This is a genomic window from Paenibacillus montaniterrae (assembly GCF_018403185.1).
Lineage (GTDB): Bacteria > Bacillota > Bacilli > Paenibacillales > Paenibacillaceae > Pristimantibacillus > Pristimantibacillus montaniterrae.
In genome coordinates, this window is the sequence record NZ_BOSE01000013.1 from 57,672 (window position 1) to 115,342 (window position 57,671).

Sequence of the window (57,671 nt, forward strand, 5' to 3'; positions counted from 1 at the left end):
GGTTCAGGTGTTGAAGTTTCAGTATTTGCTGAGTCGTTTGGCGCAGCGTCATTATTTGGTGTTGAGTTGGTTGACTGTTTTCCACAGCCAGCCAGTACTAGAATAAGTGAAACCATCAAGATGAGTGCCGTTGAAGAGATTTTTTTCATGTTTGTTGAATCCTTTCTATAATTAGATCAGGCTTTTGATAGTGATTATCACTCTCGTCATTCTATAGTTTAATCGCTATTTTGTCAAAGAAAATGTTGGGGCATCGAGTAATTTCATATATGAAAATAAGACGCCGCAAGGCGTTTTTTATTGCTCGGCAAGATGCTGCTATATGGACAAAATAGTTCCACCTTTCGCCTGCCAACTCAATCAAGCCTGCCTGCTGCAATGCAAAAATATCGAATAGACGGTCTAACGCTTCACCCTATAAGATCAAATTGCGCAAGAGGCTTGCGCTGGATTTAGCCATGAGAGCAGAAAGGAGGGCGGCGGGAAGCAGTATGGAAACGAGTTAATGCTTCATCGTTCAGCATAAGGCAGCTAATTCTAAAAAAAGGAGTGAGTTGACGGAATGCTTCAATTTTATACGAAACGTACTCGTACCAAACGATTTGGACTAAAGCAAATGCTGACAGCAGGGCTGGTTGTAATGCTGCTTGCAGCGCCGTTTAATGTTACGGCGGCCAGCGGTGGCATGCCAGGCAATAAAGAGCAGCTTTCCTTAGTCGAGCAGTTTGACTTTGAGCATGATACAGGGGGCTTTGTATCGGGCTCGGCAGCAGTAGCCTCTGAAAACGGCGTGCTGAAGGCAACGGGTTCAGGCTCAGGCAATCGTTCAGCAGCCTATCAGTACGCTGCTCCTGTAAACGCAGCCGAGGTGCAGTATACATTTGACTGGAAGCCAGAGGATGTAACCACTGCAGCGAATTCAAGCGAGCTGCTATGGCGGGATGCGAATGAAAAGCCACTCTTTCGCATCGTTAAGCAAGGCGGAGAAAATGGCGGGATCTACTACGGCGCAGGCTCGACCGGAACAGACTTGAGCAGCTTGTCACAGGCGCTTGCTTCTCACAGCCAGGCAGATTGGCTAACGGTAGAGGTCGATTTTGATTTTGCTGTGGAGCAGATTCATTTGCGGCTATATGACAAGCAAACAGAGCTGCTGCTCATCGACAGCGGCGCCATAAGCTTGTCCTCGGTCGAATATATCAATCAAATCGGCAGCGTCATGCTGAATGGCAATCGCTCGAGTGGACAAAGCCTGCAGTTTACGATGTATATCGACGACTTTAAGACAATGGCATCGAAAGCGCCTGCACCGGAGCAGCTGCCGCAGGCTGTAGTCGAAATTGTGACGGAATATGCCGGCAATCAGGCAGTACCGCTCAATCAAGCCCTCGAGGATGTTGTTTCGATCCTGCCTCCAACGGTAGATATTCGGCTTGCCAACGGTGCGCTGCGTACGGGCATTCCGCTTATATGGAGCAGTGATGACTATAATGCAGCCGTCCCGGGAGGCTATGCTTTCAAGGGAGAGCTTGATTTGTCCGCTCTATCGCGGGTGATAAACCCGGACGAGCTTGCTGCGCAAGTGACCATTACTGTAGAAGCGGGAGCTGCAATGCCAGAGAAGCCCGGATACGTGACGGTGCTTTATACGGATTTTGGTGATCAAGGCGCGCTAGTGCCTGCATATTGGGGCTTTACGACGGCGAACGCCACTTTAAGCCTCCATACGGAGCAGCTTGCCGGCAACAGCACCTCCAAGCTGCATTTCAATATTACCGATCAGTCCGGCGGCAGAGTCGCTAGTCGAAATTTCGCTCAAGCGTACATGGGTGAAGAGGTTGTGCTTGAATTCGACTGGTATCCGGGAAAAGTGAATGACAAAGGCTCGAATCCAAATGAAAACGGCGGCGAGCTTCGCATTACGAACAGCAGCAATCAAACGATCTTTACACTGAACCATACGAACAATGCGCCGCTGTCGTATTACATTGGCAATGGCGAGCAGCGTGCAGCTACTGCGATTGTTGAGCCAGAGGCCTGGTATCATACAGTGCTTGTATTTGATTACGTTCATAATGAAATTCGCCTTAGCCTGTCCAATGACTCGCTTGGTGTACATGAGGAGATCAGCCTTTCTATGGATGGCTTGAGCATGGATACTAAGCTTGGTGGAATGCGACTTGGCGGCGTAAGAACCTCGGGCAATAATTTAACGTGGGATACGTACCTCGACAATGTTGCGCTGTATGTGTCGCCGTTAAGTGATCATGCGATTACATTGGTTGATCAGCTGCCCTACCATCGCATTTATGTTGGTCAGGCTACAGACGAGCTTGCTTCGATCGGGCTGCCTGACGAGGTCGAGGTGACGCTGGCAGATGGCTCCAAGGCCCATGCAGCGATTGCCGCGTGGGAGGAGGTTGATCCATGGAATGCTGCAGCAGCAGGCGTTTATGAATTTAGAGGCGTGCTTGATGATGACAACGATTACAAAAACCCGTTTAATAAAACGGCCTTGCTGTATGTATACAATCGACTGGAGCCGCTAAGCCAAGCGAGAAATACGGAATGGCTGGATCGAGGTGTGATAGCTCTGTCAGCGGACGATGGAATTTTTGTCAGCTGGCGACTGCTGGCCGATGAGTACAACGACGGTGTAGCTTTCTATCTGTATCGCAACGGCACATTGCTGAACGATACGCCATTACTAACAACCAATTATGTGGACACACAAGGAAAACCTGGCGATCAATACACGGTTGCCACTGTGCGCAACGGCCGTGCAGTGCAGGATGGCAGCGCAACGGCGCTGGAAACGGATTACTTGGCAATTCCGCTGCAAAAGCCTGAAGGCGGCGAAACAGCAACAGGCAGCTATACGTACAGTGCCAATGATGCCAGTGTCGGTGATCTGGATGGAGACGGCGAATACGAAATTATTGTCAAATGGTACCCTTCCAACGCGATCGACAGCTCGCAGTCAGGCATGACGGGCCCAACGATCTTTGATGCCTATAAGCTGGACGGCACGCTGCTGTGGCGCATGAATATGGGCTTGAATCTTACATCTGGCGCGCATTATCATCAATTTATTGTTGCCGATCTGGACGGGGACGGCCGCAGCGAGTTTTTAATTAAAACGGCTGATGCGACTACGGTATACGGTGCAACGGAGGGCCAATTTGATGAAAGCAAGGTAATCAGCGTAATCGGTAATGCCGAGGATAATGGACGCTGGGTGAATGAGTCCGGCAAAGTATTTGACGGCCCTGAATACATTTCCGTATTTGAAGGCTTGACGGGCAAGGAAATTGATACGATTGATTATGTATTCGCGCTAGGCGATGTCGCTTCCTGGGGAGACAGCTTCCATAATCGCTCTGACCGTTTTCTTGCAGGACTCGCTTATTTGGACGGTAAAAAGCCGAGCGTTGTGTACGGTCGCGGCTATTATGAGCGTACGACGTTTGCTGCTTATTCGCTTGTTAACGGCAAGCTGATTACGGAGTGGACCTTCGATTCGGCTGCTCAGGGCCGCGGCGGCGGATTGGGCTATCACAGCTTGGCAACAGGCGATGTCGACAATGACGGCTTTGATGAAATAATTGCAGGCTCTCTCGTTCTGGACGAGGACGGCTCAATCCTGTATATGATGGATGGCAATAAAGGGCGCGAAAGAGGCTCGCATGGCGATGCGATGCATGTTGGCGCTTTTGACCCTGACCGTGAAGGCTTGCATTTTATTGGCGTGCACGAGGACCCGGCAGTTGCGTCGCTGGAGTTTCACGATGGCGCAACAGGCGAGACAATCATGTCTTTCTACGGCTCGGTCGATGCAGGCCGCGGCTTGGCTGCCAATATTACGACTGCTCCAGGCTATGAATTTTGGGGTACCGCTCCTGACGAGGTAGAAAAAGGCGGCGGCATTTACAATGTGCAGAACAAGGTTGTGGCAGACAGCCATCGTGCTGCCGGGTTGTCTGTCAACTTTGCGCTTTATTGGGACGGAGATTTGCTGCATGAGCTGCTCGATCATACATCGATTACCAAATACAACGAGCATACGCAGCGAGCTGAGCTGCTTCGCGCTTTTGAAGGAGTCGCAAGCAATAATGGCACGAAGGCAACGCCAACGCTGCAAGCGGATATTTTGGGCGATTGGCGCGAGGAGGTCGTGCTCCCTGCTGCTGATAGCAGCGAGCTGCGCATTTACAGCACGACCATTCCGACCGAGTATCGGCTTTATACACTCATGCATGATACGGTTTACCGCATGGGCATCGCTTGGCAAAATGTCGCCTACAATCAGCCGCCGCATCTTGGCTTCTATCTGGGCGAGGATATTCGCCAGCAGGTGTTGGCAGGCGAGCTGACGGCACCTTCTGTCAGCTATACAAATCCGCCGCGTACAACGACGCCAGAGGTAACTGCTCCGATCGTAGTGCCGCCTGTAGAAGATGCTGGCGTTGATTTGAGCATCCGAGGAGATGTGGACGAATCCACTGGCCGTGTGCGGGCAGCCATTAGCGAACAGCAGTGGAGCGAGCTGCTGCGCAAGCAAACAGCGACTAAGGCAGCCTCGATGGTGATCGAAATTGCTTCACAGGGTCAGGCGTATGAGATTGCTCTTCCAGATGCGCTGCTGCGCGCTGGCAAGCTGGGCTTTGAGCTAGTGCTGGTTACCTCCGCTGGCACGGTAACTTTGCCGGCAGATGCGCTGACTGCCTACTCCTTTGCTGCGGATGAGCAGGTTGAGCTGTTGCTTTCACGCGCACAGACCGATTTAACGCTGGAGACGACGATCTCGCTTACCAGCAACGGCAAGCGGCTCGCCTGGAGCAAGGCGGCATCTCCAATAACGTTGGCGCTGCCGTACGAGCTGAATTCCTCGCAGGACGCGCGCTTCTTGAATGTGTGGCAGCTGGACGAGCAAGGCAATCGCACGCTTATACCGCGCAGCAGCTATAATGCAGAGAGCAAGCAGATTATTTTCCAGGCGCGGCAAATGGCTTCCTTTATTGTGGAATATCGAGCTGCAAGCTTCTCCGATATTTCACAGCTTGCATGGGCAAGGCAAGAAATTGAGCTGCTGGCTGCCAAAGGCATCATTCAAGGCATCTCGCAAACTAGCTTCCAGCCGCATGCGCCGATTACTAGAGCTGATTACATCGTGCTTCTGACAAGGATGCTCCAGCTGCAGCAGGCTGGCAATACTGATAACCGAGCCAGCTTTAATGATGTATCGTCGGAAGCCTATTACTATGAGGCGGTTTCGCTAGCCCAAGCGCTTGGCATTGTCCAGGGGGATGGCGCCAGCTTCCGTCCGTCAGCCTCTATCTCAAGACAAGATATGATGGTTATGACACTGCGGGCACTGCAGCTGCTTAATTTACTCGACACAGGCGCAGATGAGCATGACCGGCAACTTGAGCGCTTCACGGATCATAAGCTAGTCGCTGCCTATGCGCAAACTGCTGCTGCCAAGCTAATCGAGGCTGGCATTATACAAGGCTCGACAGGAGGCAAGCTGGAGCCGCAGCGTGCCATGACAAGAGCAGAGGCGGCAGTGCTGCTGCATCGTATCTTTGAGCTAATTTATAGCACAGCAAAGAAAAATTAATATAGCAGCTGCACAATCAAATGCATTCGCAGTCAGACTTCAGATATATGCAAAATAGGAAGCCGAGCTAAGTTTAGGGATATGACCTGAGCTTAGCTCGGTTTTTCTATTTAATTTTTGCCAGTACCTTTTATTTAGAATAAAATTCAGTTAAAGTTTAGACGAAAGTGATTATTGTTTATATAATTTTAATAAGTTGTTTAATAGGGAGCTAAAGCAGTTAAAGAACATTGCGAGAAGGGGGTTCGATATGAGCTGGAGAAGGATGAAGTACAAAACAAAGCTCAACATATCTTTAGTGCTGTTAAGTTGCATTCCTGCGGTGCTTATTGGCGCAATCGCTTACCAGCAGTCCTATAACACGCTGGTCAGCCAAACTGAAAAGGACTTTCAAATTATTGTATCTCAATTAAATGCATCAATTGAAAGGCAAATTAGTGATTTTGATCGCTTTACGATGCTGCCGTATTATTTGCCCAATATTTTCAGCTATTTGAATCAGCCTTCGCTTTCGACTGAAATGTGGGGGACCGAGGAGCTTGAAGCGCAGCGTACGATTACTCGCTTAATGAGTGCCTACCCTTCGATTCATTCCTCGATATCAGGATTAATCATTTATGGCATGAATGGAACTGTAAGCGGATACAGAATGGATGGTGATGAAAAGCTCAATTTAGAGCACAGTGTTGAGACAGAAGGATGGTATCAGACAGCAATCAAGCGCGAAGGCGGCTTTATCATTACCGGAGTTGAGCAAATTCACAGCTTTAGAGGGAAACCATTCGAAGCGATTATTGGAGCGAGAATGCTGCGTGATGAAGACTTTAAGCCGCTAGCTGTTATTGAGATTATGATTTCTCCCAGGTTTATTCCCAATATCGTCAAATCATTGAATTTGCAGGATGTGCAAATTGCTGTGATCGACCAAAATGGCGAGCCTATTTATACCTCTGATCAGGCGCTCGCCGAGCAGCTGCGGCAAATGAATACAGCAGACGCTAGCGGAGCCTGGGAATTGAACATGTCGACAGAAAGCGGAAAAGTCGTATATATGGGCAATTATGAGCAAAGTGAATATTTAGGCTGGACGGTTTATATGGGTGTCAACAAGCATGAAATGCTGGCAAGCAGCCGCTACATTCGCAATCTTACCTTTATTATGATTGCATTCATTAGTGTGCTGTCTGGCATCGTATCCTGGTTTTTGGCACGCGGGCTGTCCAAGCCAATCTACCGTTTAATTCGCTCTATGCGCGATGTGGAAAAAGGAGTATTTGCTCCGCCGCTTATTCAGAAGCGCAGCGACGAGATTGGGCAGCTGGAGGAAAGCTATATTCGCATGATCCATAGACTAAATGAGCTTGTCCGTTCCATTGAGGAGAAGGAAAGCCAGAAAAGGCATGCCGAGCTTTATGCGCAGCGGGCTCGCATCCAGCCGCATTTTTTATACAATACGCTGAATTCGATTCGGATGCTGGCGATTTTGCATCAAGATCAGCAAATCGCCAAGCTGCTGCAATCGCTAAGCAAGCTGCTGCAAGCGAATTTGAAATTTGACAGCGAGCTCATTTCCTTGAAGGATGAAATCGCGTTGCTTGAAGCGTATTCGCAGCTCATGGATTTAAGATATACAAATGTATTTGAAGTGGAGTGGAAGCTGGATGAGCGGGCGCTCCAGGCTTCGATTCCGCCAATGCTGCTGCAGGTGTTAATGGAAAATGCGATTTTCCATGGCGCCAAAGGATTGGAGCGGATGCTGCATATTACAGTTGAAGTTCAATTCGCCAGTCCGTATACGCTCTACATTCACCTATATGACAACGGTGTAGGCCTGGATGCCGCCGCTATTAACTGGCTGCTAAGCTCGCCTGCTGCGGCTAGCGGCACGAAAAGGATTGGATTATGCAATGTGCGTGATCGAGTACAGCTATGCTTTGGCAAGGATTATGGCTTATATGCTTCTTGTAAGGATGGAATAACTTGTATGACCGTTCACATTCCTTTTATTATGCATGCACGGGAGGTATGACCGATGTGGAAGCTGTTAGTGGTCGAGGATGAATCTATCGTACGAATGGGGCTTAAATATATGCTGGACTGGGAAAAGCAAGGCATTGCCTGGCAAGCTGAAGCGGCTAGCGGAGATCAGGCTCTGGACATTATCAAGCAGGAGCGTATTGATATTGTGTTGACCGATATTCAGATGCCGGGCATGAACGGACTGGAATTGGCCAAGGAAATTAACAGGCTTAATCAAAACATCAAAATTATCTTTTTGAGCAGCTACGACAGCTTTGCCTATGCCAAGGAAGCGCTGCGCTTGGGCTGTATCGATTATTTGCACAAGCCAACGATGGATGAGCAGGAGCTGCAGCAAGCATTCAGCAAGGTCGTCACGATGCTGGAGGAATCGCATGAGAACAAGCAGCCTGCTGTAGCCCCAAGAGACAATTCCAGCTTGCTGCGCTTACTCGACAGCTATACATTTCCTCACGATCTAAGCTGCCTGGGCCCTCATATGCAAGAGCTGCAAAACGGTTTTTGGCTCGTGAATTTTAGAAGACGTGATGATGCAGTGAAGGAGAAGGAAAGCAATAGTGAGCTTCGCTTCATATCGTTAAAGCATTTAATTGAAGAATACGTGATGAAAACATGGGGCGGGCTCGTGTTTCATCGCGAGCAGCGGGAAATTATTTGGCTGGCTCCTGCAAAGCCCAAGCTGGATGAGACGAGCCTAGATCGAGCGAAATATTTGGAAGGCATTAAGCAAAAAATGCTTGAGCTGCTGAACATGATCGTGATGTATTCGGAAAGCCGTCTATTTTATGACGTTAATGAGCTGCCGGATGCATATATGGAAACGTTAATGAAATTGCCGGTTAATGAGCAAAGCGATAACTTTGTAGCGCGCAGGGCAAAGGAGTTTATTGATGCTCATTTGCTGGAGGAGCTTAATCTGTCATTAGTAGCTAGCCGAATTCATGTCAGCCCCAGCTACTTAAGCCGTATTTTTATGAGGGAGATCGGCGAAAACTTTAGCGATTATATGATTCGCAACAAAATCGAGTATGCGCAGCGGCTGCTGCGTGAATCCTCCATGAAGGTTTATGAAATTGCAGCTGCGGTAGGTTATATGAATCCGCATTATTTTAGCAAGCTGTTTAAGGAGCGGACAGGAATGACACCGCTGGATTACCGCAATCGATAAAAGAAAACGTCGCAGGACAAAAAAGTATAGCAAAGTGCAAATAAACAAATTTTTATGCGTGCGTCCAGCTGCAAGCTGCAAAAACTAAGCAAAAAAGGCAACAAAACGGCATGACGGTTATCTAGTTACAGAAAGCCACGTTTCTTAAACTATAAGCAAGGAAGTTCAAAAAGCACGACTTTGATGACGATGCCTCGCGTTGCAGCATAGTCGGCGGAAAGCCGAGCTTTTTGAAGCCACATATTAAGGGGGATTACATTCATGAAAAGAATGCTTATGTTGGGTTTAACGCTTGTTATGGTGGCAAGCTTGCTGGCAGCTTGTGGCGGCGGCAACAATTCGCAAAGTTCTCCAGCCAATCAAGCTGATGGCAAGCAGAAGAAGGTTTCAATCGCATTATGGACGCTTAGCGGCTCTGGCTGGGAATGGGTTGTTGAGGCAGTCGAGCAATTTCAGAACGAAAACCCGGACATCGAGGTTGTACACAGCTCTTATGCGGTCGACCCGATGAAAGAAAACTTGAAGGTAGCGGCAAGCTCCAAAACGATGCCTGATATTTGGTTTACTTGGGGCGGCTCACTAGGCTCCTTCTATCCTGAAAATGGCTTGGCGCTTGATTTGAGCGAGATTGCAGAGGAGCATAATTATGCGGAAGTTTACAATAAAGCAGCGCTCGATATGTCGACCTTCAACGGCAAGCTGTATGGCATCCCGATGCGCTTGAATGCACTCAGTATGTGGTATACGAAGGAAGCTTACGAGGCAACGAATTTGCAGCCGCCAGCAACGTTCGCGGAGTTTGAAGAGCAGCTGGAAATATTGAAAAATGCAGGCTATATTCCGCTCGCCTTCGGCAGTAAAGGCGGCTGGCACACAATGCGCCTGGCGGAGCTGCTCATCGAGCATTACGGCGGACCTGAGCTGCACGATCAGCTTTTGAGCTTGTCTGCTTCGTGGGACAATGAAGCGGTTATTCAAACCTTCGCCAAGCTGAAGGAATATACCGATAAGGAATATTTCCCGAAGGGCTATGTGTCGCTTGATCCAGAGGAAGCGCAAAACCTGATGTATCAGAAGAAAGCGGCAATTATTAATGAAGGAACATGGTTCGACTCCAGCATTATTACGAGCGGCTTTGATGTCAATGATTTTGGCGTTTTCAAGTTTCCGACCGAGCAGTCGCCAGTCAGACCTTCGGTGTTCGCGGAAATGCTGCAAATTAGCGCCGATGCAAGTCCTGAAAAGCAGGCAGCTGCAATCAAGCTTGGCGAATATTTGACAAGCGTTGAGGTGATTAACCAATTTGTCGACGTGTACGGCTCGCCGGCAACACTCAATGTCAATACGTCCGAAGCCAATCCGCATATGAAGGAGATTTTAGACAGTGCCAGCGATGGGGCATTTCAAATTATGGACCAAGCGCTGCCGCAGCAGCTGATTCAAAAATGGTTTGAAGCGCAAGACCGTGTTGCATTAGGCGATTGGACGCCGCAGCAGGCTGCCCAGGAGATGGATAAGGCTGTTCAAGAATATGTAAGTAAAAATTCGCAGTAAGCAAAAATGATGAGACAGGAGGGCAAAGCGTTGATGTTTACAAAGGTTAAGCCATGGCTGTACTTGCTGCCAGCGTTGATCATTTATTTGACGGTGATTTGTTTCCCCTCCTTATATTCCTTATATTTGAGCTTTTTTGAATGGAATGGAGTGGCGCCAGATCGCAAATTTGTCGGCCTTGACAACTATGTCTATTTGTTTACGAAGGATACCGTCTTTCCTACGGCGCTCTCCAATAATCTGCAATGGATGCTGGGATCATTGGTGCTTATGATGGGGCTGGGCTTGGCGCTGGCCCTGATGCTGAATAAAAGATTGAAGGGGCGTACCTGGTTCCGCGGAATCTTTTATTTCCCGTATGTGCTGTCAGGAATCGTTGTAGCGATGGTATGGACATGGATGTATAACCCGACGCAAGGCTTTTTTAATAAGGTGCTGGAGCTTGTTGGATTGGAAAGCTGGACGCAGGCTTGGCTGGCAGAGCCGAAGTTCGCCTTGTACGCTGTATTTTTAGCGGCACTGTGGCAAGGGGTAGGCCAGCCGCTGGTTTTGTTTATTGCCGGATTGTCGTCTATTCCCGATGATCCGTATGAAGCGGCGTTTATTGATGGAGCAAGCAAATTTCAATCGTTCTATTATATTACTTTACCATTGCTGCGAGAAACTTTCGTCATTGTAGTCGCGACAACGATGATAGGCGCGATGAAGGTGTACGATATCGTTTATGCCATGACAGGAGGAGGACCAGCTGAAAGCACTCAGGTGTTGTCGTCTCTTATGTATTATCAGACCTTCAGGTATGCCAACATCGGCATCGGCTCGGCGATCTCATGGGTGCTGGTGTTGATCGTCATGATTGTGCTTATTCCATACGTTTATTACACAACGAAAAGGTCGCATGTATAGTTTTTGCTAGAAATGCAGCAGGCGACAGGAAGGAGGGGACTAGTTGGAACTGCGAATCTCGTCAACAAGAAAAGTGGTTCATTATGCAGTGCTGATCATTTTGGCGATACTGTTTTTGCTGCCGCTTGTATTCATTTTCTTTACGGCAGTGAAGTCTAATGCTGATTTGGCAAGCAAGCCAATTTATGCGTTTCCCGCTAAGATTCATTGGGAAAACTTTGTCAAGGCTTGGGATCAAGGGAAAATGAGCATGTATATGAAAAATACGCTCTTTATATGTCTAGTCAAGGTCCCGCTGGGCATCTTGATCGAGGCGTTAGCAGCCTTTGCGCTTACGAGGCTGAAGTTTCGCTGGAGCATTCCTATGTTTTCGTTTTTCTTAATCGGCATGATGATTCCGATGCAGGCCACTTTAGTGCCGCTCAATATGCTGCTTAATGCGATTCATCTAAAGGGCACGTATCCTGGAATTTTCTTAATTTATTTAGGCTTCGGCATCCCGTTCGGGATTATGATTTTGCGAGGTTTTTTCCGCACAATCCCTAAGGAGCTTGATGAAGCGGCGCTCATAGATGGCTGCAGCGATATGGGCAAATTTTTACGGATTATTTTGCCGTTGTCTATGCCGGCCATTGCTACGCTTATTATTTTCGACTTCATGGCGACCTGGAACGAATTTCTGCTGGCGCAAATCTTTATAAGCGATCAGTCGATGCGCACCATTACGCTAGGCTTGCTCGCCTTTAGAGGAGATTGGTCGACTGACTATACATTAATGAGCGCCGCAGTGCTTATTTCCGTGCTGCCCGTTATGATTGTCTATCTGTTGTTCCAGAAGTATTTTGTCAATGGGCTTGCCGGCTCGGTTAAAGGCTAATTCCAGCAAATGCGATAGCTGCAATCAATCAAGCTGTGCAAGCCCATTGTGCTTCATCATATTGCGCGGGTGGAGCTGCGCGTTATAAATTGCGTGTCGACAACGACCTTCGTTTTAGCTTGCTGCGGTGAAAGAATCGTTTGAACGAGTGTATCTACTGCCAAATGAGCAAGCCTTTGCTTTTCAACATGCACGGTCGTTAGCTGCGGCGTTATAATTTGCGCTTCTGTAATGTTATCAAAGCCGACTATTGAAATATCTTCAGGGATGCGATAGCCAAGCTCGCTTAATGTTTTTATTGCGCTGATCGCAATATAATCGCATTCGCAGAAAAAGGCGGTTGGCATCGCATTTCCTTGCTTTAGATACTCGCTAAGCAGCTTTTTCAGCGATTCTTGAGAAGATAGAATGGTAGGCGCCACATTAAAGGTAACCTCTAGCGACAGATCGTTCATTTGCAGCGCATGAAGGAAGCCCTTCCTGCGCTCATGAAAGTTGTGGAGCGGTACATTGGAAGCGAGGTAGCCGATATGACGATGTCCCAAGCTGCATAGATGCATGCCTGCCTGATAGGCGCCCATTACGTTGTTGATCGAAACAAAGGAGACAGGCAATGTTTCATAGCAGTTGTCGAGCACGACGAGCGGTGTCGTAAGATGCTCGATCATGGCGCGTACTTGAGCATGATCCAAATTCGTTCCTAGCAAAATAATGCCGTCGCTGCGCTGCTCCTCACTAATTTCTTCGATATGCTCCAGCATGCGTGACGGATCAACCGTAGCAAACAAAAGACTGTAGCCATTGCTGCGACAGCGTTCTTCAATATATTGAATAATCTCGCGAAAAAAGGGCTGCTCATAATAGTCTTCAAGCACGATGCCAGAGTTGGCAAACGCTAGAAAGGTAAGCGTACGGACGGCTTGCTCTTCATGCTGTCCTCTAGCTTTGTGGACATAGCCATGCTCCTCCACAACGCGCAATATTTTTTCGCGTGTTTCGGCGCCAATGCCTGGTTTATTGTTTAACGTTAAGGATACCGCTGATTTGGAAACGCCGGCAAGCTTCGCGATATCTTCCATCTTCATAATCATTCTCTCCCGTTCACTAAAATTGTTTAGTTAGTTTAGTTTAACTTGAAATGAACAAACATGCAAGATTGGCGATTTTGTTTAACTAATTCCATTTAAAAATTTAGTTTTATTTACTAAACTTTATTGACTAAACGTCATTTAGCTGTTAAATTCTAAGTACATCGTAATTGTAAGATTATTAGTTTATAAATGTTTAGTTTAGTTTAGTTGTTGAAATCAATCGAAAGCTAAGGTGATGAACTGTGATTAAGCATGCTTTTCAAATTCCGGACTCTAAGAAAATTCGTCTTATCATCAACACAGATGCCAAAAATGAAGCAGATGACCAGTTTGCAATTGTTCATGCTCTATTAACGCCGCGCTTTGATATTAGAGGGATTATTGCTGCTCATTTTGGAGAGCGCCGTACGAAGCATTCGATGCAGGAAAGCTACGATGAAATCGAGCTGCTGCTCAACCTGATGGAAATTAGAGATTCCGTAACTGTTTGCAAAGGAGCACCGACTGCGATACCTGACGAGAAAACGGCTGTTGGATCTGAAGGTGCTGATTTAATTATTAAGGAAGCGTTGGCAGATGACCCGCGCCCGCTGTATGTTATTTTTCTTGGGCCGATTACCGATTTGGCAGCTGCTTATCTGCTTAAACCAGAAATCGCCGGCAAGCTTACAGCGGTTTGGATCGGTGGCGGCGCATGGCCAAACGGCGAGGAGGAATTCAACTTAAGCAACGATATTGATGCTGCTAATGTCGTGCTTGAGTCGCAAATTCCTATATGGATCATTCCACGCAGTGTCTATACAACGATGCGTGTAGGCATAGCCGAGCTGCATACGAGAGTCCGTCCGTATGGCAAGGTTGGCAAGTATTTGTACGATCAGCTGGTCGACTTCAATATGCAGCTGCAAGGCAGCAGTCATTGGCCCAAAGGGGAAATGTGGAGTCTTGGCGATTCGCCGGCAGTCAGCGTACTGCTTGATGAGCATGAGTATGGCTATGAATGGAAGCCCGCGCCGCGCATTACAAAGGATATGCGATATGTCCATCATCAAAAGGAACGCTTGGTGCGCTGGTATCACTTCATTGATCCGCGTTTTACGCTTGAGGATATGTACGCCAAGCTGCAAATCCATTATGGCTCATCAAATTAAATGAGATACGATACAGGAGAGGATGAGTGATCGTGAAAAAGCTTAAGCTTGGCTACGCCCCGACTCGCAGATTTGTATTCAGCGCAGAAGATGCATTTCGCTATAAAGTGATGATTCGTGAAAAGCTGGAAAGCTTCGGGCTAGAGCTCGATATTGTCGATCTTGAAGGCTTGAATGAGGAAGGCTTGCTGTATAACGACCATATTGGAGCCGAACAAATTATTGAGCGGTTTACCAGGGAGCAGGTAGATGCAGTATTTTTCCCGCATTGCAATTTTGGTACGGAGGATACGGTTGCCAGAGTGGGCAAAGCGCTGGGCAAGCCGGTGCTGCTATGGGGACCGCGCGATGAGGCTCCGCTGGAGGACGGCATGCGTCTGCGCGATACGCAATGCGGCTTGTTTGCTACAGGCAAGGTGCTGCGCCGCTTTAATGTACCATTTACTTATATTACAAACAGCCGCGTTGATGCTCCAGTGTTTGAAAGAGGCTTTACCAATTTTATTGCTGCAGCCAATGTCGTAAGACAATTCCGCAGTCTGCGCATTTTGCAGATTGGCCCGAGACCAAGCTCATTCTGGACGATGATGTGCAATGAGGGCGAGCTGTTGGAAAAATTCGGGATTGAGCTACATCCGATTACATTAATCGACATCCAACGAGAAACGAAACGCATTGAGCAAGGAAAAGCAAGCAGCTCAGAGCTGGCGGCAGCAGTTGATTATATTAAAGAGAAGCTGGACTGGACAGAGGTTGGAGAGGAAGCGGTTATTCGCGTTGCGGCATTGAAGGTAGCGATGAAAAATTATGCGATTCAAACAGGCAGCACAGCGATTGCTATTCAATGCTGGAGCGCGCTTCAGGAATCGCTGGCTATTATGCCATGCCTGGCCAATGCAATTTTAACGGATGAGCAAATTCCGGTTACCTGTGAAACGGATATACATGGTGCGATTACTTCGGTAATGGTTCAGGCGGCTGCGTTCAATACACACCCGACCTTCTTCGCTGATTTGACGATTCGCCACCCTGAAAATCCGAATGGCGAGCTGCTATTCCATTGCGGCAACTTCCCGGTTTCGATGAGTGTTGAGCAGAAGCCCAAGCTGCGTCGTCATTTTCTGTTTGACGACCACTCTCCGGGAACCCATGAAGGGGAAATTAAAGGCGGCTCAATGACACTGGCCCGCTTTGATGGCGATCACGGCGAGTACAGCATTTTCCTGGGCAAGGCCAAAGGCATCGAAGGACCTTATACGCGCGGCTCATACGTATGGGTGGAAGTCAACGATTGGCCGCTTTGGGAAGAAAAGCTGGTAAAAGGGCCATACGTCCATCACTCGGTAGGGATTCATGCCAACGTCATACCGGCCATCTATGAGGCCTGCCAGTACATCCCAGGGCTTAGCCCTGATTTGGTGGATCCCACAGAAGAAGAAGTAAAACGCTACCTAAGAGGAAGTTAAAAAACACGACTTTGATGACGATGTAGCGCGATGTAGCTGAGTCGACGGCGAATATGTCACGCTACCGAGTGCTCCGGTGCTCACGTAGCAAGTGCCTACGCTGCGCTCCTCGCCCTCTAGTATCGTGCCATCTTCTTGGTCCTGAAAGCCGAGTTTTTGAACCTCTATTGAAAGGGGATGTTTAAAAAATTGGACTTTGATGACGATGTGTTTGCGTCGTAGCTTATTCGACGGCGAATATGTCACGCTACCGAAGGCTGCGGTGCTCACGTAGCAATCTGCCTACGCTGCGCTCCTCGCCTTCTAGTATCGTGCCACATCTTCTTGGTCCTGCATTCAAAAAGCTACAGCGAAGGAGCAATGCATACCGAAAAACGAAGAGTGCCGCCTTTAACATCGTAATGCGACCTTAAAAATTCAAATAAGAGCATTACGATTTAAAAAGCGGCTTGAGGATGCATTGCTCCGGAGCGCTGAAAAACGAAGTGTGTCGCCTTTAACATCGTAATGCGACCTTAAAAATTCAAATAAGAGCATTACGCTTTAAAAAGCGACTTGAGGATGCATTGCTCCGGAGCGCTGAAAAACGAAGTGTGTCGCCTTTAACATCGTAATGCGACCTTAAAAATTCAAATAAGAGCATTACGATTTAAAAAGCGACTTGAGGATGCATTGCTCCGGAGCGCTGAGGGGGGAGATTATTGATGAGCATTAAGCAGCTCAAGATGAAAGCAATTGATATTAGATGCGAGCTTCTGCAAATGATTCACCGGGCCAAGGCCGGGCATACGGGCGGCTCGCTTAGCAATACTGATGTGCTGACAGCTTTGTATTACCGGGTAATGAAGCTTGATCCGCAAAACCCGAAATGGGATGAGCGGGATCGCTTTATTGCCAGCAAGGGTCATGCTGTGGAATCGTTATGGTGTATTTTAGCGGATAAAGGATTTTTTCCAAAGGAGGAATTATCGACTTTTTCTCAGTTTGGCACGCGCTTGATCGGACATCCAAACAATAAAGTGCCGGGTATTGAGATGAATACGGGCGCGCTTGGTCATGGCTTGTCGATTTCAGTTGGCATGGCGCTGGCGGCTAAGCGAGATCACAAAGGCTATAGAGTGTTTTGCTTAATGGGCGACGGCGAGCAGGCTGAGGGCTCCGTCTGGGAAGCAGCGATGGCTGGAGCGCATTATAAGCTTGATAATTTGACCGCGATTATTGACCGCAACAAGCTGCAAATTAGCGGCTCGACTGAGGATGTAATGGGATTGGAGCCGCTTGAGGAAAAATGGGCTGCTTTTGGCTGGCAGGTTGTATCGATTAACGGCAATGAGATGGCGGAGGTGGTGGCGGCGCTCGAAGCTGCTCCAACGGTTAAAGGCAAGCCGACTTTGATTATGGCGAATACGACAAAGGGCAAGGGCATATCCTTTGCTGAAAATGTGGCGCACTGGCATCATCATGTTCCTAGCGATGAAGAGCTGGCGCTGGCACTTGCGGAGCTTGCTGCTAGCAAGCAGGCGCTGCTAAGCGAGAAGGAGGACTGACGCATGGCCAATACAATTCCGAATCGGCAAGTAATTTGTGATACGCTGCTGGAGCTGTCGCAGCATGATCGGGCGATAACGGTGCTGGCGAGCGATTCGCGCGGCTCTGCTGCAATGGGGGCGTTTGCCAAGCAGTTTCCCGAGCAGTTCGTGGAAACAGGCATTGCAGAGCAAAATATTGTTGGGATTTCAGCGGGACTTGCTCATAGCGGCAAGAAGCCGTTTGTCACATCGCCTGCTTGCTTTTTAAGCATGCGCAGCATCGAGCAGGTTAAGGTCGATGTCGCTTACTCTAATACGAACGTCAAGCTGATTGGCATTAGCGGCGGCATTAGCTACGGTGCGCTCGGCATGTCACATCATTCGGTGCAGGATTTGGCCGTAATGCGTGCAATTCCCGGGCTGGCGATCATCCTGCCGGCTGACCGTCATGAAACGAAAAAAATGACAGAAGCGCTAGTGCAATACGAAGGCGGCGTATATGTCAGAATTGGCCGCAATCCGGTCGAGGACGTGTATGACAACGATGATTACGAATTTGTGATCGGCAAAGCCGTTACGATGCGGCAAGGGCGCGATTTAACGATCATTGCAGCTGGAGAGACAGTGCGCATCGCACTTGATGCAGCCAAGCTGCTGGCAGCAGCAGGCGTTGAAGCAAGAGTGCTCAACATGCATACGATTAAGCCGCTTGATCATGAAGCGATCTTCCAGGCAGCAAGTGAGACAGGCGCGATTATTACAATTGAGGAGCACAGCATTCACGGCGGACTTGGTGCAGCGGTTGCCGAGGTTGTTATTCAGCATCAGCCGGTTCCGATGAAAATTATCGGCATTCCAGATGAGCCGGCTATCGCTGGGAAAACAGCCGAAGTATTCAAGCATTATGGACTTGATGCAGACAATGTAGCGCGGATCGCCAAGGAGCTTGCTGCGCAAAAAGGGGCATTACGATGAGTCGGTATCTGCTGGCGATTGATCAAAGCACCTCGGCGACTAAAGTGCTTTTATTTGACCGCAATGGCGAGGTGGCAGCCAAAGCTTCACGTGCTCATAAGCAGCATTATCCGCAGCCTGGCTGGGTCGAGCATGATCCGCTTGAAATTTATGAAAATGTTCAGCGCCTTATGCGCGAGCTGCTGCAAATCAGCGAGGCTTCTCCAGCAGATATTGCCGCCCTTACGATTACGAATCAACGGGAAACAGCGCTTATTTGGGATCGTGTAACGGGCTTGCCAATCTATAACGCAATCGTATGGCAATGCCAGCGAACCTCAGACCTGTGCGATCAGCTGAAGCGGGCAGGAGCAGAGTCCAAGGTGCTGGAGAAAACCGGGCTTATGCTGGACCCTTATTTCTCTGCTACAAAATGGAGCTGGATGCTTTCACAGGTCGAGGGAAGCGGACAACTGCTTAAAGAAGGCAGGCTGCTGGCAGGCACAATGGATAGCTGGCTGATGTGGAAGCTGACTGATGGAGCGGTGCATGCGACTGATTATAGCAATGCCAGTCGTACGCTGCTGTACAATATTTATGATTTAAGCTGGGATGAGGAGCTCTGTCGGCTGTTTGACGTGCCGCGAAGCATATTGCCGGAAGTAAAAAGCTCCGATCATATTTTTGGCTATACCTCGCCAAGCGGAGTTCTTGGCACACGGCTGCCGATTACTGGCATTATGGGCGATTCTCAAGCGGCACTATTCGGCAATCTATGTCTGGAGCAGGGCATGGCCAAGGCGACGTACGGAACCGGTACTTCGCTGTTGATGCAAACGGGCAGTAAGCCTTCTCCTTCGCGCGATGGACTGGTTGCTACTATTGCTTGGGGCAGAAGCGGCGAAATATGCTATGCGGTGGAAGCGATTATTCGCTCGTCGGGCGACAGCCTGAAGTGGCTGCGTGATGAGGTGGGCTTGTTCTCCAGCTTCGATGAGTTGACGGCATGGCTGGATAAAACGCCGAGCAATGATGATGTTTATCTCGTTCCGGCATTTAGCGGGCTTGGCGCTCCTTATTGGCAGGCTGATGCGAGAGCTGCTTTTACCGGGATGAACAGAGGCACGAACAAGGGGCATCTGTTGCGAGCAGCTCTGGAAAGCATCGCATATCAGGTGGTTGATGTCGTGAAGCTGCTGGAGCAAGCGACAGGAATCGAGCTGCAGCAGCTGCGAGCGGACGGAGGTGCGGCTGGCAATCCAGTGCTGATGCAGCTTCAAGCGGATTTGCTGCAGGCGCATATAGCGGTGGCTCAAACAGCCGAGCTTTCTGCCAAGGGCTCTGCTTTAATGGGCGGACTGGCGATAGGCTGGTGGACCTCGCCGCAGCAGCTGGCTGATGTGAACGATTATTTGCTTTATAAGCCAACGATGTCAAGTGAGCAGCAAGCAATGAAGCTGGAAGGCTGGCATAAAGCGGTTTCCATGGTTACTGGAAAGCCGAGTTGATTTCAGGAGATTGCTCCTGATTTCGCTCGGCTTTTTTGCTGAGCGCATTGTTGCTGTTCCGATATGAAGCAAGTAAGACGGCTTGCGTTTCAAGCAATGATGATGTATCTTTCAAGTAACTTAGAGCTGTTAGGTGAGGTGGAGCAGTGAGTATTTTTATACTAGAGGATGATGTATTTCAAGCCCAAAGCTTGAAGCGGTCTATTGAGGAGATCTGCTTAGCACAGCATATTCCTTACAATTTTATTGAAGCAACAAGCCGTTATGAGCACATAATCAATAAAATTCCTTCTTGTACATATTTGCCAATCTATTTTTTAGATATTGAAATCAAACATGAGGAACGCAAAGGCTTGGAGGTTGCGCAGGAAATTCGCAAAGTAGATCCGCATGGCATAATCGTGTTCGTAACAACACACTCTGAACTGGCATCCATATCTTACCAATACATGGTTTCTGCGTTAACCTTTATTGAAAAGGATCAGCCGCATCCCGAGCGCATGCAAAAAATTGCAGCATGTTTGCAGCATTATGTGACAAAAAATAAAGTGGAGCATAAAGAGGATTATTTCTTTGTCGAGAATGCTTATACGTCGGTTAAAGTTCCGTTTCATACAATCGAATATATCATGACGGATGATCCCCACCGCTTGAAGCTGATAACGACCAATCAATTAATTCAATTATACGGCAGTTTAAAGGAGCTCGAGCAAATCGACTCGCGTTTAATCCGTTGCCACAAATCCTATCTTGTCAATGTACAGCAAATGAAAGAGCTGGATGTTTCCGGGCAGCAAGTCATATTAATGAGTGGCAAACAAGTTCCTGTTTCCAGAAGAATGATGAAAAAAATGAAAGCTATATTAAAGGATCGGTGACGATGATTTTTTATGATATTGCGGCGATGGCGTTAATTGGAATCGGACATCTTTATTTGTTCAGCCTGCTGATAGACTATAAGAAGTTTTCGCTCGGCTATGTGCTGGTGATCGGGGTGCTGTTAACGTTTTTCGTCGGCATTAGCATCACCTTAACAGGCCTTGTCGAACTAAATGTCGTTCTGCTTTCTTTATTTCTCGTGTTAATCGGGCTCATGAATAAAAAATTAAAGCCTTTGACTGTTATTTATTTTGCACTCTGCAGCATGGTTTTGTTCACTGTTATAAAGAACGGGTTGTTTTCACTGGTCAGAGGCCTCTATATCGAAAGTCCCTTCAATTATTATAGCTGGACCGATAGCGCGCTTCACTTCTGGACATTAGTTGTGCTCGTGCTCGCCATGTACATAGCCAGAAAAAAAATCGAGCAAATCGGTCGATATATGGTCGCAAGCAGGTGGTACATCCCGTCATTTATTTTGGCGATTGTGTGCACATTGCTGCTGTTAGTGATCAACTATCCGACCATTTCGCTATTGGCGCAAATTAATGCTTTATACAGCAAGCAAATCTATTCGATTATTTTGCTGCTGTCCGTCTTGCTGATGCTGATTGTGACCATTAGCGTCTATATGTCCAAGGAGCGTTTAATTGAGGAGCATGAAATGATGCTGCAAAGCCAGCTGATCGATTATGTCAATAAATTAGAGCTCATGCATGACGACTTGGCAACATTTAGACATGATTATATGAATCTGCTGCTTTCTCTGGAGGAAGGAATCCGTACGAAAAATATCGAGCAAATTGAGCAGATTTACGACAATACGATTGCCCCTACGACAGCGATTATTAACGATCAGCAGCTGGAATTGGTCAAGCTGTCCCGTGTGAAAATTCCTGAAATAAAAAGTGTGCTCAGTGTAAAAATAGTAACAGCGCAGCATAAGCAGCTGCAGGTGAGCGTGGATATTCCTCATGACATTCGCCATGTATATATTCCTACCAACGATTTTATTCGCATGATCTCGATTTTAATTGATAATGCGACCGAAGAAGCAAGTAAGTCGACCAATAAGCTGATCCAAATTGCTTTATTTGAAACCGATCCAGAAACGCAATATTGCGTCGTTAAAAATAGTACCGATGCCGAGGCTTTGGATTTGCAAAGCATGTATAACAAAAGCTATTCGACTAAAGGCGAGCAGCGCGGCTACGGTTTATTTTCTATAAAACGGCTGCTGGCGCAGCACGCCAATATGACGCTGTCCACCTCCTTGGAGTCGCAAATGTTTACCCAGACGGTATTATTGAAAATGGACCGTTCATGAAGAAATAACGACCGAATTTGCAGAAGGCATTCATTCCGGCTTCTTTATTTCCTACAATAAAGCTGCGAGGTGATTCATTGTGGGGAAAATATTTTTAATCATCGTAACGATCGCCATTCCGGCATTAGGAGCCGTATATGCGCTGTATAAAAAGAGGTTAATCCCGTTTATTTTAGGGGTTCTGGCATTTACGATTTCCCAAATGCTGATACGGGTGCCGCTGCTGAATTGGCTGTCCGAAAACAGCAGCACCTACCATGTGTGGAACGTTACGATGCCATTGCTTATTATCGTGCTGCTAGCGTTTTCCGCAGGACTGTTTGAGGAAATGGCAAGATGGCTGGCGATGAAATTTGCGATGAAGCAGCGGGATCTAAATGCTGGCTTGGCTTTTGGAATTGGGCATGGCGGCATCGAGGCGCTATTAATCGTCGGCATTCCGCTGCTTTTTGCACCGAATGTTATGCTCAACAATGCCGATTATTTCATAAGCGGCTTTGAACGAATTTGTGCGATGATCGTGCATATTTGCCTCTCACTAATCGTATTGGCGGGCGTCAAGAAAAGAAAGTTCGTGTATGTGCTGGCTTCGATTTTGCTTCATGGAATCGTTAATTTTGCGGTAACCAGCGTTGCGATGATATCGACAATTATAATAGCTGAGCTTGTGATGCTCATTGCAACAGTTATGCTCGCGGTTATTACCTATTTCGTTGTACGAGCTCAAAAAACGTAGCATCTGCCATCTTCTAATTCGAAAGGAATGATTGCAATGAAAAAAATGCATGTCATGTTCATTAGTATTTGTGTGCTTGTGCTGTTAGCCGGGTGCGGGAGCAAGGTGGATGACAGCACCGCTCAAACTTATATAAGCAAAGCGGAAGAAGTTGTTCAAATGCTTAATAATGGCGAATACGAAAGCATCACCGAGCAGTTTGATGACACGATGAAGGCTAGCCTTTCAGCAGAGCAATTAGCAGAGCTTGAGCCGCTTCTGACAGCATCGGGTGAATTTAAAGCGATCGAGAAGCAGTCTGTTGAAGAAAAAGACGGGATGAAAATCGTCGTGCTGATCGCCAACTATAGCGAGGAAAAGCGTATTTTTACAATTACGTATGATGCCAATGATAAAATCGCTGGATTATTCATCAAATAAGCTTGAGTGCAGAACTTTTCAGATACGCCCTAAGCGATACTCCTGCGGCGAAACGCCATACACCTGCTTAAATTTTTTATAGAAAAAGGTTAAATTATCGTAGCCGACTTTGCGAGCAATTTCGTAAATCGGCTCTTTTGTTTGCTCAATGAGCAAGCAGGCGTGGGTCAGCTTTTGCATTCTAACCAGCTCGTTGAAGGTTTTACCAGTATGCTTTTTAATTAAGGTGCTAAAGTAACTGGTGCTGTAATTGAAATGAGCGGCAGCAGAAGCAAGTGTGCAGGTCTGGTAATGGTTTTCAATATATTGCAATATTTGAATCAGGCTCGTTTCATTGACGGTTTGTGCATGCGGCTGATGGGCGTCGTATTTAAATACGCGCAGCAGCTCCGTAAAAATAATGACCATATACGATTCAATAATTTCATCGTAATAAGCGGTTTGGTCAAAATATTCACATAGCATTTCCCTCATGAGACGAGGGATTTTTTTATTTTCCTGAGAATGAAAAATAATATAGTGATTATGGTCGCGCCCTTCGCTGATCGCATTAATAAGAAAGTCGGTAATGATTCCTTTGTTCGATAATCGGCTCAAAAATGCGGTGGTCAGCATCTCCTTCGAAAGCAGAATGTTAATGAGGATATCATTTTCTCCCGTATTCATAATCGCATGCGGCACTTGTGTATCGATGAGGATGAGCTGCCCTTCTGTTAGTACGACGGTTTCATCGTTAATTAATTGCGTGCAGCTTCCCGAATACATATAGTTGATTTCAATCCAGGTATGCACATGCATCGGCACAGCGGCAAAGCGTTCATGCTTTGTAATTTTAATTTTGTCGAGCGAGAGATTGCCAATCCGATCAAATAAAAATACAGGCCGCCCGTTTACTTTAATCATTTCAGGAACGTCATTAATTTCGGGCGGATTCTTTAAATACGCAAGCTCTGCCTCGCTGTAGCTGCGTAAAAACTGATCCAGCTGCTTTTCGTCCATCCCCATCACTGCTTTCCTCCTTCCATCTGTTGCGAATATTGTATGATCGAAAATTTGGTTAGTCAAGTTGAAATGTTCAGATATATAGCTCAATGTGAAATCCCTATAAAATATAAGATGTAAGCGCTGTTTATTGCTGCTGATCGCTGCAGAAAGCCAGCGTATATATTGTTAGCAGAAATGTTCAGAGGCAAGTTTTCAAAGCTTGCACTAGTAATGGGGAGGCGTTGAAATGCGTGTTGTACATTTAAGAACAAATCACCTAACGAATCCGCTGGGCTTCCAGCTGGATCGTCTATGCTTGTCATGGGTAACGGAATCAGAGGAAAGCACATCATCTAAATTTCAGCAGTCGGCTCGTGTAGAGATCGCAGCCGATTCACACTTTAACCAGCTTGTATTTGACAGTGGACAGCAGCAGCATATGGATAGCCTGGCGTATACGCCGGATATTGAGCTGCAGCCACGAACCCGCTATTACTGGCGTGTCACGGTGTGGGGAGACGCTGGCGAGGTGGCGACGAGCGAGGCAGCCTGGTTTGAAACAGCGAAAATGGATGAGCCTTGGCAAGGCGCATGGATTGCGCCAGGCTTTGACCCAGACATTCACCCGCTAATAAGGAAGCAGTTCCAGCTGCCTGCCGATCTTGCAGCGAAGCTGGCAAAGGCGCGCATTTATATAACAGGAGTTGGCTTGTACGAGCTTGAATTGAATGGCAGCAAAGTAGGCGATGAATATTTGGCGCCCGGCTACCATGCCTACGATTATTGGCTGCAGTACCAAACCTATGACGTGACAGAGCTGGTTGCGAGCGGAGATAATGCAATCGGCGTAGCGCTGGGCAACGGCTGGTACAAAGGGCGCTTTGGCTTTGAAGGCGGTTTTCCGGCATGGTATGGCGATCAATTTGCTTTGCTTGCTGAGCTCGTTGTAACCTTGCAGGATGGCAGCGAGATCGTTATTGCTACTGATCCAACCTGGAAATGCGCGCCGTCACCGGTACAATTTAGCGGCATTTATGACGGAGAACATTATGATGCGACCAAGCAATTGGAAAATTGGTCGAGCAGCAGCTTTGACGATAGTAACTGGACAGCAGTTCAGCCGACAGCGATCGCCTCAGAACGGCTGCAAGCACGGCTTAGCCTTCCGATTAAAATCATGGAGGAGCGCAAGCCTGTTGAGATCATTTATACGCCCGCCGGAGAGACAGTGCTTGACTTTGGGCAAAATATGACCGGGTGGGTTCGCTTCAAAGCAACCGCGAGCAAAGGCACGAAGCTGCATTTGCAATATGGCGAAATTTTGCAGAATGATAACTTTTACCAGGACAATTTGCGTACAGCCAAGGCCGAGCATATTTATATCGCCGATGGCTTGCCAGCAGAGGTTCAGCCTAAATTCACCTTTTTCGGCTTCCGCTACGTTAAGCTGCAGGGCTTCGCAGATGTGAAGCTTGAGGATTTCACAGGCTGCGTTGTCCATAGTGAACTGGCTCAAACGGGGAGCATTGAAACCTCGGATCCGCTGGTAAACCGTCTGTTTCTTAATGCGCTATGGGGACAAAGAGGCAACTTCCTCGATGTGCCGACAGACTGTCCTCAGCGTGACGAGCGCATGGGCTGGACAGGAGATGCGCAAGTATTTGCGCCTACGGCCTGCTTCAATATGTACTCGCCAGCGTTCTATAACAAATATATGGTAGATTTGCGCGAGGAGCAGCTGCGCAGAAACGGCTCAGTTCCATTCACTGTGCCTGCCATTAAGCCGACGCAAGGAGCAGGCTTTACGGACACAATGGACGGCTCGGCGGCGTGGGGCGATGCAGCGACGGTAATTCCTTGGACATTGTATGTCAATTACGGAGATAAGGAGCTGCTGCGCTCACAGTTCGATACGATGAAGGACTGGGTCGATTATATTCAACGCGTCGATGAAGAAAATGGCGGCAAACGACTGTGGCAGGCGGGCTTCCACTTTGGCGATTGGCTGGCGCTGGATGGCAAGGATCCACGCAGCCCATTTGGCGGAACGGATGCGCATTATATCGCCTCGGCCTACTATTGCTATTCCGCACAATTGGTTGCCAAAGCAGCGGCAGTACTGGAAAAGCATGAGCTTGCCGCGCAGTACGGACAGCTTGCGGAAGAGATTAAAGCAGCGATGATGCAGGAATACTTTACGCCAAATGGCCGCAGCGCCATTCATACGCAAACCGCGATGGTGGTCGCGCTCTTTATGGATCTTGTGCCACAGCAGCAGCGTCAAAGAGTAATAAGCGATTTGCAGGCCAAGCTGCGCGAGGATCGGATGCATTTGACGACAGGCTTTGTTGGCACGCCTTACCTCTGTCTGGTGCTTTCGGAAAACGGGGCAAATGATGATGCATACACCTTACTGCTTAACGACGATTATCCGAGCTGGCTCTATGCGGTAAAGCTTGGAGCGACGACGATTTGGGAGCGTTGGAACTCGGTGCTGGCCGATGGCAGCATTAGCGATACCGGGATGAACTCGCTCAACCATTATGCGTACGGCTCCATTGTACAGTGGATGTATCAGCATATGTGCGGAATCAATCCTGTTGCGGAGGCTCCAGGCTATCGTAAATTCACCTTGCAGCCTAAACCGAATAGCCGCTTGACCTACGCCAAAGCAAGCTTCAATTCACCGTCCGGCTTAATTGAAAGCGGCTGGCGCATTCATGAGGATGGCCGCTTGACGTTCACGTTTACGGTTCCATTCAATACGACAGCTGAAGCGAAGCTGCCTGATGCCGAGCTGGCAGCGGTAACGGTGAATGGAGCGGCATTGTCAGCAGCAGGTGCGAAATCAAGCGTCACGGGCAAGCAGCAGGGCAGCGATGTGAGTATCGTGCTGACAGCAGGAAGCTATGAGATTGAATATGCGCCTGCAAGAAGCTATATTGAAGCGCAGGTTAACAACTGAATGGTTGCAATTTTTAATAGATCGCTAACATAACTTCAGCCCTTTTATAGAATAATCTATGTCCGTATATTTCAAGGGTATCAAAAGAACGGCAGCTATTTGCATGGATTGCAAAGCTGCCGTTCTTTTGAAGTTAAGCCAAGTTAAGGTATGTTATAATGGCTTAGCATGGGGCGAAGGAGAGTGATTTTTTGAAGTCACATCAAAATAAATGGGTTATTGTAGCTTTTACGGTATTCATCATTTCACTAATAATATGGTTGTGTTTTTTTAAAGTAAGTAGCCAGACTGCCACAATTGCAACGCTTATAGCGATAGATAGTGATAACAAGGTGATGGAAATAAAGACTGAGAACTCCGCTAGTATTAAAATTAGATACAAAAAAGAGATAAAAGCCGAAATTGGAAAAGATTATCTTATTGTTTATAATAATTACAAGTTCAGAGATCCGGTTTTATTTTCTATTAAAGATTAAGGTTTGAAGGACTACAAAAGGGAGATAACGATACGTAATGCTGCTTGCCGGATGCTCTAAAGTTGGGTCTGGCAGCTCAACGCCTTCCCCAATACCATCTCCAACACCATCTTCTTCTGCGGCTTTGCCAGCAGCAAATTAACGGCATTAATTATTAACGCTGGCAAGCTTCATCTACGTTCAGGACTTCCAGCCAAACAAAAACTCATTTTTAAACCGACTGACAAAATAATCGCAAATCGGGGACTGGGCTCTATTTTTTAAGCGAGCCCAGCCGAAATGCACATTCGGCTGAACATAGTCTTCAATTTCCAGCATTACGAGCTGCTCATTAAATTGCATAGCGTTTGTTTTTAATGAAAAGTCATGGCCGACAGAAATCGCTAAGCCTTCAGCAAGAGCGCTATGTATCGCGGTATCGTAATCGGACTGAAACAGGATGTTTAGGTCGCCATATTGCTTGGAGAAATCGTCGGTAAACTGATGCACATAGTCATCGTTATACAAAACAAATTCCTGCTGAAGCATCTCCTCTGGTTTAATACTGGAGCGTTTCGCATAAGGGGACTGCTTCCCGACAAAAACCATCATCTTTCCTTGCCAAAGCGATTCAAATACAATGCTGTCATCATGCAGCACCCCTTCTCTTATCGCCAGCATACCCAAATCAATTTTCCCTTCCTTAACCGCGCGCAGGCTGTCCAGTGATCCCTGCTCATAAACCTGTATATGCAAATTAGGATGCTCTTTTTTCAGTTGAGCAATCACCTTCACCATCGTAATCATTTGTGCGGGCATCGTTGCCAGCTGCAGGCTGCCGCTCAATGTTAATTTAGCGCTTGCGGCCTCAAGACGAATTTCCTCAATCAGCTTCACGACATCATGCGCTTTTTTAATAATCGCTACCCCTTCGTCGGTCGGAATTGTTCCAGACTTCGTACGATGAAACAGCTTTATTCCAAGCTCTTTTTCCAAATTGGCAATCGACTGGCTAATTGCAGGCTGCGAGATATACAGGTTGGTCGCTGCTTGTGACAATGTTTTAACTTTCGTCAGCTCGACGATATGAATCAACTGCTCAAGGTTCATGCAGCACCTCTTATATAAGTTTCACTTATGTTTATTAAATTACATTCGAATTTAATTATAACGATTTAAGGCGTAAAATATAACTAAATCAAATGAAATCGTTATCACTAAACGATAAATTATCGAATAAGGAGGCTGCTCGTATGAAAGCTGCAGTTATATATGGTACGAAAGATGTCCGGGTAGAGGATGTAAAGGAGCCAACAACCGGAGCTGGCAAAGTGAAGGTTAAGGTAGAATGGGCCGGAATTTGCGGAAGTGATCTTCATGCCTATCATCATGGCATCGGAGTAAGTGCAGAGCCGCATCCGTTGACCAACCAGGGATTGCCATTGACGCTTGGTCATGAGTTCGCGGGAGTAATTAGCGAGGTTGGTGAAGGGGTAACCGGCTTTGCTATAGGCGACCGCGTTGCGATTGAGCCGCTTATTTTTGCAGCAGATGATTATTACGTTAAGCAAGGTCACTATAATCGTGCTGTAAGCTTTGGCTTTATTGGGCTGCAAGGCGACGGAGGCTTTGCTGAATATGCAGTGGTTGACGCTGAAAAGGCGCATAAACTGCCTGAAAATGTGAGCCTGGAGGAAGGCGCGCTTGTAGAGCCAACAGCAGTCGTGGTACAAGCTGTAAAGGAAAGCCAGCTTAAAATTGGCGATGCGGTTGTCGTTTATGGAGCTGGCCCAATCGGTCTATTAACGATTATCGCAGCTAAGGCTGCTGGTGCGGCAACTATTATTGCTGTTGATATTTCTCCCGAGCGGCTGCAAAAAGCTCTGGAGGTTGGGGCTACAGCGGTTGTTCATAGCGGTGAGGAAGATGCAACAGCGAAGATTATGTCCTTGCACCCTTATGGAGTAGATGTTGCCTATGAAGCAGCGGGGGCACAGCAAACCTTTACCGGAGCGCTTGAGGTTATTAAAAAGGGCGGACAGCTCATGATTATTGCTGCCTACGCCAAGCCTGTTACATTGGATGTAAACAGCATCTTGACGAAGGAAATTACGATAAAAACGAGTCTTGCCTACCGCCATATTTTCCCTGAGGTGATTGCCATGATCGCTTCCGGCAGACTTGATGTTAAGCCGGTTATTACCCGTCAAATTAAACTGGACGATATTGTTGAGGAAGGTCTGGAATTGCTGATCAAGGATAAAAGCCAGGCGAAAATATTAGTTAAAACTCAGCCATAAGCCAGGTTAATTGTGAAGTTAGCACTAATGTATGCTTTTTAGTGAAGCATGCATTAGTGCTTTTTTTAATCGGGTTAAACGATTTTCTGAATTCACCAACCATACAAGGAAAATTAGCATCGCATCTCGAATACAACTAGAAGCAAGCATGCCATCGGACGTATTTGTTGTAAGCAAAGGAAGGATGTAAGGCAGTGACTCCATTTACAGAAAAAGTGATTGCGATCATACGTGATATCCCCGAGGGGAAGGTGATGACCTATGGGCAAATTGCGGCACAGGCAGGAAGCGCTCGAGCAGCGAGACAAGTCGTTAGAATTTTGCATGCGATGAGTCAAAAGCATAAGCTTCCATGGCATAGAGTCGTCAATGCACAAGGGAAAATCGCCATTCAGGACGAGGAAGCGCGCTTTAAGCAAATGCTGTATCTTAGCAGCGAAGGCGTAGATGTGGACGAGCGCGGCTTTATCGATTTGGTGGCTTATCAGCATCAGCCCGGACAGGATAGCTTGGACTAAATGCCTTAGGCCATAAGAGAGCTGGTTGGTCAGCGTGGAACGAACGGATGCAAGACATACCAGCTTGTCAATTAATCCATTATAGTTGGAGGTGCCAGTAACGTGCACGAAAAAGTAACGGTAACATCCAGCAAAAACGAAGCCAGTCCAGCTGCCCAAGCTGCCAGGCCAACGACAGTACAGAGCTTCTCACCAGCAATGGGGGCTTTGCAGCGCAAGCCAAACCATGCCCAGCCGCTAGCTGCAAGTGATGCAGCGGTGCTGCAAAAAATGGTGGGCAATCGACAGCTCGGAAAATTGCTTCAGAGAATGAGCCAGCCTAACAAGACGGGCTTGCCGGATCAGTTAAAATCCGGTATTGAGTCGCTGTCAGGCATGTCGATGGATGATGTAAAGGTGCACTACAATTCAAGCAAGCCGCAGGAGCTTGGCGCATTGGCTTACGCGCAGGGCAATCACATTCATCTCGGACCAGGTCAGGAGCAGCATTTACCGCATGAAGCATGGCATGTTGTCCAGCAGCGGCAGGGACGGGTTCAGCCCACGATGCAGCTTAAAGGCATTGCTGTTAATGATAGTGAGCAGCTTGAAAGAGAAGCTACCGAATATGGCAATCATGCGCTGCGCATCAGCAGCGGACAGCCGGTTCAAATGACGACGGCTGACTTTGCTCAGCATTCCGTGGCGCAGCTTATGCTGATTAATGTGAAGACAAAGAAATCTCCTTTTGGCCGCCTTATTTCTTCTATTGATTTTGAAGGGAGAGTGCCAACAAGCGCTGAAAGCGGACAAGGGGATCATACCGTAGCCGACTATTTGCCGAAGCTGATGCTGCAGCAAAATTTGATCGGGAAAACCCATCAGCAAGCCGCGGAAGTGATGGAGAAGCTGTTTGTTTTTATTGATGAAAATACGAAAACCTCCTTTAAGAACGATAATAACAAAATGGTCAAACTGAGCAGAGACATCGTGATTGGCTATTTGACAAACTATACGCAACTGACAAAAGATCCTTCGACCGAGGGAGAGGATCTCAATAGTGCGCTTGAGGATTTACTGGATGCCTATTTAAGACTGTGGAACAAGCGTGCAGGGGCAGCCTATAATCGCTCGGAAGGAAATACTTCTGGAGGGGGTGGAGGAAAGACTGAAAAAGCAGCGAAAAAACAGATCAAGCTGCTGGGCTCGCAAGCCGAGGAATTAGGCGGCGATGAAGATGTGTCATTAAATGTAATAGCTAGTCTTATCGACTCTATCGATTTTATAGCAAAGCCGGCAACACTGCTTGAAGCAGCCAAGCATATTAGTATGGCATTGGAGCTGGTGCTTAGCTCATATCCTGCGCTGGAATATTACGGCAGCGATATGATGTATGCTGTCGTTAAAGCTTATGCAAAAAAGATTGGGCTAAATGCTACAGATGAAGAGAATGTGTTAAAGTATTGCTATGAGTCATACTATGGTGAAAAATATGATGAGATGGATTCGTGAAAGCTTATTCACTTAGAGGATGCAAGCCTGCGCCTAGCAGGCTTATTTTCATGGATACAACCAGAAAGAGGAGGTGGAGGCAATCTTGGCAGCCGCAGAGAAATTTTTTGCAAGGAAGCAACAGGAAACCGCTATTTTCTTAAATGAGGTACAGCAAAAAGCGGTCAGTCATACATCAGGTCCACTGCTTCTGCTTGCCTCGCCAGGCTCTGGCAAAACGACAACGATTATTATGAAAATTGGCTATCTCATTGAGGAGCAAGGGATAAACCCGACTCGCATTAAGGCATTGACCTTCAGCAAGGCAGCTGCCGTGGACATGCAGCAGCGCTTTAAACGGCTGTTTCCGCAATTGACTCCCGTCGGCTTTTCTACTATTCACAGCTTTGCTTATGAGGTTGCCCGGGCGTATTTTCGCAGCCGGCAAATTTCCTATCACATTATTGAAGGGGATAGCGCTGACGAGCGAGAGCAGCCGCAGACGAATGAGCCGTCTTTACATAAAAAGCATATTTTGCGCAGCCTGTTCCTGTCGATTGTCGGAGAAACGATTACAGATGATCAAATGGACGAGCTGACCACCTACATTAGCTATATAAAAAATAAGCTGATTCCAGCAGAGCAATGGTCGCAGGTTCGCTGCGATGTGCCGCACGCGGAGCAAATTTTGCAGGCCTATGAGCAATTCAAGCGCTCAGGGCATCACAGGCTGCTGCTGGACTTCGATGATATGCTGGCTGTTGCCAATCAGGCGCTGCAGGAGGACGAGCAGCTGCTGCGGAGCTACCAGCAGCAATTTGACTATGTATTAACGGATGAAAGCCAGGATACCTCGCTGGTGCAGCATTACATCATTGAACGGCTCGTTGCCGGGCATCGGCGATTATGTGTTGTCGCGGATGATGATCAGTCGATCTATAGCTGGCGTGGCGCGGAGCCTGCTTATTTGCTTAATTTCAAGGCAGTCTATCCCGATGCGACGATTTTGTTTATGGAGCAAAACTACCGCTCGACCAGCACAATTGTATATGCGGCCAATCAATTTATTAGCCGCAACAAGCAGCGCTATCCGAAGCAAATGTTTACGGATAATGGCTCAGGCGATCCGATCAGGCTGCGCGTGTCAGCCAATCCTGCTGAGCAAACGAAGTATATCGTGCAGCAAATTCAAGGGCTGCAGCAGCTGGCGGAGGTCGCTGTGCTGTATCGCAATAACTCGTCGTCGGTCGCTTTAATCAACGCCTTGGATCGAGCGGGTATTCCTTTTTATGTGAAGGACGCCGACCAGCGCTTCTTCTCGCACTGGGTAGTGGAGGATATTTTGAATTTTATGCGCATGTCCTATACTGACAAGCGAGTTGATCTGCTGGAAAAAATCCATCTCAAATTCAATGGCTACATTAGCAAGCAACAAATGGCGGCGCTCAAGGAAATCAGCAATCAACAATCTGTGTTCGACAATTTGCTTCAGTATGTGCAGCTGCATGACTATCAGGTACAGCCATTGCTGAACAGCAAGGAAACCTTTCAGCAGATGAAAGGAATGCCGCCGCTGCCTGCAATAGGCGTTATTCGCGAGCGCTTGGGCTATGAGCGGGCAATTGAGAAAATGTGCGAGCGGCTCGGCTTCCGCAAGGAGTATTTGATTGGCATGCTTAATACACTGGAGGAAATTGCAGCCGAGTTGGATACGATGGAGCAATTTGCCGCGAGACTTAAGCATTTGCAGCAGGTGCTGACACGATCGAGACAGCACAGAAATGAGCATGCAGTGACGCTATCGACGCTGCATAGCGCCAAAGGCTTGGAATTTGACTACGTATTTATGATTGATTTAGTAGAAGGCATTATTCCTTCCAAGCATGATGTTAAAGCGGATGAACTGGAGGAAGCGGCGCGCTTGTTCTATGTTGGCATGACGAGAGCGAAGCGGGAACTGGAGTTGATTACATATACGGAGCGCGGGGGAGAGAAGGCGGCGGAATCGCGCTTTGTCACAGCAGTTAGAGATATCGTGAATCCGCCGAAACAGCATGCATCAGCTGTTGAGCAGAGTGCTTCATCATCCTCCACGCTGCAAGCTCAGCCGTCCCAGCCGCCCAAGCATCCGAATGCGATTGTTTCGAGAGAGCAGCTGCAGGTCAATTTGCCCGTTACGCACACAAAGTTTGGCGCCGGGGTCATCATAGCTTGCGGTGATGAGCGAGTGACAATCCAATTTGCCGAAAGCACGAAGCAATTGGCGATTGCGCCATGCTTGGAAAATGGTCTGCTGCTGCTCGAAGGCGAGGCAGCAGTGCTAGAACGTGTCTGAAAACTCACTCAGTGGCCTCGGAGCAAAGCAAGTCTTCACTTGTTTTTAAGAAATATTTTGCTCCTTCGCTGCTGTTTTGCTCAGAGACAGCTCCCATGTGACTGTTACTTGCCGTAATTCAAGCCTAAGTGATAGGCATGGTTCAGCAGCATTTCGTAATGTTCGGGCTTTGAGTCCAGCGTCTCGTATAATAGTTCAACCTTGGAATTGGAAATCCCGCAATAATCGGCAATACCTACATTTAGCAAATGTGTAATCATTTCATCATAGCTGCGCTTCTTCATCTGCTCTTGCGAAACGCCAGCCAATCCAAGCCATAGCAAATGCTGATGATGAAGATGGTTCGAGCCGTACGCAACCCCATTGTTCCACACACGGTCAATATACCCCTTAAGCATAGCCGGCAAATGCCACCACCAGACTGGAAAAATTATCGCCAGGGCATCATGCTCCTTCAGCCGCTGCATTTCTCTTTCTACTTCAGGGGAATAGGACTGTTCCGCAGCGGTCCAGTCGGGCTCATCTACTCCTTTCAAGACAGGATCAAAACCAATCTCGTGCAAATCCAATATCTCATAATCGTGACCAGCCTCGGCAAGGCCTTGTACGAAACGATTGGCAACCTCAAAGGTTAAGGAATTTTTCCTTGGATGCGAAACAACGACTAGGACGTTCATGCTTTATCTTCACTACCTTTCTTCAGAGCTGCTAGTTTATAGCCTTCATCTGTGGCTGATGCTATTATAAACAGTAAGAAAATGAGCTGGAAGTACGCACTTTCAAGTGCCAAAGGATGCTGCAGGTGCTATAGGAACTCGAAAGTGCCTTAGATAGAGCTATACGGAGGGGAAAGAGATGACTGATCAAACAGATAATAGCGTTCAAAAGAAATATCAGGTTGGAGTCGAAGCTGCTTTAGAGGTAATAGGCGGCAAATGGAAGCCGTTAATCATTTATCATTTGATGACTGGCCGAAAACGAACCTCTGAGCTTCGCCGCTTAATGCCGGATATTACGCAAAAAATGCTGACCTCTCAGCTTAGAGCGCTGGAAAAGGACGAGATTATTACAAGAAAGGTTTATAACGAAGTCCCTCCTAAAGTAGAGTATGAATTAACGGAATACGGCTGGGGGTTAAAGCCGGCGCTAGACCTTTTATGCTACTGGGGAGAGGATCATCTTGATAAAATTTATGGCGACAAATCGAAGGTTTTGGAAGACTTTCATTAGTTGATAGCGGCTGATCAAGTCGCTGCAGTAGCTAATACGTGCCGTTATTTTCAGCGATCCTTCAACTTCCCTTAAGATTAGTTTTATTAATGTTTTGTAAACTGAGACTAATCCAATTGAAAGGAAGTGAAGGAGTATGCTCAAACGAACGATGTCACTGCTGCTTGCCTCGGTGCTTGCGTTGACGAGTGTGGTGGGACTTGCTTCAGCTAATACCTCAACAGAAGAAACGTTAATTCAGCTTTCTGATACAGGCATAAAGGTAGCTGGACAAGCAGTCTCCACTGATCCATCGGCGGCTGTCTATACGGGAGCAGATATTGTCTACTATGAAGCCGGGCAGGACAGTAGCTATGGAGAAGGCACAGCAGCTGACGAGCATAGCGCTGAGGAAGCAGCGGCTCATACCGTTGTTACGATTACCGAGCCTGGTGTTTATCGTGTGTCGGGCAAGCTGTCGGCAGGACAACTGGCAGTTGATCTGGGGGAGGATGCAGCAACTGATCCGACAGCAGTCGTGACATTGATTCTGGACGGTGTCGATATAACAAACACGGTTGCGCCTGCGGTTATTTTCTACAATGTATATGAGCCATACAGCGATACCGAGGATACAAATGGTGTTGTTGATCTTGGTGATGCTGGAGCGCGGGTAATTTTGGCGGATGGCTCGGTCAACACTGTGAACGGCTCCTACGTCGCCAAAATCTATAAGGAAGGCACGACGAAAAAACTGCATAAATACGATGGCGCATTTTACTCGAAAATGTCGATGAGCATTGCTGGCGAATCGGCAGGCACAGGCGAGCTGCATATTACAGCAGCTAATGAAGGACTTGACTCAGAACTGCATCTTGAGCTGAACGGCGGTAAGGTGTACATTGAAGCGCAGGATGATGGCATTAATACGAATGAGGACGGCATATCTGTTACAACGATTAACGGAGGCTATCTATATGTCAACGCAGGTCTTGGCGCTGAAGGAGATGGCATTGATTCCAACGGGTACTTGACGATTAATGGCGGAACGATTGTAACGATGTCCAATGAACGCAGCCCAGATGGCGGGATAGATGCTGATATGGACATTACAATCAATGGCGGTACAGTTATTGCACTTGGTACGCGCAATGATGCCACATCCGCTGCTTCCAAGCAGCCATTTATCGAGCTGTCTTTTGCTTCGACACAAGCGGCAGGCAGTGTTATTGCATTGGCAGATGCAGCAGGAAATGAGCTACTGAGCCATACGGCTGAAAAAGCATTTCAAAGCGTCACCTTCTCCTCAGCCGAGCTTAAGCTTGATACAGAGTATAGCTTGTACATTAACGATGTACAGCAGCAGTACACAGGCAATTCCTTCGGCATGATGGGCGGCGGCTTTGGCGGCAATCGTCCAACTGGTGAAGGGGAGAACGGGCAGCTTGCTCAGGGTGCACGTCCCGAAGGGGACCGACCAGCAGGTGAAGGAATGAACGGACCATTTCCAAGTGGGGCGCCAACTGGCGAGATGACGCCGCCTAACCAGGAGAATATTAATCCAGAACAAGCTAACCCGAATGGTCAAGGCATTGCTGCTGCAAGCGTTGAAGGCTCGACAGCCTTTGTGATTACTGAAGCTGTCCATAGCTTTTCGGGAATTTCCGAGGCTGCGGATGCGAGCGGCAAAACGAGGGTCGTCTTTACTGTGAATGACGGAGCGGGCATAGCCAGCGTATCTTCCGGGCAGCCTGTCGTGTTAGAGCAGGTGGCCGCTAGTGAAGATGTACCGGATACAGATATTCAATTGACTGTAACGGATGTACCGTCAGAAAATTATTCAGAAACGTTTCTGTTGTCTGAAATTAAGGATGATTTATCGCAAATTATGCCCGAAGAGGATGGACAATACCGCTTAACTGTTGCAGTTGTTTCCTCTAATGAAACGTATACAGGCGTATCGCAATGGCAGTTTTCGATCGGTGTACTGCCGTTTACAGATCTTAACCCGTCTGATGCGGCATACAGCGCAGTTAAAGTATTGTACGAACGCGGCGTCATGATCGGCACAAGCACCACGCGCTTTTCGCCAAATGCGACAGTAACGCGCGCGACTGCAATAACGACGCTTGGTAGACTACTAGGCATTGAGCAGGTCGAATCAACAGCGTTTACGGATGTCGCGCAAAATAGCTGGTACAGCGGATATGTTGGCTGGGCGGCTTCCAACAGTCTTGTCGTTGGTGATGGAAAAGGACATTTTATGCCTGAAGACAATTTGACTGCCGAGCAGATGAAGCTGGTGTTGTCACGTTTTACCGAGCTTAATGAGCTGGATATTGCATTGGACGCTTTATTTCCGAGCGATATGAGTGGCACGTTGACCCGTGCTGAGCTTGCAGTGCTGCTAAACGAATTCTTATAGTATATCTTACATTACATTCCCCCTTTGGTTATATTAGAACAGCTCCTGTTTGTACGCGCATATGCGACAAGCGGGAGCTGTTTTTAGTTTGGCGTTTTAATGCTGAGGAAGGGGATGAATCTCAAAGGATGTTAAAAAAGTTCGGGTGGTGAATCTTTAATTCTGACAAACTTGTTGTCAGAATTATTGGATTAGGATAGAAAGTGGATGGCCTTCACTAGAGGGGGCGATGGTCATAAGACTGGATCGTTTGCTTGGGGCCATTCGCCGACATTATGCTAAAAAATGAGAAGGAGATGCGACATGACGATTTTAGTAGCAGGAGCAACAGGGACGGTTGGACAACATGTGACGGAACTACTGGTGCAGAGGGGGGCTGCCGTACGGGCGTTAACGCGAAATCCGGAACGGGCGAGAGCCAAGCTGCCAGAAGGTGTGGAGATTGCAGCGGGCATAGATCAGCGAAATCAATTGACCGATTGTGAGTAAAGTGGTAGCAACAACCAAACCACTTGCTGCAATCGGTTTTATGCTGTGCGGTTAACAAATAAAGCTTACAGTTATGGGATTTTATGATAATATTGAAACTGGAAAATATTTTAAATGGCAGCTTTGTACTAGCCTTATGTTATGCAAAATAGAAGGGATGAGTTGAGATTGGGGAAATTGAAGAAATGGATTATTGTGCTCTCGGCATTGATGATTGTGTCTGCATCTGCAACAGCTGCTTCTGACACAATAAACAGATTTTTGTTCAAAGGAAAGCTTGTCATTAACAACAAATTAGCCAGTCTGAATCAGGATATATATAGCATTGACGGCAGTGTTTACGTTCCTATCAGAGCGCTTACCGAGAGTATGAAGGGATACATTAGCTATGATGCAAGCGATCAAACGATCTATGTGGAGCAGCAACTGGCATCCAACAAAAAATCTGTGCTGAATGATAAAATTGAGGATGATTCCTTCGCACTGCATATTTTCTCCAGCAAGGCAGAGTATGAGTATGGAGAGCCGATTGAAGTATGGGCAAGATTGTCTAATCACACCGAGCAGACTCACGATATTTCACATGGTGTATCATTAATTGAGTTTACTATTACAGATGAAGAAGGCTTTGCAAGCGTTGCATTAAATGGAGAAATGTATTTCAGCACATTTCAAGCCGGAGATGAGTTCAACTCAACTTTAATGCAGCAAGAATTTCTAATCTATAATCTCAACAAAAACGGATTGTTGGAAAAAGAAGAAGATCTTCGCGCTTATCTAAATAAAGCAGTCCGCCCTTCTGTTTTGCCAAAGGGCAATTATACGATTACGGCAAAGACAAAGTATTGGTTCGATAGTGAGGCTGTTGATCAAGCCAAGACGCTGGAGGTATCGATTCCGGTAAGTGTGAAATAATGGGTTGTTCTTTTAATCGATCGTTCAATTAGAATTCCTAACTGGTTATTAATAGTTGACCATGAGTAGCAGATTGCGTTGTGGTACTCATGGTCATTTTTTGAAGAATAAGTGCACTAGAAGTTAAGGGGATATACTCTATATATACAATTCTCCGTATTCTTCTATAAAATAAATAAGACAAGTATTAATGATGAACACAGCATGCTCTGTTTGAAGTGTATAATTTTGCAGTTCTCCTAGAGCAGAATAAATATCCTCATCCATGAGTTGCTTATTTGTTATATTTTCTAATTTATTGAGATGAAATTGAATAATAGTATTCCCTGTTTCAGCATCTATTTTTCTTAAATCAGTATAAACTGATCTAGAGCCGACCAGTTGTTTATATCTCCTAATATCTGTAAGTTGCACTTTCGAAGCTTGAAAATGATCAAAATTATTAACAATATCTTTATACGCTTCAACCATTGGATAATTAATGTATAGCTTCCCATTTTCAGTAGAATTATTAAAATGCAACAGTAGTTCTTTTACGACCTTAAAATCGAACAAGTTATCGTGCGGATCGAAATCAAATATTAACAAAATATCTGAAAAATCGGTTCTATTGAATTTATTGTTCTCCTCTAGCTTCAGGTATTCATTGATCACTAGGACGATATCAATTGCATCGTAGTCTATATGACCAGTATTAGTAGAATAGAATTGCTGTAAATGACGATGAAGTACATAGATGTTGGTTTCAAAAGAAACTATTTCAATATTGGAAATACTATAGAGACTATAAAAGTGCCTCATTAGCTTCTTTTCTGCTTGTGCGCCTTCAACAATTAATAGTACCTTTTTCGTCAATACCATCACTCACCAATCTCTTCGAATTCCCCAGCTTGGTAAAGCTTTTCTAAATTATGTCCTTCTCGAAGCTCTCTTTTTGTTGCATCAGCTAAAGTAACGCATTTACTTGCGGACGTTAAAATAAAATAACAATCCGGTCTCATTATTTTGTTACTCATTAAATCAGTATTATGTGTAGTCAGCATAATTTGCGTTTCTCTTCTTTGTTTAAATTGGTTTATAATTTGATCGGCTAGCGAGAAGTGTAAGTTGGCATCGACCTCATCAATAAATAAAAACGATATTTTATCAAGCTGATGAAATACTGTAAATATAGCTGTTAGGGCTCTTGTACCGCTTGAAGCATTTTTTACAAACTCTAACGGTTTTGGATAATCAAAATATAGATTGGCCTCTCCATCAGGCATCAAGTCTGATTTCAACTTAACTTGTACTCCCACGCTATTTAAAAATTTTTCCAACTCACTTACTAGATCATTTTCTAGTATCGTTTTAATTATGCCTGTGTTCAAAGTCAAAGGGCCACTAAAAGCATAGTTTTTATCAACTGTACGTAACATAGCCATTCCATTAACAAAATCATATAGAGATTGTAATGCGCTTAGCTCGATTAAATTCCCGTAGAAGAGAATAAATCGCAATAGAGGCGTTCCTGCTTGTCTAGATGAGAACTTTAGAGAGTCTAGTCCATCGTATTCAACTAGTTTTTCTATGTTTAGCAAGTTCTTTTTATAATCGCAATCAAATAGTGTAACTCCGTTTAAAATTAATGTCTCATGCGTTAGTTCAGTGCTAGATTTTTTTGAATAACTATAGGTTACTTCATCTTGATTAAACTTAAAGCTATATGAAAAAGTTGCTTCGTCCGATTCACTAAAAGCGTTAATAAATCCAGCTTGGTCTCCAAAACGAGGACTATCAACAATTAATGTAGAGCGAATATCCATTAAAGCATAGCCAAGATTGGATTTTCCGACAGCATTTTTCCCATAAACAATGGACTTGCTTATTATGTTATCAACAATACAGTTTTCATTGTATTTATAGTCGCGAACCCTGGAGAAATCAACCTCTAGTGCATGTTGAAATCTTCTGTAGTTGGATACAGTAAATTTCTTTAGCATGAACGTCACCTCCGTAATTTTTTTCCGACAACTCTTTATATCTTCAGTATACATTAAAACACGGAACTATATTCATTTGTAAAAAAATAGAATGTATTTATTTTTATAACATGTTACTTTGATCATGTAGTCAATAAGAGAGGAGAAGGTTTATGACATTAAAGGTTGAAGGAATGCCGTCGTACCGCATCGTATACGTAAGACAGGTTGGTCCGTATGGGCCTGCAAATGTTCAAGCGATGAATCAATTGAAGGAGTGGGCAGTGGAGCATGAGCTTATGCAATATGCATTGCTGTTTGGCGTCCCGCAGGATGATCCGGCAACGACTCCTCCGGATAGCTGCCGTTATGATGCTTGCATGGTTATTGAGGAGGAGTATAAGCTGGACGGCTCTATCGCTGAAGGCAGGCTTGCAGGGGGGCAGTATGCGGTATTCACAATTGAGCATACAGCAGAAGGAGTACAGCGTGCATGGAATGATATTTTTCCAGCACTGCAGACGTCGGGCTATCAGCTTGATCGTAAGCCGATTTTAGAAAGGTACAGCTATGAGATGCTGAGCCAAGGCTATTGTGAATTATGTGTCCCGATAAAAGTCGATAACTAGAAAAGGCGGCGGCATTAGAACGGTTGCGATGCGGCTGGAAAAGCAGTTATGATGAAGGAAATAGCTTTTGTCAATATGAGGTAGGGGAATGCTGCTTGAATAATATGTACGCTGTTTTTGAACAGTTTGGTCCGCCACAGCAAGTCGTCAAGCTGGGACAAAAAATAGCTTCTCCGCCGCAAGCACAACAGATTACAGTACGTATGCTGGCTCGTCCGATCAATCCTTCCGATCTAATTCCAATGCGAGGCGCCTATGCCCATCGCACACGACTGCCCTGCATACCCGGCTACGAAGGGGTTGGTATAGTGGAAGCGGTAGGGGCTGATGCTGATCCCAAGCTGCTTGGTCAGCGGGTGCTGCCATTGAGAGGCGAGGGCACTTGGCAGCAGCTGGTGACCTGTCCTGCACCATTCGCAGTGCCTGTTCCGGAGTGGCTCGATGATTGTACCGCAGCTCAGCTTTATATTAATCCTGTAACCGCTTGGGCTGTACTTACAAGCGAGCTGGAGCTTATGCCTGGCAGTACGATTGTGATGAACGCTGCAGGATCAGCCTTGGGCCGTCTCATTGCACAGCTATCGCGTTTGCTCGGTTACCGCTTTATTGCGGTAACGAGCAGCTCGATACAGGCGCAGGAGCTGCTGCGGCTAGGCGCAGCTTCTGTCCTGCAAACAGCGGATGAAGCGACATTAAAAGCGCAAATGCAGGAATTGACGAACGATGTCGGTGCAGATGCTGCCATTGATTGCATAGGGGGCGTCGCTGGCCATGCGCTTGCAGCTTGCTTGCGGCCAGGTGCTGTTTTTCTTTCTCTCGGCTTATTATCCGGTGAGTCTGTCAACTGGCAGCAGCTTCATCACCAGTTGCAGCTGCGGGGCAAGCTGTTTCATTTGCGGCATTGGAATCAACGAATTGCAACTGAGCAGTGGCAGGCTGCATTTCAGCACATTATCGCTTTGCTCGGCAGCAAGCAATTGGAGCTGCAGCAGCCAGCGGCAAGCTTCCCTTTGGCTGAAGTAAGAGAAGCGATTGCTTATGCCGAAGCGGGCACGAAGCAGTTGGGCAAGGTTATGCTGACGGGCTAGATTTTACGAAAGTTAAATATAAGGAAAGGGGCAGTAACGATGAAGAAGAATGCTTTGGGCCGTTCCGAGCTTATCGTTAGTGAGATTGGGCTTGGCTGCATGTCGCTGGGCACAGAGGAGCAGCAAGCGATCCGAATTATTGATGAGGCGCTTGATGCAGGTGTTAACTTTCTGGATACGGCGGATTTATATGATGGCGGGCGCAATGAGGAAATTGTCGGCAAAGCGCTGCGTGGCAAGCGCGACAAGGTCATTCTCGCTACCAAGGTGGGCAATCGTCGCATTGAAGGCCAGGAGGGCTGGGTATGGGATGCCTCCAAGTCATACATATTAAGCGCGGTGAAGCGCAGTCTGCAGCGACTGGGCACAGACTATATTGATTTATACCAATTGCATGGCGGTACGATCGAGGATCGAATTGACGAAACGATTGAAGCCTTTGAGCAGTTGAAGCAGGAAGGGGTTATTCGCGAATACGGAATTTCCTCGATTCGGCCAAATGTTATTCGTGAGTACGCTGCGCGCTCCTCGATTGTTAGCGTCATGAATCAATACAGCATCGTGGATCGCAGAGCGGAGGAAGAGGTGCTCGATTTGCTGCATCAGCAGCAAATTAGCGTCATAGCACGCGGACCGCTTGCCAGTGGTGCTTTGGCTAGTCAGCGTCAGCCGCAAAAGGCGGTGCTGGACTATGAGCTGCCTGCGTTAATCGAGTTAAGAGAGCAGCTGGAGCATATTTCTCCGAATTTAACGCAGCTCGCTATTCGCTATTCACTTAGCCATCCAGCAGTCGCTGTAGCGATTCCTGGCGCTCGCACATCTGAGCAGCTTCAACAAAACTTGGCTGCGGCCCAGCTGCCTCCGCTGACCGATGAACAGATTGGAGCGATTAGACAAGTGAGCAGGGCGAATCGATATACGGCCCATCGCTAATTTTCATATTAAAAGGTTGCTCCCGACCATTTCGTCAATTCAGACAGCGAAATAGTAGGAGCAACCTTTTATGATGCTTTTTATGAAGTTGGCACGCCTAATTGCTGCAGCTCAGCCAAAGCTTCAGCCGCATTTCTATCTGGATTGAGTCTGCCAATCAGCTCAGCGGTAATACGGCTTCCCGCATAAATTTGCTTGACGACATCAAGCTCGATTTCTGCTTCATAATAGCTTTCAGCCCATTCTGCATAATCCTCGGGCGTTTGGTACAAGTAACCGATAAGAAAATCAAATCCATCATCCCAGCCAGCAGGATTCTCTATGCTTCCAGCCTGCCACTCGGCATCGCCGGGCTCGCGCCATAAACAGAAGGTAACATCCTCCAGCTCCAACGCGTCCTCCTGCTCGATATAGCTGAACAGTGCTGACGGTACATGATCGTATATGCCTGGCCATACACCATATTCATCTCTTGCGTGAGGACTGAACGGAGATTCGTGATCGAAGCCTTTGATGAGCACGCCTTCACGCACAAAAATAATGTGCAAATTATCACCTGCACCGTTGCTTACCGTCGCCAGCTGGGCCTGTTCACTCCACTTTGCATCATATTGATACACTCTTAACCAATCCGTGTCGCACAAAATAATATCAAGCGCTGACAGTGTAAGCAATTGCTGCTTAAGCTGCTCAGGCTCTGGCAAAATAGAAAATCGACTATGATTCATGTGCTTCCCTCCCATTATGTTCATCATAGCATGAACAGATAGGAGGGCTTCAACTGTTCTAGCCCTGTTTACTCTTGCTCTTTTTGGCTAACAAATTCGTTGGGCACATCGCCGCCTTGCGGATTGTTGTTCTTAATCTGGCTTAAACGCCCATTACGGAATTCTCCGCCATGTACTTTGTTTTTACGTTGTTCATTGTTGTCTGTCCATTCATGGTCGTTATGAATATAGTCCTTGTCGCTCATGTCATGTTCTCCTTCCGTTTCGTACATCATCAAGTTAAGGATACATGGAATAACTTGTGTTGCCGGGCTGGAAATTATACATAATAGATAGAGCGGGACAGGAGCGATAGGAGCTGAATGATTTAGGATACGACCGTATAATTGCCATGCTCCATGCTGATTACATATTCAGGCTGCTGTGGCTTGCCTTCCTTCAATTTGGCGCGATGGCCAGCGATATGCTCGGGGCTCTTTTCCCAAGCCTTCCAGGCTTCTTCAGATTCCCAACGGATAATCATTACAACTTCTTCATCGCCGCGACGCGTTTGTTTGACAAGCAGCTCGCGACCGATAAAGCCTTCGCGCTGTTCAATAAGCGAAGGGCCATCGCCAGGCTTTTTCGTAAAGCGTTCCAAAATTTTATCTGAATTTCCTTCTGTCACAGTCCATTTGCGAATTTGTACGAACATCGCAATCCCTCCAATAGGTTAATTTGATCTATTGCGGAGCAGTCTCATTCGCGGCGGCTTGCTGCTGCTGTTTGCCGGACAAATTTAGCAGAACGACGCCACTAATAATGAAAATCAATCCCAATAGTTTAAGTATACTAAATAGCTCGCCCCAAAGTAAAATGCCAATAACAGCTGTTAGCGCAGTGCCGACGCCCGACCAAATCGCGTAGGCTAAGCCTAGCGACAACGTTTTGAGCGCGACTGACAAGGCATAGAAGGAAATACTAAAGCCGATTAGTACACCGATCGTAGGCAGAACATTGGATAAGCCATCAGATAATTTAAGCATCGTCGTTGCAAAAACTTCGGCGAGGATGGCTATCGTTAAGGCCGAATAATGCTTCATCCTGTTTTCCTCCATTCCCAATTAATGAGCACCGCTCAAGTTCAACACAATGACACCGCCAATAATAAGAATAATGCCTGCAAATTTGGTAGCGTTCATTTTTTCCTTGTAAAACAGAATGCCCACGATAGCGGTTAGCGCAGTGCCAAGCCCGGCCCAAATCGCATAAGCGACTCCGATTGGCAGTGTTTGCAGCGTCTTTGACAGCGCATAGAATGCTGCCACATAGCCGACGACAACTCCTAATGAAGGGAGCAGCTTCTTAAAGCCGGCGGAAGCCTTCAGCATAGAGCTGGCGAACACCTCGCTAATGATGGCGACCATCAGCAGCAAATAATGATTCATATATGTATCCTCCTGTCGAGCAAATCGTTCAGCCTTTATTGTATCGCTTGGTTGATATTGAATCAAACGAGTAAATATTTCTGCACAGATAGTTGATTCTCACGTAACGGTAGCATTTATAATTTGATTACAGCGCATTAGAGGAGGGATTGGATGTACACAATTGGACAGTTTTCCAAAAAAACAGGTGTGACGATACGCACGCTTCGTTTTTATGATGAGAAGGAGCTGCTTAAGCCGTCCTATCTATCTGCATCGGGTCGAAGATATTATAGTGATCAGGATTTGATCATATTGCAAAATATTTTGACATTCAAATACCTCGGCTACTCGCTCGATCATATCCGCGACATGCTGAACAGCCGCCAATGCAATCTGCATCAATCGCTACTTAGGCAAAAGGAGGAAATGCTGCTTAAAAAGGAGCAGCTTGAAAAAACGATCGCTACGCTGGAGCACGCGCTTGCGCTTTCGGAAAAACAGGAAAGCATTCATACGGACATCTTTCTTTCGCTCATCCATGGTTTGATTAAGGAGGAGGAGCAGAAGCAGTATTTGAAAAAGATGCTGCCAGAAACATTTGTCAATGATTTGTACAATTTCACGCGAGAAGAGCTGCTGGAGCAAAATAAACAGTTTATGGAATACGCGGTCAAGCTGCGCGAGGCCTATCATCAGCAGCTGCCAGATGAAGAGGTTTTCGCCATTGTGAATAATATGTTTGCCTTAGTGCCGGAGCATTTGATGAATCGCGCCATTGAATCAGCTTCAGAAATTGAGGAGCATTTGGAATTTGACGATTCCTTATTTATGACCCCGTTTACGAAGGAAGAGGAAAAATGGCTTGGCGGTATATTTGTAAAAATGAGCTTGCTTAATAAGGAGGAGAAACATGAAGGAACCTAATAAATTATTCAAGCTGATTCGCGAGGCCAATCCGCCGCGCTGGATGCTGGTTATCGCCGTAGTGCTCGGCATTATTGAGACGGCGTTTGGACTAGCAGTTCCGCTGCTGACGATGAATGTCATCAATTCGTTCGCGGACGGAGGGATGTCGCTGTTGTCCCTCATTTTAGTAGGATTTGCTTTGCTTTTGCAAGCAGCCGTATCCGGTATAGCCTTTTATATGATGACTGCGATTGGCGGCAAGGTAGTTGCTGCGATTCGCGAACGGATATGGAATCATGTGCTGTATTTGCGGCTTCCGTATTTCGACAAGCATGAGTCAGGCGAAACGATGAGTCGAATCACACAGGATACAAATGTAATCAAGGAGCTGATTACCTCCCATTTCATCACGTTTTTCAACGGCCTGCTGTCGGTTATAGGCTCAGTTGCAATTTTGCTGTGGATGGATTGGAAAATGACGCTGATGATGCTGATTGCGGTGCCTTTGTCGGTGGCGGTCATTATGCCGCTCGGGCAAAAGATGCATAATATATCACTTGCCAATCAGGACGATCTGGCGCGCTTCTCAGGCAATCTTGGCCGGGTGCTGACCAATATTCGCTTGGTTAGAGCCTATCAGGCAGAAAAGCTTGAGCAGAAGAAAGGGCAGGAGCAAATTTATAATTTGTACCGCTTTGGCCTAAAGGAAGCGAAAATAATGGCGCTGCTCTCGCCTATTATGACGCTCATTATTATGCTGGTGCTCATTTTGCTGTTTGGCTATGGCGGGGCGCAGGTTGCCAGAGGGGCGCTGTCGGCTGGCGCGCTGGTCGCGATTATGTTTTACTTGGTGCAAATCGTCGTGCCCTTCACGCAAATGGCGACGTTTTTCACTTCCTTTCAAAAGGCGCTGGGCGCTACTCAGCGGCTGCATGAAATATTGGAGCATCCGCTCGAGCCTGAAGGCACTGATGAGCTGCGCGTGAAAGAGAGTGATATTAAATTCGAGGATGTTGCCTTCAAGTATGAGGAGAAACAAATATTTGAAAAGCTGAGCTTAACGATTCCTGCTGGCAAAACGACGGCACTGGTTGGCGGCAGCGGCGGCGGCAAAACGACGATTTTTTCGATTATCGAACGCTTTTATGAGCCGACTGGCGGGAAGATATGGTTTGGCGATCAGCCGCTGCAGCATATTAAGCTGAGGCAATGGCGCAATCTGTTTGGCTATGTATCGCAGGAAAGTCCACTCATTAACGGAACGATTCGCGACAATGTTACTTATGGCGCTGACGATGCGAGCGATGAACAGGTCATAGCGGCTTTGAAAAAAGCCAACGCCTGGCAGTTTGTTAGTCAGCTTGAGGGCAGACTGGATTCGCAGGTTGGCGAGGCGGGTGTTAAGCTTTCGGGTGGTCAGCGTCAGCGAATCGCCATTGCCAGAGCGATTTTGCGCGATCCGAAAATATTGCTGCTGGATGAAGCGACCTCGAATTTAGATACGGAATCAGAAGGTTATGTACAGGAAGCGCTGCAGCAGGCGATGCAAGGACGGACGACGATCATTATTGCGCATCGGCTTTCGACCGTTACACATGCCGATCAATTAATTGTTCTGGAGAACGGAGTGATTACGGGCAAAGGAACGCATGAAGAGCTGCTGCGCCATCATGCGTATTATCAGAAGCTGGTAGCCCGTTCCACAGAAGCGATTGTCTAGCTCGGCAAGAGTGCTGCTGCATAGCCAGTATCATGCATGTGAAGCGTTGTGAGCGCGCTTGAGCAGCAGCTTGCTGAACAGGGAAGCGAGCACCTGCTGAAACAGCATGCCAAATACAACAGGCATCGCAACCTTGCTTGGAAAATAAGTTGTAGCCACGATGACGCCTAAAGCGATGTTGCGCATTCCTCCAGTATAGACAAAGGCTGCTGCTCGCGCATGATCCTTTATCATATAGCGCCCAATGAGCAGCGCAAATAAATAGCCTGAAACGGCAATAATCAGTACAAGCAGCAGCACCTTCGCCAACTGCCAATTGATCGTTTTCAGGTAAGGAGCGATTGCGCTGCTGTTGATGGCAACGACTGAAAATAAACAAAGCTTGGAAAAAGGAGCGAGCTTTTTGCCGATTTTTCGCGGTAGCGCTCCTTTCGTAAGCTCATTGGCTAGAACTCCCGCAACAGTAGGCAGCACAATCATTAGCAGCAAATCTACAATCAACGCCGCTGCATCCAGCTCTATTTTTTCGCCAGATACAATAAATAGCAGCAGCGGCATAAGCAACGGTGCAAGCAGTGTGTCAATCAGTATAATAGACAGCCCTAACGGCATATTTCCTTTGCAAATATGAATCCAGATCATGCTTGTCACCCCAGTTGGGACAGCAACAAAGACGGTGAAGCCAATCGTCAGCAAATGATCATTGAACGTTGCGCTCGCCAGAAAATAAGCCCAGAGCGGCATAAGCAAATGTAAAAATAAAATAGAGCCCAAAATTAGATAAGGATGCTTTTTAAATACGTGAATATCTTTAACCTGCATATTTAAACTGCCTGAAAACGTCATAAATGCAAACATCCACGTTACAAGAAATAATAGCTGATGTCCAACATGTTCGAATATAACACCGAGCACAAGGCTGAGCGGAGTTAAAACTGCGATATATTTTTGCAAAAACAGATTAAGTTTGTCCAGCATCATTAAGCCTTCTTTAATTAGTATCGTCTGTAGTGAACCATATGTATTGTAACATAATTTTAGATATAGGGACTTGGGTAACGACAAACCTTTATGCCAAGTAGTTGACAGCAGAAAATAGCTATGCTAATATTATCTCAAATTAAAGATATTATACTTTAAGATAATGTATGAAGCTGTTGCTGAATGCATAAGTTATAGCTATCTGAGTGTAAAATGGAAGCTTCAGCAAATTTATTTTTAGCAAATATCTTAAAATTAAGATAATAAATGGAGGGCTTAAAATGAATCAATTAAAAGGGATCCACCACGTTACGGCAATTACGAGCAGTGCAGAGAAAAATTATCAATTTTTTACGTATGTGCTTGGCATGCGGCTTGTTAAAAAGACGGTCAATCAGGACGATATTCAAACCTACCATTTGTTTTTTGCAGATGACAAAGGCTCAGCGGGTACAGATATGACATTTTTTGATTTCCCGGGCATTCCGCAGGGCACTCACGGCACAAATGAAATTTATAAAACAGCCTTTCGCGTACCATCAGATGCTGCACTCGACTATTCGATCAAGCGCTTTGACAAGTATGAGGTCAAGCATAACGGGATAGAGGAGCTTTTTGGCAAAAAGAGCATTTCCTTCGTTGATTTTGATGAGCAGCACTATATGCTGATTTCAGATGAGCATAATGAAGGAGTAGCATCAGGCACACCATGGCAGGACGGACCTGTGCCGCTTGAATATGCGATTACTGGCTTGGGGCCGATCCATATTCGTATCGCCAAAATCGACTACTTCAAAGAAATGCTGGAGAAAACGATGCTCATGCGCCAAGTAGCAAAGGAAGGATCGCTCTATTTGTACGAAGTAGGCGAGGGCGGCAACGGGGCTCAAGTTATTGTCGAGCATAACGTGGTCCTTCCGCCAGCGCGACAAGGCTACGGCACCGTCCATCACGCCGCTTTCCGCGTTGCAGATACAGAGGTGCTGCATGAGTGGATCGGTCATATGGAAGGCTTTGGCTTTCCAACCTCCGGCTATGTTGACCGCTTCTTCTTTGAGTCGTTATATGTACGGGTTGCGCCAGGCATTTTGTTTGAGTGGGCAACCGACGGACCGGGCTTTATGGGAGATGAGCCCTATGAAACGTTAGGCGAGAAGCTGTCGCTGCCGCCATTTTTGGAAGGCAAGCGCGAGCAAATTGAGAAGCTGGTAAGACCAATTGATACGGTGCGCAGCACGTTAAAGCTTGAAAAGGAATATTTGTAATGCAAGCAAAGGAGTGGAGAAAGATGAGCAAGCAAACAGCAGGCATTCACCATATTACCGCTATTGTCGGGCATCCGCAGGAAAATGTAGATTTCTATGCAGGAGTGCTGGGCTTGCGCCTCGTCAAAAAAACAGTCAACTTCGATGATCCAGGAACCTATCATCTATACTTTGGCAATGAAGGCGGCAAGCCAGGGACCATTATTACGTTTTTCCCATGGGCGAATGCCCGCTCTGGTACAATTGGCGATGGTCAGGTTGGTGTAACGAGCTACGCGATTCCGGAAGGCGCTATGCCATTTTGGAAGCAGCGCCTTACCTCGTTCAACATACCGTTCAGCGAATCAGAGCGTTTTGGCGAGCAAGTCGTGCAGTTCAACGATGTGCATGGCTTGCAGCTTGAGCTTGTGGAGCGTGCGGCAGGCGAGTCTAATTCGTGGACATTTGGCAAGATTGGCAAGGATACGGCTATTAAAGGGTTTGGTGGGGCTACTCTCTATTCCAGTCGGCCGCAGCATACAGCTGCTGTGTTAACTGAAGTCATGGGACTTGAACAGGTGGCAACTGAAGGAGACTTTACGAGATTCCGCTCAACTGCCGACATCGGCAATATGATCGATGTAAAAAATAGCACAGGCCAACGCGGAAGGATGGGCCCAGGCACAGTTCATCATATTGCATGGCGGGCTGTTGATGACAATGATCATCTTAGCTGGCAGGAGCATGTGATGCAGCAGCATTTGCATGTGACCGATGTTAAGGACCGCAACTACTTCAATGCGATTTATTTCCGTGAGCCAGGTGAAATATTGTTCGAGATTGCCACTGACCCGCCAGGCTTTGCCCATGATGAATCGCAGGCAACGATGGGTAGTCAGCTTATGCTTCCTCCGCAATACGAGCAATATCGTGATCGCTTGAATGCAATGCTTATTCCGATCGAGGTACGCGAATTGGATCGAGTCAGCTCCTGACATGCGTTCATATTTTATAATCAGCTCCTGCTTTAATCGTGCATTTTGCTGTACGATTAGAGCAGGAGCTTATGCTTGTTTACGACTGTTTTCACTGAACTCTACGGAGCGTGGATTGTTGGAGGCTGATAGCAGCGATTATGATATAGATGTTTGGAGGGAATGAGATGGATTGCAGTAAAGTTGGCCAGCTAATTTATAAGCTTCGCAAGGAAAAAGGGATGACGCAGAAGCAGCTGGCAGATCTTTTGAACATTAGCGACAAAACGGTATCAAAATGGGAGCGCGGAATGGGCTGCCCTGACGTAACACTGCTCGGGATGCTGTCTGGCATTTTGGGAGTGGAGATTGAGAAAATTTTAGCAGGTGAATTAAATCCAAATGATAAGGACAACGGAAATATGAAGCGAATCAAATTTTATGAGTGCACAAGCTGCGGCAACGTGATGACCAGCTCGGGCGAAGCGAGTCTATCCTGCTGCGGTAGAATATTAGAGCCGCTGCAGGCCCAACAGGCAGACAGTAAGCATCAAGTTACAGTCGAAACTGATGGGGAAGAGTATTTTATAACGCTGGAGCATGAGATGCTCAAGGAGCATTATATTTCGTTTGCGGCGCTCGTTACAGCTGACAGAGTACTGCTGATCAAGCTGTATCCAGAGCAATATGCTCAGTTCACAATGCCTAAATTGCGCCATAGTTCAGCGCTGTATGTCTATTGCACCAAGCATGGCTTATTCAAGTATGAGCCGTTGCATACGCTAGCGGTTGAGTTGTAGACAAGCAACATGCATTTCAGTTTTTTGTACGGGCATACTAACATTGATTCAGGCTCTGGTGGCAGCAGCCTATGTAACACTAGCAAGCCAAGGAGAGATGATAAGATGGCGGTATGCCCACTATGCAATGCCTTGCAGCAGCTTATTGCCTACTGCTCTAATTGCCAAGCGCAGTTGGAGGATTGCGGCAAGGTATCGGATTTTCTTGATCCCTATGGGCACTATAACGATGACGAAACTGTAAAAATGGGCGATGGCTACCCGGACACAGCAACTGGCTCCATTTGTCCGCATTTATTGGCATGCATGCAATGCGGCAGCGATGAGGTGCGATTTATACAACTTACTTAATTTCGTATAAAAACTTCCCTGATGCTTAACGAGCAGCGGGTAGTAGTTGGCAGGCGATACCGTTAAGGAAGAGCCAAGCACGATAAATAAGTCAGCACTCCGTGCCCGTTCAGCAGCTCCAAATGCTGCTCAGCCAGCGACTCGCCAAACAATACAATGCTTCGATCCGTTCGCGGTAAAATTAGACAAATGGCTAGCTAGTATTCTTCATATTCACCCCGATTTTTCTATCCTCGTTATCTATGCATACTAGACTCAAAAATCTCGTTCTATACAACCTCCTTTTCGACGTGACTCCCGCTTACTCATGTTTTTGCGCTAAACTAGGGCGTGTATGCAAACTCAGAAGGGAGCAGATTATACCGAATGTTCGTTCCATGCAAGGCGCTTTTTCGAAGGCGTACCGGGTGTACGTCAAGGAAAGGCAACGCAGCAGGGGGCGAAAAGGCGGTATAGGATGCCCCTAAGCGGGTTTGCATACACGCCCTAGTAAAAACTTCGCAATTCTAATCAAAAAAAGATTACGCTCCTGAGCTATGATGAAGAAGAGGTGAGCGAATGAAATACAGTAGAGCAACTCAGCAAACGATTCATTACATTGAAGAGCATTTGCATCATGAGCTGCTGCTTGATGATCTTGTACTGGCGGCTGGATATTCCAAATATCATTTGACTCGGATTTTCAAGCAGGAAACCGGAAAGTCCTTAAGCGAGTACATCCGTATGCGGCGCCTTGCAGTTGCTGCAATGCTGCTGCTTCATACCGAGCACTCGATATTGGATATCGCCTTGGAGCTGCATTTTCAGTCACAGGAGGCCTTTACGAGGTCATTTCGCGAGCTGTACGCAATGCCGCCAGGAAAATATCGCAAAATGATGAAATCAATATGGAGAACGGAGGAAGATTATATGGTACCAGCACAAGAAGTAAAAGGATGGTTTTTAAGCGGATCACATCCATGGAAATACAACTATGCAATTGATGAGAAGGTGTTTCACTCGGGCAATCGCTCAGGTGTATTGTATTCGATCGAAAGCGCCGATGAAGGAGAATTCGGCACGATGATGCAGAGCTTCCTTGCTGACGACTATAGAGGCAAACGATTGAAAATGTCATGCTACTTGAAATCGGAAAAGGCTCATAAATGTGCAGCATGGTGTCGTGTGGACAATGCAGCGGGCGACTCGATTCAATTTGACAATATGGACAACAGAGCGATTCTGGGCACTACGGATTGGAACTATTATACGATTGTGCTTGATGTGCCCGAGGAAAGCGACTCAATTCATTTCGGTGTGCTGCTTATTGGCAGCGGCAAAGTATGGGCTGACGGATTCAGCTTTGAGGTTGTCGATGAAAAAACACCGCTCACCAATATGGAAATTCAAAAAATTTTGCCGAAGCAGCCTGCCAATCTTGATTTTAGCGAATAGTTGTCCTGCATGGGATGGAGCTAGCCAAGAAAGCGAAGCTTACAGCGGCTCGGGCTCGCTCCATTCAACGGCAGAGAAACGAGTATGCAGCTTCCATATCAGCTCGGAACGGCTGTTCACTTCAATCTTAGCGAAAATCGCCTTCAAATGATCCTGTACTGTATGGCCGCTAATTGCCAGCTGGCTCGCGATTTGCTTGTTGGAGCTGCCCTTGAGCAGCTCATACACCATCTGCTGCTCACGCGGCGTTAGCCCATAAAGCTGCATCAGGTATGGCAGCATGCTTGCAGGTGAAGCTGACTGCATCGTGACCACGATTTGCTGCTGGGCAGCAGCATGAGGGTAGCTTGCATCAGCGGGCTGCAAATAAGCTGCTTTAATCGTCATAAAGCCTTCATTCTGCAGCGGAATAAACAGACTGTGCTGCTGCAGCCGATGATCGGCAAGCAGCTTGCTGCCAAGTGCTTGCAGCGGCTTAGGCAGCTGCTGCTCCATTAGCTGCTCAGCCTGCTGCAGCAAGCGCAGCAGCTTTTTGCCGCGTTCATTGCAGTAGAGCACCTGGAGTTGCCCTGACAGCAGCAGGAAGCCCTGCTCGCTCTCAGCAGTTTGTACCGATAATGCAGCACGATCATAATAATACTGCTTCAAAACTTCTCCCATAATAGGGACAAGCCACTCAAGCTGATGCTCGTCCGTTTCTGTAAAGATCGGCTGAGCAGCAGTTTTGCACTTGAAAAGCGTAAGAAAGCCCCAGCATTGTCCCTCATAAAATAGTGCAGCGCGCAGCTCATCGCTAAAGCCCCCAGGCTCAAGCAGCTCCGTATAGCGCTGATTAAGCTGCGGTTTACCTCCTGCTGCCTCGTTTAAACGGATGACATACCTATTGTTTCTTACCATTTCCTCATAGCTTAATTGATCAAGCTTGGCATACTCGGCTGCAAGCAGCTTGTCATGCATATGCTCAATTGCCGGAGCTGTTAAAGCTCCAGTCGATAGCAGCGTAAGCGGATCTGTTAAGGTAAAGCAGTATGCATCAAATTCAATTTGCTTTCTCATCGCCTCCAGCATAGCCAAGCGATAGCTTGCAGCATCCTGAGCTTGCCTGTGGCAGGCATTAGAAATGCTGCGCCAGTACGAACTGGCGGGAGTCTTCATGTTTATCTCTCCTTTATCCCCCGTATTTATGGGATGGCGAAAAAATGCCGCTTCATTATAATTGAGAATTATTATCAATTATATCATAAAACAAGTTAAAGGAAGAGGTCAATCATGAGAAGAAGCATCTTAATCGTGGGCGGTTATGGCAAGGTAGGCGGACATATCGCCAGGCAGCTATGCCACACGACGAACCATCACCTGATCATTGCTGGGCGCAGTCTGGAGAAAGCGAGCGCAAGCTGCCGGCTGTTAAATGGGAGGGCAGAGCCGCTGCAGCTTGAGTTGAAAGGTCCCGTTGATCCAGCATTGCTTAAGCGGGTTGCTGTTGTCATCATGTGCCATGAGCAATTAGATGTAAGCTTTGCCAAGCAATGTCTGGAGCTTGGCATACATTATGTAGACATTTCCGCAAGCTACTCGTGGCTGGCGCGGCTGGAGAAGCTGGATGAGGAAGCTCAAGCAAGCGGTGCAACAGCTGTGCTGAGCGTTGGCTTTGCGCCGGGGCTCACTAATTTGATGGCAGCACATGCTGCAAGGCAGCTTAAACGGGTGGACAAGCTTGAAATCGGCATATTGCTTGGCTTAGGCGAAGCGCATGGAGCTGCTGCAATAAAGTGGCTGTTCGAAGAGCTGCTGCAAAGCTTTGTGTTGGAGGGGCGCAGCGGCTCAAGAAAAATTCGCAGCTTTACAGAGCGTAGAAGCATGCTGTTTGCCCAGATCGGCAGGCGGAGCTGCTATCGCTTTAACTTTTCTGATCAGCATACGCTTTACGAGGCAAAGGCTGCCGCAGAGGTAGGAACGTATTTAGGCTTTGACGTGGAGTGGATGAATCGCATACTCGCATTGCTGCAGCGCATTAGAGCCACAGCTTTGCTGCGCAGTCGATTTGTCTCACAAGCATTAACAGCACTTGTGCAGAAGAAATCGTTCGGCAGCAGCGTATGTGCGATTCATGTAGATGCGACAGGCGAGGACAGCATGGGCAGCTCGGCCAAGGTTCAGCTAAGCTACACAGCCGAGCAGGAGGCGGTACAGACAGCTGCCATAGCAGCCAATGTTGCCGATCAGCTTATGTATGGAGGGTACCCAAGCGGAGTGCATCATATTGAGCAGTTGTTCGCTCTTCAAGCTCCGCTGCAGGCCGATCTTATCTCTTCACTAGCACTTATTGCGATACATGATATGAAGTTATAATGGCTGAATACTAGAAAGCGAGGAGCGCAGCGTAGGTGATACCTACGAGAGCACCTCCAATGTTTACTTTTGAACTTCCTCTAGCTTTCTTGTTCTTGCGTTGTCTCAATAAACGTACTGTCCTCCAGCTTGAATTGATTGTTTTCCAATCTGTAGCTTGTATCAAGCGTCCCGACAAATATGCCCGGCGATACCTGCAGCGATTGTGAAACGATCAGCCGATCATTTTCAATACGATAGGACGTCACCTTGCCTACAGCGGCCTCTTCAAACCACATGGCAGCCTCGTCAATCTGGAAAGCGAACGTATAGCTTTTCGAATTGAATTTAATCGTATATATTTGCTTGCCGTCCTTCTCTATGACACGGGAGGACAGCTTGTCTTTTAGATCCTTGTTCGGATTTGGCGCAGTAATTTCAGTAAAGTCCGTGCGCATAATATGAGCTTCAGTGTTGAGCACGCCTGTGCCATATCCTTTCGTCAGAAACAGAAAAATTTCATCCTTTCCGTCTCGATCCAAATCCGTCACAATAAGCTCGGGATAATAATCTGGATTGGCAACATTTTCCCACTGATAGGTTTTAGATTCATCACCGATATGGACCGTAATTGGAGCAACAAGCTCGTTGTTTTTTTGCTCAATGCCCGTAATCGAGATATTTTCTGCCGCCTGCTCCGCCAACACAATATGATCCTCTGCTTGTGTGACAGCCTGCTCGACATTGGCAGCGATGCCTTGCTTGTTCGCGCTATTATTGTTGGTTGCTTGCGTGCAGCCAAACAAAACAGCGCCGGACAAGCAAAAGAACAACGCTAGAACTGTATATTTTTTCAAGGACAAAAGCCCCTTTCTTTAATTCAAGATAATT

The 57,671-nt window shown here is 47.0% G+C and carries 51 protein-coding genes and 1 pseudogene (1 of these 52 only partly in view); 36 read left to right on the plus strand and 16 right to left on the minus strand.

All coding sequences use genetic code 11. The features are described from left to right. On the minus strand, positions 1–149 hold the start of the coding sequence (locus tag KJS52_RS24175) for an iron-siderophore ABC transporter substrate-binding protein (RefSeq protein WP_213519862.1). It extends 940 nt beyond the left edge of the window; 149 of the gene's 1,089 nt are visible here — the first part of the coding sequence; it begins with the start codon at positions 147–149; its stop codon lies beyond the left edge, outside the window. 413 nt (positions 150–562) lie between these two features. On the opposite strand from KJS52_RS24175, the gene KJS52_RS24180 reads away from it, so the two are divergent. From KJS52_RS24180 to KJS52_RS24205, 6 genes are all read left to right on the plus strand, one after another. Continuing rightward, positions 563–5,620 (plus strand): rhamnogalacturonan lyase family protein, encoded by a 5,058-nt coding sequence (locus KJS52_RS24180; protein WP_213519863.1) that lies wholly within the window; start codon positions 563–565, stop codon positions 5,618–5,620. A 250-nt stretch (positions 5,621–5,870) separates the two neighbouring features. Next, positions 5,871–7,649: a sensor histidine kinase gene (locus KJS52_RS24185; RefSeq protein ID WP_246563911.1), complete on the plus strand. Its 1,779-nt coding sequence runs from the start codon at positions 5,871–5,873 to the stop codon at positions 7,647–7,649. A gap of 3 nt (positions 7,650–7,652) precedes the next feature. Then, positions 7,653–8,828 (plus strand): response regulator transcription factor, encoded by a 1,176-nt coding sequence (locus tag KJS52_RS24190; RefSeq protein WP_213519864.1) that lies wholly within the window; start codon positions 7,653–7,655, stop codon positions 8,826–8,828. A 261-nt stretch (positions 8,829–9,089) separates the two neighbouring features. Next, positions 9,090–10,382 (plus strand): ABC transporter substrate-binding protein, encoded by a 1,293-nt coding sequence (locus KJS52_RS24195; RefSeq protein ID WP_213519865.1) that lies wholly within the window; start codon positions 9,090–9,092, stop codon positions 10,380–10,382. Positions 10,383–10,415: 33 nt separating this feature from the next. Further along, positions 10,416–11,288: a carbohydrate ABC transporter permease gene (locus KJS52_RS24200; protein ID WP_213519866.1), complete on the plus strand. Its 873-nt coding sequence runs from the start codon at positions 10,416–10,418 to the stop codon at positions 11,286–11,288. A 49-nt stretch (positions 11,289–11,337) separates the two neighbouring features. Continuing rightward, positions 11,338–12,165, plus strand: a complete 828-nt coding sequence (locus KJS52_RS24205) for a carbohydrate ABC transporter permease (RefSeq protein WP_373871389.1) — start codon at positions 11,338–11,340, stop codon at positions 12,163–12,165. 56 nt (positions 12,166–12,221) lie between these two features. On the opposite strand, the gene KJS52_RS24210 is transcribed toward KJS52_RS24205, so the two are convergent. After that, positions 12,222–13,250 carry a LacI family DNA-binding transcriptional regulator gene (locus KJS52_RS24210; RefSeq protein WP_213519868.1) on the minus strand — a complete coding sequence of 343 codons (1,029 nt, stop codon included), beginning with the start codon at positions 13,248–13,250 and terminating at the stop codon, positions 12,222–12,224. A 248-nt stretch (positions 13,251–13,498) separates the two neighbouring features. On the opposite strand from KJS52_RS24210, the gene KJS52_RS24215 reads away from it, so the two are divergent. From KJS52_RS24215 to KJS52_RS24255, 9 genes are all read left to right on the plus strand, one after another. Further along, entirely contained in the window at positions 13,499–14,407 is a 909-nt protein-coding gene (locus KJS52_RS24215) for a nucleoside hydrolase (RefSeq protein ID WP_213519869.1), read from the plus strand. 32 nt (positions 14,408–14,439) lie between these two features. Beyond that, a complete protein-coding gene (locus KJS52_RS24220; protein WP_213519870.1) occupies positions 14,440–15,873 on the plus strand; it encodes an L-fucose/L-arabinose isomerase family protein in 1,434 nt (477 codons plus the stop codon). 704 nt (positions 15,874–16,577) lie between these two features. Next, positions 16,578–17,420 (plus strand): transketolase, encoded by an 843-nt coding sequence (locus tag KJS52_RS24225; RefSeq protein ID WP_213519871.1) that lies wholly within the window; start codon positions 16,578–16,580, stop codon positions 17,418–17,420. Positions 17,421–17,423: 3 nt separating this feature from the next. Next, on the plus strand, positions 17,424–18,377 hold the full coding sequence (locus KJS52_RS24230) for a transketolase family protein (protein WP_213519872.1): 954 nt from the start codon (positions 17,424–17,426) through the stop codon (positions 18,375–18,377). Continuing rightward, positions 18,374–19,864, plus strand: a complete 1,491-nt coding sequence (gene glpK / locus KJS52_RS24235; RefSeq protein ID WP_213519873.1) for a glycerol kinase GlpK — start codon at positions 18,374–18,376, stop codon at positions 19,862–19,864. The genes KJS52_RS24230 and glpK overlap by 4 nt, the downstream gene beginning before the upstream one ends. 146 nt (positions 19,865–20,010) lie before the next feature. Continuing rightward, entirely contained in the window at positions 20,011–20,742 is a 732-nt protein-coding gene (locus KJS52_RS24240) for a LytR/AlgR family response regulator transcription factor (RefSeq protein ID WP_213519874.1), read from the plus strand. A 2-nt stretch (positions 20,743–20,744) separates the two neighbouring features. Further along, positions 20,745–22,070, plus strand: a complete 1,326-nt coding sequence (locus KJS52_RS24245; RefSeq protein ID WP_213519875.1) for a GHKL domain-containing protein — start codon at positions 20,745–20,747, stop codon at positions 22,068–22,070. 79 nt (positions 22,071–22,149) lie between these two features. After that, a complete protein-coding gene (locus KJS52_RS24250; protein ID WP_213519876.1) occupies positions 22,150–22,806 on the plus strand; it encodes a YhfC family glutamic-type intramembrane protease in 657 nt (218 codons plus the stop codon). Between the two features lie 36 nt (positions 22,807–22,842). Further along, complete coding sequence (locus KJS52_RS24255) at positions 22,843–23,226, plus strand: DUF3887 domain-containing protein (RefSeq protein ID WP_213519877.1); 384 nt, start codon at positions 22,843–22,845, stop codon at positions 23,224–23,226. An 18-nt stretch (positions 23,227–23,244) separates the two neighbouring features. Here the strand turns inward: KJS52_RS24255 and KJS52_RS24260 are convergent, their stop codons facing one another. Further along, positions 23,245–24,231 (minus strand): AraC family transcriptional regulator, encoded by a 987-nt coding sequence (locus KJS52_RS24260; RefSeq protein WP_246563913.1) that lies wholly within the window; start codon positions 24,229–24,231, stop codon positions 23,245–23,247. Positions 24,232–24,457: 226 nt separating this feature from the next. On the opposite strand from KJS52_RS24260, the gene KJS52_RS24265 reads away from it, so the two are divergent. Next, positions 24,458–27,175 carry a glycoside hydrolase family 78 protein gene (locus tag KJS52_RS24265; protein ID WP_213519878.1) on the plus strand — a complete coding sequence of 906 codons (2,718 nt, stop codon included), beginning with the start codon at positions 24,458–24,460 and terminating at the stop codon, positions 27,173–27,175. A gap of 191 nt (positions 27,176–27,366) precedes the next feature. Beyond that, positions 27,367–27,651: a hypothetical protein gene (locus tag KJS52_RS24270; protein ID WP_213519879.1), complete on the plus strand. Its 285-nt coding sequence runs from the start codon at positions 27,367–27,369 to the stop codon at positions 27,649–27,651. 180 nt (positions 27,652–27,831) lie between these two features. Here KJS52_RS24270 and KJS52_RS24275 read toward each other — a convergent pair whose 3' ends face one another. Then, entirely contained in the window at positions 27,832–28,740 is a 909-nt protein-coding gene (locus KJS52_RS24275) for a LysR family transcriptional regulator (protein WP_213519880.1), read from the minus strand. Between the two features lie 143 nt (positions 28,741–28,883). Between KJS52_RS24275 and KJS52_RS24280 the strand changes: the two genes are divergently transcribed. The 4 genes from KJS52_RS24280 to KJS52_RS24295 all read left to right on the plus strand — a co-directional run bounded on the left by KJS52_RS24280 (position 28,884) and on the right by KJS52_RS24295 (position 34,253). Further along, entirely contained in the window at positions 28,884–29,930 is a 1,047-nt protein-coding gene (locus KJS52_RS24280) for a 2,3-butanediol dehydrogenase (protein WP_213519881.1), read from the plus strand. A gap of 194 nt (positions 29,931–30,124) precedes the next feature. Then, positions 30,125–30,448: an MGMT family protein gene (locus tag KJS52_RS24285; RefSeq protein ID WP_213519882.1), complete on the plus strand. Its 324-nt coding sequence runs from the start codon at positions 30,125–30,127 to the stop codon at positions 30,446–30,448. A 102-nt stretch (positions 30,449–30,550) separates the two neighbouring features. Then, a complete protein-coding gene (locus tag KJS52_RS24290; protein WP_213519883.1) occupies positions 30,551–31,939 on the plus strand; it encodes an eCIS core domain-containing protein in 1,389 nt (462 codons plus the stop codon). A gap of 85 nt (positions 31,940–32,024) precedes the next feature. Next, positions 32,025–34,253, plus strand: a complete 2,229-nt coding sequence (locus KJS52_RS24295; RefSeq protein WP_213519884.1) for an ATP-dependent helicase — start codon at positions 32,025–32,027, stop codon at positions 34,251–34,253. A 104-nt stretch (positions 34,254–34,357) separates the two neighbouring features. Here the strand turns inward: KJS52_RS24295 and KJS52_RS24300 are convergent, their stop codons facing one another. Next, complete coding sequence (locus KJS52_RS24300; RefSeq protein ID WP_213519885.1) at positions 34,358–34,930, minus strand: NAD(P)H oxidoreductase; 573 nt, start codon at positions 34,928–34,930, stop codon at positions 34,358–34,360. Positions 34,931–35,108: 178 nt separating this feature from the next. On the opposite strand from KJS52_RS24300, the gene KJS52_RS24305 reads away from it, so the two are divergent. From KJS52_RS24305 to KJS52_RS24320, 4 genes are all read left to right on the plus strand, one after another. Continuing rightward, on the plus strand, positions 35,109–35,483 hold the full coding sequence (locus tag KJS52_RS24305) for a winged helix-turn-helix transcriptional regulator (protein WP_213519886.1): 375 nt from the start codon (positions 35,109–35,111) through the stop codon (positions 35,481–35,483). A 136-nt stretch (positions 35,484–35,619) separates the two neighbouring features. After that, complete coding sequence (locus KJS52_RS24310; protein ID WP_213519887.1) at positions 35,620–37,887, plus strand: carbohydrate-binding domain-containing protein; 2,268 nt, start codon at positions 35,620–35,622, stop codon at positions 37,885–37,887. A gap of 303 nt (positions 37,888–38,190) precedes the next feature. Then, positions 38,191–38,376 carry an SDR family oxidoreductase gene (locus KJS52_RS24315; RefSeq protein WP_306433596.1) on the plus strand — a complete coding sequence of 62 codons (186 nt, stop codon included), beginning with the start codon at positions 38,191–38,193 and terminating at the stop codon, positions 38,374–38,376. Positions 38,377–38,544: 168 nt separating this feature from the next. After that, positions 38,545–39,291 carry a stalk domain-containing protein gene (locus tag KJS52_RS24320; RefSeq protein ID WP_213519888.1) on the plus strand — a complete coding sequence of 249 codons (747 nt, stop codon included), beginning with the start codon at positions 38,545–38,547 and terminating at the stop codon, positions 39,289–39,291. 138 nt (positions 39,292–39,429) lie between these two features. On the opposite strand, the gene KJS52_RS24325 is transcribed toward KJS52_RS24320, so the two are convergent. Together KJS52_RS24325 and KJS52_RS24330 are read right to left on the minus strand one after the other, a co-directional pair. After that, positions 39,430–40,152 carry a hypothetical protein gene (locus KJS52_RS24325; protein ID WP_213519889.1) on the minus strand — a complete coding sequence of 241 codons (723 nt, stop codon included), beginning with the start codon at positions 40,150–40,152 and terminating at the stop codon, positions 39,430–39,432. Then, entirely contained in the window at positions 40,152–41,273 is a 1,122-nt protein-coding gene (locus KJS52_RS24330) for an AAA family ATPase (RefSeq protein WP_213519890.1), read from the minus strand. The genes KJS52_RS24325 and KJS52_RS24330 overlap by 1 nt, the downstream gene beginning before the upstream one ends. A gap of 152 nt (positions 41,274–41,425) precedes the next feature. On the opposite strand from KJS52_RS24330, the gene KJS52_RS24335 reads away from it, so the two are divergent. The 3 genes from KJS52_RS24335 to KJS52_RS24345 all read left to right on the plus strand — a co-directional run bounded on the left by KJS52_RS24335 (position 41,426) and on the right by KJS52_RS24345 (position 43,902). Beyond that, complete coding sequence (locus tag KJS52_RS24335) at positions 41,426–41,881, plus strand: AraC family transcriptional regulator (protein WP_213519891.1); 456 nt, start codon at positions 41,426–41,428, stop codon at positions 41,879–41,881. A gap of 104 nt (positions 41,882–41,985) precedes the next feature. After that, entirely contained in the window at positions 41,986–42,969 is a 984-nt protein-coding gene (locus KJS52_RS24340; protein ID WP_213519943.1) for a zinc-dependent alcohol dehydrogenase family protein, read from the plus strand. A gap of 39 nt (positions 42,970–43,008) precedes the next feature. Continuing rightward, the gene (locus tag KJS52_RS24345) at positions 43,009–43,902 is read left to right on the plus strand and encodes an aldo/keto reductase (protein WP_213519892.1); all 894 of its coding nucleotides are present in this window, start codon (positions 43,009–43,011) and stop codon (positions 43,900–43,902) included. Between the two features lie 80 nt (positions 43,903–43,982). On the opposite strand, the gene KJS52_RS24350 is transcribed toward KJS52_RS24345, so the two are convergent. From KJS52_RS24350 to KJS52_RS24370, 5 genes are all read right to left on the minus strand, one after another. Beyond that, positions 43,983–44,630 (minus strand): hypothetical protein, encoded by a 648-nt coding sequence (locus tag KJS52_RS24350; protein ID WP_213519893.1) that lies wholly within the window; start codon positions 44,628–44,630, stop codon positions 43,983–43,985. 68 nt (positions 44,631–44,698) lie between these two features. After that, complete coding sequence (locus tag KJS52_RS24355; protein WP_213519894.1) at positions 44,699–44,875, minus strand: hypothetical protein; 177 nt, start codon at positions 44,873–44,875, stop codon at positions 44,699–44,701. A gap of 122 nt (positions 44,876–44,997) precedes the next feature. Then, positions 44,998–45,324: an antibiotic biosynthesis monooxygenase family protein gene (locus KJS52_RS24360; RefSeq protein WP_213519895.1), complete on the minus strand. Its 327-nt coding sequence runs from the start codon at positions 45,322–45,324 to the stop codon at positions 44,998–45,000. A gap of 28 nt (positions 45,325–45,352) precedes the next feature. After that, on the minus strand, positions 45,353–45,712 hold the full coding sequence (locus KJS52_RS24365; protein WP_213519896.1) for a DMT family transporter: 360 nt from the start codon (positions 45,710–45,712) through the stop codon (positions 45,353–45,355). Between the two features lie 21 nt (positions 45,713–45,733). Further along, complete coding sequence (locus tag KJS52_RS24370; protein ID WP_213519897.1) at positions 45,734–46,057, minus strand: DMT family transporter; 324 nt, start codon at positions 46,055–46,057, stop codon at positions 45,734–45,736. Between the two features lie 153 nt (positions 46,058–46,210). On the opposite strand from KJS52_RS24370, the gene KJS52_RS24375 reads away from it, so the two are divergent. Continuing rightward, the gene (locus tag KJS52_RS24375; protein WP_213519898.1) at positions 46,211–46,963 is read left to right on the plus strand and encodes a MerR family transcriptional regulator; all 753 of its coding nucleotides are present in this window, start codon (positions 46,211–46,213) and stop codon (positions 46,961–46,963) included. Next, positions 46,950–48,665: an ABC transporter ATP-binding protein gene (locus KJS52_RS24380; RefSeq protein WP_213519899.1), complete on the plus strand. Its 1,716-nt coding sequence runs from the start codon at positions 46,950–46,952 to the stop codon at positions 48,663–48,665. Before KJS52_RS24375 ends, KJS52_RS24380 begins: the two co-directional genes overlap by 14 nt. Before the next feature lie 30 nt (positions 48,666–48,695). On the opposite strand, the gene KJS52_RS24385 is transcribed toward KJS52_RS24380, so the two are convergent. Next, positions 48,696–49,643, minus strand: a complete 948-nt coding sequence (locus KJS52_RS24385) for a bile acid:sodium symporter family protein (protein ID WP_213519900.1) — start codon at positions 49,641–49,643, stop codon at positions 48,696–48,698. Between the two features lie 284 nt (positions 49,644–49,927). On the opposite strand from KJS52_RS24385, the gene KJS52_RS24390 reads away from it, so the two are divergent. The 4 genes from KJS52_RS24390 to KJS52_RS24405 all read left to right on the plus strand — a co-directional run bounded on the left by KJS52_RS24390 (position 49,928) and on the right by KJS52_RS24405 (position 53,015). After that, entirely contained in the window at positions 49,928–50,911 is a 984-nt protein-coding gene (locus KJS52_RS24390; protein ID WP_213519901.1) for a ring-cleaving dioxygenase, read from the plus strand. A gap of 23 nt (positions 50,912–50,934) precedes the next feature. Then, entirely contained in the window at positions 50,935–51,885 is a 951-nt protein-coding gene (locus tag KJS52_RS24395) for a ring-cleaving dioxygenase (RefSeq protein ID WP_213519902.1), read from the plus strand. Positions 51,886–52,052: 167 nt separating this feature from the next. After that, positions 52,053–52,664 carry a helix-turn-helix domain-containing protein gene (locus tag KJS52_RS24400; RefSeq protein ID WP_213519903.1) on the plus strand — a complete coding sequence of 204 codons (612 nt, stop codon included), beginning with the start codon at positions 52,053–52,055 and terminating at the stop codon, positions 52,662–52,664. Positions 52,665–52,769: 105 nt separating this feature from the next. Beyond that, positions 52,770–53,015 (plus strand): hypothetical protein, encoded by a 246-nt coding sequence (locus KJS52_RS24405; protein WP_213519904.1) that lies wholly within the window; start codon positions 52,770–52,772, stop codon positions 53,013–53,015. 12 nt (positions 53,016–53,027) lie between these two features. On the opposite strand, the pseudogene KJS52_RS27560 reads toward KJS52_RS24405, so the two are convergent. After that, positions 53,028–53,176 (minus strand): annotated as a pseudogene (locus KJS52_RS27560) (Sir2 family NAD-dependent protein deacetylase); the annotation flags it as partial. A gap of 397 nt (positions 53,177–53,573) precedes the next feature. Here KJS52_RS27560 and KJS52_RS24410 point away from each other — a divergent pair. Next, complete coding sequence (locus KJS52_RS24410) at positions 53,574–54,449, plus strand: helix-turn-helix transcriptional regulator (RefSeq protein ID WP_213519905.1); 876 nt, start codon at positions 53,574–53,576, stop codon at positions 54,447–54,449. A gap of 39 nt (positions 54,450–54,488) precedes the next feature. On the opposite strand, the gene KJS52_RS24415 is transcribed toward KJS52_RS24410, so the two are convergent. Then, on the minus strand, positions 54,489–55,604 hold the full coding sequence (locus tag KJS52_RS24415) for a helix-turn-helix transcriptional regulator (protein ID WP_213519906.1): 1,116 nt from the start codon (positions 55,602–55,604) through the stop codon (positions 54,489–54,491). Between the two features lie 114 nt (positions 55,605–55,718). Between KJS52_RS24415 and KJS52_RS24420 the strand changes: the two genes are divergently transcribed. Continuing rightward, on the plus strand, positions 55,719–56,801 hold the full coding sequence (locus tag KJS52_RS24420) for a saccharopine dehydrogenase family protein (RefSeq protein ID WP_213519907.1): 1,083 nt from the start codon (positions 55,719–55,721) through the stop codon (positions 56,799–56,801). 80 nt (positions 56,802–56,881) lie between these two features. Here KJS52_RS24420 and KJS52_RS24425 read toward each other — a convergent pair whose 3' ends face one another. Beyond that, a complete protein-coding gene (locus tag KJS52_RS24425; RefSeq protein ID WP_213519908.1) occupies positions 56,882–57,637 on the minus strand; it encodes a hypothetical protein in 756 nt (251 codons plus the stop codon). Between the last annotated feature and the right edge of the window lie 34 nt (positions 57,638–57,671).

Coding starts and splice junctions, on each gene's coding strand:
- KJS52_RS24380 (WP_213519899.1), top strand. CDS start 46,950: ATGAAGGAACCTAATAAATTATTCAAGCTGATTCGCGAGGCCAATCCG.
- KJS52_RS24210 (WP_213519868.1), bottom strand. CDS start 13,250: ATGAAGATGGAAGATATCGCGAAGCTTGCCGGCGTTTCCAAATCAGCG.
- KJS52_RS24355 (WP_213519894.1), bottom strand. CDS start 44,875: ATGAGCGACAAGGACTATATTCATAACGACCATGAATGGACAGACAAC.
- KJS52_RS24195 (WP_213519865.1), top strand. CDS start 9,090: ATGAAAAGAATGCTTATGTTGGGTTTAACGCTTGTTATGGTGGCAAGC.
- KJS52_RS24310 (WP_213519887.1), top strand. CDS start 35,620: ATGCTCAAACGAACGATGTCACTGCTGCTTGCCTCGGTGCTTGCGTTG.
- KJS52_RS24420 (WP_213519907.1), top strand. CDS start 55,719: ATGAGAAGAAGCATCTTAATCGTGGGCGGTTATGGCAAGGTAGGCGGA.
- KJS52_RS24370 (WP_213519897.1), bottom strand. CDS start 46,057: ATGAATCATTATTTGCTGCTGATGGTCGCCATCATTAGCGAGGTGTTC.
- KJS52_RS24395 (WP_213519902.1), top strand. CDS start 50,935: ATGAGCAAGCAAACAGCAGGCATTCACCATATTACCGCTATTGTCGGG.
- KJS52_RS24180 (WP_213519863.1), top strand. CDS start 563: ATGCTTCAATTTTATACGAAACGTACTCGTACCAAACGATTTGGACTA.
- KJS52_RS24245 (WP_213519875.1), top strand. CDS start 20,745: ATGATTTTTTATGATATTGCGGCGATGGCGTTAATTGGAATCGGACAT.
- glpK (WP_213519873.1), top strand. CDS start 18,374: ATGAGTCGGTATCTGCTGGCGATTGATCAAAGCACCTCGGCGACTAAA.
- KJS52_RS24365 (WP_213519896.1), bottom strand. CDS start 45,712: ATGAAGCATTATTCGGCCTTAACGATAGCCATCCTCGCCGAAGTTTTT.
- KJS52_RS24255 (WP_213519877.1), top strand. CDS start 22,843: ATGAAAAAAATGCATGTCATGTTCATTAGTATTTGTGTGCTTGTGCTG.
- KJS52_RS24340 (WP_213519943.1), top strand. CDS start 41,986: ATGTACGCTGTTTTTGAACAGTTTGGTCCGCCACAGCAAGTCGTCAAG.
- KJS52_RS24315 (WP_306433596.1), top strand. CDS start 38,191: ATGACGATTTTAGTAGCAGGAGCAACAGGGACGGTTGGACAACATGTG.
- KJS52_RS24350 (WP_213519893.1), bottom strand. CDS start 44,630: ATGAATCATAGTCGATTTTCTATTTTGCCAGAGCCTGAGCAGCTTAAG.
- KJS52_RS24265 (WP_213519878.1), top strand. CDS start 24,458: ATGCGTGTTGTACATTTAAGAACAAATCACCTAACGAATCCGCTGGGC.
- KJS52_RS24375 (WP_213519898.1), top strand. CDS start 46,211: ATGTACACAATTGGACAGTTTTCCAAAAAAACAGGTGTGACGATACGC.
- KJS52_RS24330 (WP_213519890.1), bottom strand. CDS start 41,273: ATGCTAAAGAAATTTACTGTATCCAACTACAGAAGATTTCAACATGCA.
- KJS52_RS24280 (WP_213519881.1), top strand. CDS start 28,884: ATGAAAGCTGCAGTTATATATGGTACGAAAGATGTCCGGGTAGAGGAT.
- KJS52_RS24415 (WP_213519906.1), bottom strand. CDS start 55,604: ATGAAGACTCCCGCCAGTTCGTACTGGCGCAGCATTTCTAATGCCTGC.
- KJS52_RS24185 (WP_246563911.1), top strand. CDS start 5,871: ATGAGCTGGAGAAGGATGAAGTACAAAACAAAGCTCAACATATCTTTA.
- KJS52_RS24230 (WP_213519872.1), top strand. CDS start 17,424: ATGGCCAATACAATTCCGAATCGGCAAGTAATTTGTGATACGCTGCTG.
- KJS52_RS24200 (WP_213519866.1), top strand. CDS start 10,416: ATGTTTACAAAGGTTAAGCCATGGCTGTACTTGCTGCCAGCGTTGATC.
- KJS52_RS24190 (WP_213519864.1), top strand. CDS start 7,653: ATGTGGAAGCTGTTAGTGGTCGAGGATGAATCTATCGTACGAATGGGG.
- KJS52_RS24260 (WP_246563913.1), bottom strand. CDS start 24,231: ATGGGGATGGACGAAAAGCAGCTGGATCAGTTTTTACGCAGCTACAGC.
- KJS52_RS24300 (WP_213519885.1), bottom strand. CDS start 34,930: ATGAACGTCCTAGTCGTTGTTTCGCATCCAAGGAAAAATTCCTTAACC.
- KJS52_RS24275 (WP_213519880.1), bottom strand. CDS start 28,740: ATGAACCTTGAGCAGTTGATTCATATCGTCGAGCTGACGAAAGTTAAA.
- KJS52_RS24410 (WP_213519905.1), top strand. CDS start 53,574: ATGAAATACAGTAGAGCAACTCAGCAAACGATTCATTACATTGAAGAG.
- KJS52_RS24405 (WP_213519904.1), top strand. CDS start 52,770: ATGGCGGTATGCCCACTATGCAATGCCTTGCAGCAGCTTATTGCCTAC.
- KJS52_RS24335 (WP_213519891.1), top strand. CDS start 41,426: ATGACATTAAAGGTTGAAGGAATGCCGTCGTACCGCATCGTATACGTA.
- KJS52_RS24390 (WP_213519901.1), top strand. CDS start 49,928: ATGAATCAATTAAAAGGGATCCACCACGTTACGGCAATTACGAGCAGT.
- KJS52_RS24225 (WP_213519871.1), top strand. CDS start 16,578: ATGAGCATTAAGCAGCTCAAGATGAAAGCAATTGATATTAGATGCGAG.
- KJS52_RS24305 (WP_213519886.1), top strand. CDS start 35,109: ATGACTGATCAAACAGATAATAGCGTTCAAAAGAAATATCAGGTTGGA.
- KJS52_RS24325 (WP_213519889.1), bottom strand. CDS start 40,152: ATGGTATTGACGAAAAAGGTACTATTAATTGTTGAAGGCGCACAAGCA.
- KJS52_RS24345 (WP_213519892.1), top strand. CDS start 43,009: ATGAAGAAGAATGCTTTGGGCCGTTCCGAGCTTATCGTTAGTGAGATT.
- KJS52_RS24360 (WP_213519895.1), bottom strand. CDS start 45,324: ATGTTCGTACAAATTCGCAAATGGACTGTGACAGAAGGAAATTCAGAT.
- KJS52_RS24385 (WP_213519900.1), bottom strand. CDS start 49,643: ATGCTGGACAAACTTAATCTGTTTTTGCAAAAATATATCGCAGTTTTA.
- KJS52_RS24400 (WP_213519903.1), top strand. CDS start 52,053: ATGGATTGCAGTAAAGTTGGCCAGCTAATTTATAAGCTTCGCAAGGAA.